This window comes from Candidatus Burkholderia verschuerenii, from assembly GCF_001189365.1.
Lineage (GTDB): Bacteria > Pseudomonadota > Gammaproteobacteria > Burkholderiales > Burkholderiaceae > Caballeronia > Caballeronia verschuerenii.
Genome location: NZ_LFJJ01000019.1, coordinates 1 through 45,041, shown reverse-complemented (window position 1 = coordinate 45,041; position 45,041 = coordinate 1). Strand labels below are relative to the sequence as shown.

General features: G+C 62.6%; 65 protein-coding genes and 4 pseudogenes. 28 read left to right on the top strand and 41 right to left on the bottom strand.

Annotated elements, in window-relative coordinates; translation table 11 throughout:
- The 4 genes from BVER_RS33460 to BVER_RS31245 all read left to right on the top strand — a co-directional run.
- The coding region (locus tag BVER_RS33460) for a hypothetical protein (protein ID WP_232316411.1) at positions 1 to 568 on the top strand (568 nt) is incomplete at its 5' end.
- Positions 569 to 580: 12 nt separating this feature from the next.
- Positions 581 to 1,591: a type IV secretory system conjugative DNA transfer family protein gene (locus tag BVER_RS06465; protein WP_050452577.1), complete on the top strand. Its 1,011-nt coding sequence runs from the start codon at positions 581 to 583 to the stop codon at positions 1,589 to 1,591.
- Positions 1,588 to 1,878, top strand: coding sequence for a hypothetical protein (locus tag BVER_RS06460; RefSeq protein ID WP_050452576.1), 291 nt, complete (start codon positions 1,588 to 1,590; stop codon positions 1,876 to 1,878). The genes BVER_RS06465 and BVER_RS06460 overlap by 4 nt, the downstream gene beginning before the upstream one ends.
- Positions 1,875 to 2,111 carry a hypothetical protein gene (locus BVER_RS31245; protein ID WP_157055950.1) on the top strand — a complete coding sequence of 79 codons (237 nt, stop codon included), beginning with the start codon at positions 1,875 to 1,877 and terminating at the stop codon, positions 2,109 to 2,111. The genes BVER_RS06460 and BVER_RS31245 overlap by 4 nt, the downstream gene beginning before the upstream one ends.
- Here the strand turns inward: BVER_RS31245 and BVER_RS35870 are convergent.
- From BVER_RS35870 to BVER_RS06440, 5 genes and pseudogenes are all read right to left on the bottom strand, one after another.
- Positions 2,069 to 2,179 carry a hypothetical protein gene (locus BVER_RS35870; RefSeq protein WP_269750744.1) on the bottom strand — a complete coding sequence of 37 codons (111 nt, stop codon included), beginning with the start codon at positions 2,177 to 2,179 and terminating at the stop codon, positions 2,069 to 2,071. The genes BVER_RS31245 and BVER_RS35870 overlap by 43 nt on opposite strands.
- A gap of 203 nt (positions 2,180 to 2,382) precedes the next feature.
- Positions 2,383 to 2,820, bottom strand: coding sequence for a type II toxin-antitoxin system VapC family toxin (locus BVER_RS29895; protein WP_083452069.1), 438 nt, complete (start codon positions 2,818 to 2,820; stop codon positions 2,383 to 2,385).
- An 18-nt stretch (positions 2,821 to 2,838) separates the two neighbouring features.
- A pseudogene (locus BVER_RS33455) lies at positions 2,839 to 3,060 on the bottom strand (type II toxin-antitoxin system Phd/YefM family antitoxin); the annotation flags it as partial.
- 717 nt (positions 3,061 to 3,777) lie between these two features.
- A complete protein-coding gene (locus BVER_RS06445) occupies positions 3,778 to 4,440 on the bottom strand; it encodes a replication protein RepA (protein WP_232316410.1) in 663 nt (220 codons plus the stop codon).
- Positions 4,441 to 4,769: 329 nt separating this feature from the next.
- A complete protein-coding gene (locus BVER_RS06440; protein ID WP_050452573.1) occupies positions 4,770 to 5,009 on the bottom strand; it encodes a hypothetical protein in 240 nt (79 codons plus the stop codon).
- A 239-nt stretch (positions 5,010 to 5,248) separates the two neighbouring features.
- Between BVER_RS06440 and BVER_RS06435 the strand changes: the two genes are divergently transcribed.
- Positions 5,249 to 5,434, top strand: a complete 186-nt coding sequence (locus BVER_RS06435; protein ID WP_157055949.1) for a hypothetical protein — start codon at positions 5,249 to 5,251, stop codon at positions 5,432 to 5,434.
- Between the two features lie 276 nt (positions 5,435 to 5,710).
- Here the strand turns inward: BVER_RS06435 and BVER_RS06430 are convergent, their stop codons facing one another.
- The 22 genes and pseudogenes from BVER_RS06430 to BVER_RS31225 form a co-directional block, all read right to left on the bottom strand.
- Positions 5,711 to 5,932: a hypothetical protein gene (locus BVER_RS06430; RefSeq protein ID WP_050452571.1), complete on the bottom strand. Its 222-nt coding sequence runs from the start codon at positions 5,930 to 5,932 to the stop codon at positions 5,711 to 5,713.
- 33 nt (positions 5,933 to 5,965) lie between these two features.
- Positions 5,966 to 7,180, bottom strand: a complete 1,215-nt coding sequence (locus tag BVER_RS06425; protein ID WP_083452067.1) for a relaxase/mobilization nuclease domain-containing protein — start codon at positions 7,178 to 7,180, stop codon at positions 5,966 to 5,968.
- A 9-nt stretch (positions 7,181 to 7,189) separates the two neighbouring features.
- Positions 7,190 to 8,140, bottom strand: coding sequence for an LPD7 domain-containing protein (locus BVER_RS06420; protein ID WP_157055948.1), 951 nt, complete (start codon positions 8,138 to 8,140; stop codon positions 7,190 to 7,192).
- A 1-nt stretch (position 8,141) separates the two neighbouring features.
- Positions 8,142 to 8,429, bottom strand: coding sequence for a hypothetical protein (locus tag BVER_RS06415; protein WP_157055947.1), 288 nt, complete (start codon positions 8,427 to 8,429; stop codon positions 8,142 to 8,144).
- Positions 8,430 to 8,530: 101 nt separating this feature from the next.
- Entirely contained in the window at positions 8,531 to 8,689 is a 159-nt protein-coding gene (locus tag BVER_RS31240; RefSeq protein ID WP_157055946.1) for an EexN family lipoprotein, read from the bottom strand.
- Positions 8,686 to 9,339 (bottom strand): annotated as a pseudogene (locus tag BVER_RS06410) (type IV secretory system conjugative DNA transfer family protein); the annotation flags it as partial. The pseudogene BVER_RS06410 and the gene BVER_RS31240, both read right to left, overlap by 4 nt.
- 18 nt (positions 9,340 to 9,357) lie before the next feature.
- Positions 9,358 to 10,875 (bottom strand): type IV secretory system conjugative DNA transfer family protein, encoded by a 1,518-nt coding sequence (locus tag BVER_RS06405; protein ID WP_050452566.1) that lies wholly within the window; start codon positions 10,873 to 10,875, stop codon positions 9,358 to 9,360.
- Positions 10,868 to 11,938 carry a P-type DNA transfer ATPase VirB11 gene (virB11, locus tag BVER_RS06400; RefSeq protein WP_083452065.1) on the bottom strand — a complete coding sequence of 357 codons (1,071 nt, stop codon included), beginning with the start codon at positions 11,936 to 11,938 and terminating at the stop codon, positions 10,868 to 10,870. The genes BVER_RS06405 and virB11 overlap by 8 nt, the downstream gene beginning before the upstream one ends.
- A complete protein-coding gene (virB10, locus tag BVER_RS06395) occupies positions 11,935 to 13,164 on the bottom strand; it encodes a type IV secretion system protein VirB10 (RefSeq protein WP_050452565.1) in 1,230 nt (409 codons plus the stop codon). Before virB10 ends, virB11 begins: the two co-directional genes overlap by 4 nt.
- Entirely contained in the window at positions 13,161 to 13,829 is a 669-nt protein-coding gene (locus BVER_RS06390; RefSeq protein ID WP_269750743.1) for a TrbG/VirB9 family P-type conjugative transfer protein, read from the bottom strand. The genes virB10 and BVER_RS06390 overlap by 4 nt, the downstream gene beginning before the upstream one ends.
- 3 nt (positions 13,830 to 13,832) lie before the next feature.
- Complete coding sequence (locus BVER_RS31235) at positions 13,833 to 14,006, bottom strand: hypothetical protein (protein ID WP_157055944.1); 174 nt, start codon at positions 14,004 to 14,006, stop codon at positions 13,833 to 13,835.
- Entirely contained in the window at positions 14,003 to 14,740 is a 738-nt protein-coding gene (locus tag BVER_RS06385; protein WP_083452063.1) for a VirB8 family type IV secretion system protein, read from the bottom strand. Before BVER_RS06385 ends, BVER_RS31235 begins: the two co-directional genes overlap by 4 nt.
- A 265-nt stretch (positions 14,741 to 15,005) precedes the next feature.
- Positions 15,006 to 16,058, bottom strand: a complete 1,053-nt coding sequence (locus BVER_RS06380; protein ID WP_050452562.1) for a TrbL/VirB6 family protein — start codon at positions 16,056 to 16,058, stop codon at positions 15,006 to 15,008.
- A gap of 6 nt (positions 16,059 to 16,064) precedes the next feature.
- Positions 16,065 to 16,484 carry an EexN family lipoprotein gene (locus tag BVER_RS31230; RefSeq protein WP_050452561.1) on the bottom strand — a complete coding sequence of 140 codons (420 nt, stop codon included), beginning with the start codon at positions 16,482 to 16,484 and terminating at the stop codon, positions 16,065 to 16,067.
- A gap of 1 nt (position 16,485) precedes the next feature.
- The gene (locus BVER_RS06370; RefSeq protein ID WP_050452560.1) at positions 16,486 to 17,211 is read right to left on the bottom strand and encodes a type IV secretion system protein; all 726 of its coding nucleotides are present in this window, start codon (positions 17,209 to 17,211) and stop codon (positions 16,486 to 16,488) included.
- Positions 17,212 to 17,237: 26 nt separating this feature from the next.
- Positions 17,238 to 18,266: a TraG/VirB4 family ATPase gene (locus BVER_RS32395; RefSeq protein ID WP_198155178.1), complete on the bottom strand. Its 1,029-nt coding sequence runs from the start codon at positions 18,264 to 18,266 to the stop codon at positions 17,238 to 17,240.
- A complete protein-coding gene (locus BVER_RS32390) occupies positions 18,202 to 19,536 on the bottom strand; it encodes a VirB4 family type IV secretion/conjugal transfer ATPase (protein WP_198155177.1) in 1,335 nt (444 codons plus the stop codon). Before BVER_RS32390 ends, BVER_RS32395 begins: the two co-directional genes overlap by 65 nt.
- Positions 19,529 to 19,867 (bottom strand): type IV secretion system protein VirB3, encoded by a 339-nt coding sequence (locus BVER_RS06355; RefSeq protein ID WP_050452557.1) that lies wholly within the window; start codon positions 19,865 to 19,867, stop codon positions 19,529 to 19,531. The genes BVER_RS32390 and BVER_RS06355 overlap by 8 nt, the downstream gene beginning before the upstream one ends.
- A gap of 1 nt (position 19,868) precedes the next feature.
- The gene (locus BVER_RS29870) at positions 19,869 to 20,252 is read right to left on the bottom strand and encodes a TrbC/VirB2 family protein (protein ID WP_198155176.1); all 384 of its coding nucleotides are present in this window, start codon (positions 20,250 to 20,252) and stop codon (positions 19,869 to 19,871) included.
- A 147-nt stretch (positions 20,253 to 20,399) separates the two neighbouring features.
- Complete coding sequence (locus BVER_RS06345; RefSeq protein ID WP_050452556.1) at positions 20,400 to 21,125, bottom strand: lytic transglycosylase domain-containing protein; 726 nt, start codon at positions 21,123 to 21,125, stop codon at positions 20,400 to 20,402.
- Between the two features lie 12 nt (positions 21,126 to 21,137).
- A complete protein-coding gene (locus BVER_RS06340; RefSeq protein ID WP_050452555.1) occupies positions 21,138 to 21,539 on the bottom strand; it encodes a hypothetical protein in 402 nt (133 codons plus the stop codon).
- Between the two features lie 454 nt (positions 21,540 to 21,993).
- Positions 21,994 to 22,314, bottom strand: coding sequence for a hypothetical protein (locus BVER_RS31225; RefSeq protein WP_157055943.1), 321 nt, complete (start codon positions 22,312 to 22,314; stop codon positions 21,994 to 21,996).
- 29 nt (positions 22,315 to 22,343) lie between these two features.
- Between BVER_RS31225 and repC the strand changes: the two genes are divergently transcribed.
- From repC to BVER_RS06320, 4 genes and pseudogenes are all read left to right on the top strand, one after another.
- The gene (repC, locus tag BVER_RS06335) at positions 22,344 to 23,666 is read left to right on the top strand and encodes a plasmid replication protein RepC (protein ID WP_050452554.1); all 1,323 of its coding nucleotides are present in this window, start codon (positions 22,344 to 22,346) and stop codon (positions 23,664 to 23,666) included.
- Between the two features lie 387 nt (positions 23,667 to 24,053).
- Positions 24,054 to 24,882: pseudogene (locus tag BVER_RS06330) on the top strand (DUF932 domain-containing protein).
- Between the two features lie 181 nt (positions 24,883 to 25,063).
- Positions 25,064 to 25,465, top strand: coding sequence for a HEPN domain-containing protein (locus tag BVER_RS06325; RefSeq protein WP_050452553.1), 402 nt, complete (start codon positions 25,064 to 25,066; stop codon positions 25,463 to 25,465).
- A 215-nt stretch (positions 25,466 to 25,680) separates the two neighbouring features.
- The gene (locus tag BVER_RS06320; protein ID WP_050452552.1) at positions 25,681 to 26,007 is read left to right on the top strand and encodes a TrfB-related DNA-binding protein; all 327 of its coding nucleotides are present in this window, start codon (positions 25,681 to 25,683) and stop codon (positions 26,005 to 26,007) included.
- Here the strand turns inward: BVER_RS06320 and BVER_RS06315 are convergent.
- Positions 25,971 to 26,585 carry a recombinase family protein gene (locus BVER_RS06315; protein WP_050452551.1) on the bottom strand — a complete coding sequence of 205 codons (615 nt, stop codon included), beginning with the start codon at positions 26,583 to 26,585 and terminating at the stop codon, positions 25,971 to 25,973. The genes BVER_RS06320 and BVER_RS06315 overlap by 37 nt on opposite strands.
- A 211-nt stretch (positions 26,586 to 26,796) precedes the next feature.
- Here BVER_RS06315 and BVER_RS06310 point away from each other — a divergent pair, with 211 nt between their 5' ends.
- From BVER_RS06310 to BVER_RS06255, 12 genes are all read left to right on the top strand, one after another.
- On the top strand, positions 26,797 to 27,054 hold the full coding sequence (locus tag BVER_RS06310) for a FitA-like ribbon-helix-helix domain-containing protein (RefSeq protein ID WP_050452550.1): 258 nt from the start codon (positions 26,797 to 26,799) through the stop codon (positions 27,052 to 27,054).
- Entirely contained in the window at positions 27,051 to 27,476 is a 426-nt protein-coding gene (locus tag BVER_RS06305) for a type II toxin-antitoxin system VapC family toxin (RefSeq protein ID WP_050452549.1), read from the top strand. Before BVER_RS06310 ends, BVER_RS06305 begins: the two co-directional genes overlap by 4 nt.
- A 154-nt stretch (positions 27,477 to 27,630) precedes the next feature.
- Positions 27,631 to 27,876, top strand: coding sequence for a type II toxin-antitoxin system TacA family antitoxin (locus BVER_RS06300; RefSeq protein WP_198155175.1), 246 nt, complete (start codon positions 27,631 to 27,633; stop codon positions 27,874 to 27,876).
- A 74-nt stretch (positions 27,877 to 27,950) separates the two neighbouring features.
- Positions 27,951 to 28,400 (top strand): pathogenicity island protein, encoded by a 450-nt coding sequence (locus tag BVER_RS32385; RefSeq protein ID WP_232316408.1) that lies wholly within the window; start codon positions 27,951 to 27,953, stop codon positions 28,398 to 28,400.
- Between the two features lie 337 nt (positions 28,401 to 28,737).
- Positions 28,738 to 29,121, top strand: coding sequence for a single-stranded DNA-binding protein (locus BVER_RS06290; protein WP_050452547.1), 384 nt, complete (start codon positions 28,738 to 28,740; stop codon positions 29,119 to 29,121).
- A gap of 208 nt (positions 29,122 to 29,329) precedes the next feature.
- Entirely contained in the window at positions 29,330 to 30,067 is a 738-nt protein-coding gene (locus BVER_RS06285; RefSeq protein WP_198155174.1) for a ParA family protein, read from the top strand.
- A 2-nt stretch (positions 30,068 to 30,069) separates the two neighbouring features.
- A complete protein-coding gene (locus BVER_RS06280) occupies positions 30,070 to 31,161 on the top strand; it encodes a ParB/RepB/Spo0J family partition protein (RefSeq protein WP_050452545.1) in 1,092 nt (363 codons plus the stop codon).
- 14 nt (positions 31,162 to 31,175) lie between these two features.
- Entirely contained in the window at positions 31,176 to 31,430 is a 255-nt protein-coding gene (locus BVER_RS06275) for a hypothetical protein (RefSeq protein WP_050452544.1), read from the top strand.
- Positions 31,403 to 32,323 (top strand): DUF3991 and TOPRIM domain-containing protein, encoded by a 921-nt coding sequence (locus BVER_RS06270; protein WP_198155173.1) that lies wholly within the window; start codon positions 31,403 to 31,405, stop codon positions 32,321 to 32,323. The genes BVER_RS06275 and BVER_RS06270 overlap by 28 nt, the downstream gene beginning before the upstream one ends.
- Before the next feature lie 159 nt (positions 32,324 to 32,482).
- Positions 32,483 to 32,737, top strand: coding sequence for a helix-turn-helix domain-containing protein (locus BVER_RS06265; protein WP_198155172.1), 255 nt, complete (start codon positions 32,483 to 32,485; stop codon positions 32,735 to 32,737).
- Positions 32,738 to 32,916: 179 nt separating this feature from the next.
- Positions 32,917 to 33,207, top strand: a complete 291-nt coding sequence (locus tag BVER_RS06260) for a hypothetical protein (protein ID WP_157055941.1) — start codon at positions 32,917 to 32,919, stop codon at positions 33,205 to 33,207.
- Positions 33,208 to 33,358: 151 nt separating this feature from the next.
- Positions 33,359 to 34,042 carry a MobC family plasmid mobilization relaxosome protein gene (locus tag BVER_RS06255; RefSeq protein ID WP_050452541.1) on the top strand — a complete coding sequence of 228 codons (684 nt, stop codon included), beginning with the start codon at positions 33,359 to 33,361 and terminating at the stop codon, positions 34,040 to 34,042.
- A gap of 62 nt (positions 34,043 to 34,104) precedes the next feature.
- On the opposite strand, the gene BVER_RS06250 is transcribed toward BVER_RS06255, so the two are convergent.
- Positions 34,105 to 34,653, bottom strand: coding sequence for a TetR/AcrR family transcriptional regulator (locus tag BVER_RS06250; RefSeq protein ID WP_232316412.1), 549 nt, complete (start codon positions 34,651 to 34,653; stop codon positions 34,105 to 34,107).
- 150 nt (positions 34,654 to 34,803) lie between these two features.
- Between BVER_RS06250 and BVER_RS06245 the strand changes: the two genes are divergently transcribed.
- Positions 34,804 to 35,625, top strand: a complete 822-nt coding sequence (locus BVER_RS06245; RefSeq protein WP_050452539.1) for a glutathione S-transferase family protein — start codon at positions 34,804 to 34,806, stop codon at positions 35,623 to 35,625.
- A gap of 87 nt (positions 35,626 to 35,712) precedes the next feature.
- A complete protein-coding gene (locus BVER_RS31220) occupies positions 35,713 to 35,868 on the top strand; it encodes a hypothetical protein (protein ID WP_157055940.1) in 156 nt (51 codons plus the stop codon).
- A 5-nt stretch (positions 35,869 to 35,873) separates the two neighbouring features.
- Here BVER_RS31220 and BVER_RS06240 read toward each other — a convergent pair whose 3' ends face one another.
- From BVER_RS06240 to BVER_RS35120, 3 genes are read right to left on the bottom strand one after another with little or no spacing between them, the layout of a single operon-like run.
- The gene (locus BVER_RS06240; protein ID WP_050452538.1) at positions 35,874 to 36,977 is read right to left on the bottom strand and encodes a relaxase/mobilization nuclease domain-containing protein; all 1,104 of its coding nucleotides are present in this window, start codon (positions 36,975 to 36,977) and stop codon (positions 35,874 to 35,876) included.
- 14 nt (positions 36,978 to 36,991) lie between these two features.
- The gene (locus BVER_RS06235; protein ID WP_050452537.1) at positions 36,992 to 37,282 is read right to left on the bottom strand and encodes a hypothetical protein; all 291 of its coding nucleotides are present in this window, start codon (positions 37,280 to 37,282) and stop codon (positions 36,992 to 36,994) included.
- Positions 37,279 to 37,401 carry a hypothetical protein gene (locus BVER_RS35120; protein ID WP_269750742.1) on the bottom strand — a complete coding sequence of 41 codons (123 nt, stop codon included), beginning with the start codon at positions 37,399 to 37,401 and terminating at the stop codon, positions 37,279 to 37,281. Before BVER_RS35120 ends, BVER_RS06235 begins: the two co-directional genes overlap by 4 nt.
- A 279-nt stretch (positions 37,402 to 37,680) precedes the next feature.
- On the opposite strand from BVER_RS35120, the gene BVER_RS06230 reads away from it, so the two are divergent.
- A complete protein-coding gene (locus BVER_RS06230) occupies positions 37,681 to 37,989 on the top strand; it encodes a type II toxin-antitoxin system TacA family antitoxin (protein ID WP_440588091.1) in 309 nt (102 codons plus the stop codon).
- 74 nt (positions 37,990 to 38,063) lie between these two features.
- Positions 38,064 to 38,294: a hypothetical protein gene (locus BVER_RS32380; RefSeq protein WP_198155169.1), complete on the top strand. Its 231-nt coding sequence runs from the start codon at positions 38,064 to 38,066 to the stop codon at positions 38,292 to 38,294.
- Positions 38,295 to 38,701: 407 nt separating this feature from the next.
- Here BVER_RS32380 and BVER_RS31215 read toward each other — a convergent pair.
- A pseudogene (locus tag BVER_RS31215) lies at positions 38,702 to 38,884 on the bottom strand (cyanase); the annotation flags it as partial.
- A 480-nt stretch (positions 38,885 to 39,364) separates the two neighbouring features.
- Here BVER_RS31215 and BVER_RS06215 point away from each other — a divergent pair.
- The 3 genes from BVER_RS06215 to BVER_RS32375 are packed head-to-tail and all read left to right on the top strand — an operon-like array spanning position 39,365 to position 40,439.
- Positions 39,365 to 39,676: a type II toxin-antitoxin system TacA family antitoxin gene (locus tag BVER_RS06215; RefSeq protein WP_050452581.1), complete on the top strand. Its 312-nt coding sequence runs from the start codon at positions 39,365 to 39,367 to the stop codon at positions 39,674 to 39,676.
- Between the two features lie 2 nt (positions 39,677 to 39,678).
- Entirely contained in the window at positions 39,679 to 40,215 is a 537-nt protein-coding gene (locus BVER_RS06210) for a GNAT family N-acetyltransferase (protein ID WP_050452536.1), read from the top strand.
- Positions 40,212 to 40,439: a helix-turn-helix domain-containing protein gene (locus BVER_RS32375; protein ID WP_198155183.1), complete on the top strand. Its 228-nt coding sequence runs from the start codon at positions 40,212 to 40,214 to the stop codon at positions 40,437 to 40,439. Before BVER_RS06210 ends, BVER_RS32375 begins: the two co-directional genes overlap by 4 nt.
- 286 nt (positions 40,440 to 40,725) lie before the next feature.
- On the opposite strand, the gene BVER_RS33450 is transcribed toward BVER_RS32375, so the two are convergent.
- The 8 genes from BVER_RS33450 to BVER_RS06170 form a co-directional block, all read right to left on the bottom strand.
- The gene (locus tag BVER_RS33450) at positions 40,726 to 40,974 is read right to left on the bottom strand and encodes a recombinase family protein (protein WP_232316407.1); all 249 of its coding nucleotides are present in this window, start codon (positions 40,972 to 40,974) and stop codon (positions 40,726 to 40,728) included.
- Between the two features lie 363 nt (positions 40,975 to 41,337).
- Positions 41,338 to 42,024, bottom strand: a complete 687-nt coding sequence (locus BVER_RS06195) for a DUF6118 family protein (protein WP_050452535.1) — start codon at positions 42,022 to 42,024, stop codon at positions 41,338 to 41,340.
- Positions 42,021 to 42,356, bottom strand: a complete 336-nt coding sequence (locus tag BVER_RS06190) for a type II toxin-antitoxin system PemK/MazF family toxin (protein WP_050452579.1) — start codon at positions 42,354 to 42,356, stop codon at positions 42,021 to 42,023. Before BVER_RS06190 ends, BVER_RS06195 begins: the two co-directional genes overlap by 4 nt.
- Entirely contained in the window at positions 42,353 to 42,655 is a 303-nt protein-coding gene (locus tag BVER_RS06185; protein ID WP_050452534.1) for a hypothetical protein, read from the bottom strand. The genes BVER_RS06190 and BVER_RS06185 overlap by 4 nt, the downstream gene beginning before the upstream one ends.
- A gap of 66 nt (positions 42,656 to 42,721) precedes the next feature.
- Entirely contained in the window at positions 42,722 to 42,910 is a 189-nt protein-coding gene (locus BVER_RS31210) for a hypothetical protein (RefSeq protein WP_050452533.1), read from the bottom strand.
- Positions 42,911 to 42,928: 18 nt separating this feature from the next.
- Positions 42,929 to 43,261: a hypothetical protein gene (locus tag BVER_RS31205; protein WP_198155168.1), complete on the bottom strand. Its 333-nt coding sequence runs from the start codon at positions 43,259 to 43,261 to the stop codon at positions 42,929 to 42,931.
- Between the two features lie 8 nt (positions 43,262 to 43,269).
- Positions 43,270 to 43,767, bottom strand: coding sequence for a hypothetical protein (locus tag BVER_RS32370; protein ID WP_198155167.1), 498 nt, complete (start codon positions 43,765 to 43,767; stop codon positions 43,270 to 43,272).
- Between the two features lie 236 nt (positions 43,768 to 44,003).
- A partial coding sequence (locus BVER_RS06170; protein WP_198155166.1) for an AAA family ATPase occupies positions 44,004 to 45,041 on the bottom strand: 1,038 nt, incomplete at its 5' end.

Genomic DNA, 45,041 nt, shown 5'->3' with positions numbered 1-45,041 from the left:
TAAATCGCCAACCGATACGCTCCGTTGTCGTTTTGACTTTTCCATCGGCTCCACCAGCCGATGGCGCGCTGAGTTGCGCAGCAACTCAAACTCAGCGCGCCCTTCTCAGCTTATCGCTCCGCTCTTTCGCTGCTCGGTGCGGCGCGTATGGCACGTTCATACCAATGAACGGATGGCCGTTTTGCGCATGGATCGACGATGCTTTCAATCGAACACGGCCAACAACTGGAAAACTCAAGCGGAAATGATAGTCTTGACGAACGACCGGCAAAGGGATGAGGCAATGATGCGCAAATCCATCGAGCAGCGACTCGCCCAACTGGATGCGCAGCGGGCCGCCCTCAAGACGCGGCTCGGCAAACAGGAGCGCGTCCACGATACCCGCCGCAAGGTGCTGCTCGGTGCGCTCGTCCTGCATCGCCTCGACCACGGCCGCGACGACTTCTCCAAAAACCTCGGCGACTGGCTCCGCCGCGAGCTGCCGGGCTTTCTCACCCGCGAGACCGACAAGCCGCTTTTTGACGATCTGCTCAAAGGCACCGCGCCGGGCCGCGAGCGCGAAGGGTGAGGAGAAGAACGCATGAACCAAGTGACCCTCGCATGGGCTGCGTTCAAGAACATGCTGCGCGCCGCCGCGCGTGATCCGGTCTGGGCCCTCGTCACCCTCGCCTTGAGCCCGGTTCGCGCCGGAAAATACCTCTTGGGCGTCCTGATCCTCACCTTCGTCGTGGTGTTCGCGCTGGTGTGCGGGGCCGAACTGCTCAGCAGTGCGCTCGGCCTGGGTGTAAATAGTCCCATCCGCATCGGGTTGAGCCTGGGCGCGGTCCTGGTGACGTTCATCGCCGTCTTCCGCATGCTGACCAATCCTATGATTCAGCATTTCGGCAATCGCCCGGACGCCACGCACGGCTCGGCGCGGTTTGCCACCGATGCCGAGGCCGCGAACCTGACGCAACCCGGAAAGGGTCTATTGATCGGCCGTGACCTGAAAACCGGCCGGCTACTGCGCTATGCCGGCCCCGCTCACTTGCTGACGATCGCCCCCACGCGCAGCGGCAAGGGTGTCGGCACCCTCATCCCGAATCTGCTCACCGCCGATCGCTCGGTGATCTGCATCGACCCCAAAGGCGAAAACGCCCGGATGGCGGGCAGCACCCGCCATCGCTTCTGGCCGGTTCATGTCCTCGATCCGTTCGGGGTGACGGGCCGGCCATCGGCTGCGTTCAATCTGCGGCTGATGGTCACGCAGAGCTTGCAGGACATGGCCCGCACCCAGGCCACGCCACCTGCCCCCGTGCTCTATTTGCTCGATGAGTTCGCCGCCTTGGGCGAGCTCGCCCCGATCGAGTGGGCCATGGGTCTGATGGCCAGTTATGGCGTGCAGCTCTGGCCGATCGTGCAGGACGTTCACCAGCTCCGCGCCACCTACGGCCAGCGCGCCGGCACCTTCCTGTCAAAAGCCGGCGTCCTCCAAGTGTTCGGCGTCAACGATCACGACAGCGCCCGCCTCGTGTCCGATCTGCTGGGCCAGAAAACCGTCGTGTTCCAGACCATGTCGACCTGTTCCAACATGTCGGCGGCTTGGATGTGACCACATCGGCCGGCCCCGTGCGGGTGTCGCGGGATTTTCCGAGCGATTACACCAGTCGGGTCGATCAGTTGCTTGCCGGCATTTTCGCGCGAAACCCGGCCGTCACCGGCATTACCTTCCCCGCGGTTTCCGGCCGGCCGGGGCACACCGCTACGCCAGACGATCCGTACTGGTCAGCGCAGGGGCAGGCGATTGAGGGCCTTTCCGAAGCCTGCCGGCGCGGCGAGATCACCGCCGATGAAATGACTCACCGCTTGAAAGACCTCATGCGCGAGAGCGCCACATGACACCGCACACGGTTGAGCAAGCCTGTTTTGCCAACATCCCGGCCCATGAGTTGGCCGAGGTTCTGGATATCGTGCTTTGTGACATGTCATGGGATCATCCCGCCGAGCTGTGGCTGGACGAGCTGAAAGCCCGGCCAGACGCCGCCACCGAGCCAGTGGGCCGCCATTACCGTGATCGAGGATTACCTGGCTACGGTTGGTCAAACAGCCAGCTGAATTCGGGATCGGCGTAATAACGCAGCTTGTCGGCGACGATCGGCCGGGTGCCGGCCAGGAACAGCAGCTCGCGGTCCTGCGGCAGGTTGCGGACCTCATCGGGGGTGAGCAGGGGCCGGCCGGTATGGTGCTCGGTGAAGCTCAGCCCGGATTTGTAGCTGTCGAGGGCCCGGCTGGATGCGTGTCAGCGCATCAACGTCCTCTGCCGTGATCTGGCTGATCCCGTCGCCGATCATGAGCAACTGCCAGTGGCGGTGTTGCCGGAGCTGTTTGAGGCGGGTTTGAATATCAGTGTTTTCGCTCATGGGGAGCCTCCCATGGGTTGAGCAGCGGCACGCCTGTTGGCGCGAAATCAGCGAGATTGCGAGTTACGACTGTCATGCCATGGGCTAGGGCTGTCGCCGCGATGAACGCATCCCGTTCGTGGCACGTGTCTGGCACATGAAGGGGTGCGCAGCGAAGTCCCACGGCGGTATCGACGGGCAAGGTCCGCTCCGCAAATTCGGGCAAGACATGGTGATCCATCCAGGCACGAAGCCTAGCCCCTTGAGCTGGATCGCGCCGCTCGATCCGAAGGATGCCGAGTTCGATTTCCATCAAAGTGACGGCGGAGAGATAGAAGGTCGTGGCATCCACGCTGGACAGCCAAGCGACGACATTGGCATCGGCTTTGCCGTCACCGACCTTCCGGAGTTCGGAAATAACGTTGGTATCGAGCAGGAACATTACGAGAAATCCGCCCCGCGAGCGAGGCGGATCAAACTCGATGTCTGCAAGTCCCGGCATGGACAGGGCATCAACAATGCTCCGGCGTTTGCCGGTGATGCGCTGGTATTCCTCGATGCTGAGCAGGACGTGAGCGGGTTTGCCCCGGTCGGTGATAAAAACCGGTCACTCTGTGGCGGCTTTCTTGGCCCTGCTGGTGTCCTGATTGAACTCCCTGCTGGATAGGGTGGTGATGGTCATGGACGGCACTCTTGCTGTCAGGGGTAAATCGGTTTGTGTATAAACGTTACTACAAAAATCTCTCTCGTCAAGGCCTCTGTGCTTTTTTGGCTGCGGAGAGGGGGCAAGGAGCCACCCGGAGGCCGCAACGGAGCGCAGCCCGCAGGGCGAGCACCGAACGGGTGAGGACGGCAGGCGCAGCCGGTCCTTGACGCCTTGGAGTGGCCCTTAGCCTATCGGGTGGGGTGCAGAACAATGGCGAAGCCCGCCGGCCTGCACCACTGCCCTTCGGCGAGAACGTGGTGCAGGGGCAGCGCCCCTGCGTTCAGGAGAGAACTTCACGCCCGAAGGGCGTGACCATTGGCAGTGCGGGACTTGGTGTTTGCGTTGTGCGTTTTCCACAGAAATGGGCCGCTAACTACAGGAAGAGATTTATAGGAAAACTATAGGATTTACCTATCTGTTTATGTGTTGTGATTTACGTATTCAAATGGGGGCGATGTTCGGAGGGAAAGGGGGGGGCGATTGCACGTGGATAACTTCGCCGCTGCACAGGGTTGCTCACCGCGAAAGAGGGTGGCGATGTTCGGAGTCTCCCCCACAGGTTGAGAGTGCGGTATGTCAAATGCACGGAAACCCATAAACCTCTTCTACATCAATGGCTTGGTGATGAAATTGGTTTGATAAAGGTGGCGATTTACGACGAACAATTCAATTCCATTCCTTCAACGACTTGAATCATCGAGTCGGGCCGCCCTTGTAGGGCATCGGCGGCGGTGACGGCAGCAGCAACAGGCCACCACGGACGGGTTTGACTTTGGCTTGTGGGTAAGCCGTCATCACCTTGCGCAGTGCCGGCAAAAATTCTTTCTTGAAGTCCTTGTCAGGGTCTTTGCTGGCATACTCTTGGGCAAACTGCTCTCGCAGAGACGCCCAATGCAAAGGCATTCCCTTCCCTTCCAGGCGGTGCAAACGGTGGGCCCGCCACGCATAGACATCCAAGGCCAAGGCGGAACCCTTCAGCGTGTGAAGCGAACGCCGATCAAGTGGCACCGCACTCTCCAACAGCGTGTCGAAATAATCCTGTTCCAGCATCAGCGTGCCAGGCCACAGCGCCAGTTGGTGCTGGTCTTGGTTGGCTAACAACGCACTGAAACGCTTCACGGGCTGGCCGTTATATGTCTCGCCTCGAAATCCGAGCTGTAGTCGGCACGTAGCTAGGGCGTGCATCTGTTTGCGCAGCATGCTGTAGCGCCGGCCGGCGTCATCAAGGCCAATCGTCTGTAGGAACTCGGCAGCACTATCGCCAATACGTATTTCGCGATTCTTCGACCGGACGGCTTCCGTGGTGATCCACGCCAGAGCAAGCCGTGGGATCACCCCATACGGAATGGGCTGCAACACTGGTCCTCTGCCCTCGTCCAAAACGCCAGCCTGGACGTTGATCCAAGCGGCACCGGACTGACGCAGGAACTCCAGCCCATCGACCTTGGCCCGTGGCAAGCCTACTTGGCACAAGATCGCATGGTTATAGACCCAATCGTCAGGGCCGGGGGGGGACAGTGGCAATCGTTGCGCCGGCCTCGACCAGCTTGGTTTCCTGCCGCGTAAGGACTTGGCCATCCGCACGGCTCTTGCCGAGCCGCTTGGTAGCCGTGCGCTTACCCTGGCCCTCGGGATCGAGTTTGGCCAGGAAGCCCTCCCACAGCAGCTCCCCTACCCGCTTCGGCTCATTTCCCATGCGCACCTTCTTTCATGAATTGCTGAAATACGACATTCAACAATTCATTCAATTTCAGGTCTCGGTCCAACGCTGCTTGTTTGAACTCGCGGACGAACTGCGGAGGCATACGGAATTGCAATGGCACCAGCTCGGCGGAGGGCACCACACCGCGTTGCAGCATTGCACTCTGCGGCCGAATCTTAGTCGTGGCGAGATCATCGCCGGTCAATGCAACAGTTTTGGCCATGTCCTAGCCTCCTTTCATGATTTCATATTTTAATGAAAGAATGATTTCACCTCAACACACAAGGCCGCTATTTCCTCAGCGGCAGGGCTACGCGGTGCAATCTCCGGTGCGGTGCGGCCCCCGGTCATGGCGACGGCGTAGGGCACCTGATCAGCAATAAACGCCTGTGCCACGCGGCCATGCTGTGACAGGGCCACCACTGCCTGCGCCGTGATGCTTGCATGTGGTTAGCCTGGGTGATGACGAAGGCCCTCGCCCTCGTCGCGTCTGTTATCCAGCGCGGCGGGATCATGCCAGCGGCCGACTTCGGCCACCTGTTAGGCGTGCTGGCCGTCACCGCTGCCGAGACCGACACGGCCGAAGGCGACATACTCTGGGCATGGGCGTGGATCATCATGGACAGCGCCGACGCCACGCCGGGCTAGGCTTGCACGGTGCAAGACCGTTCCATTTTTGTTCCCGTTGGCCTATGGCCGCGAACTACAACAGGCCGAAGCCGATAGACCCGCTTTGGTATCGGCAGGGGTGCTATCTCAGAATCAATTGCGCCTGCGGCCGGCAGCTCTCCGAGCCGCTAGGGGCGTTTCGCTCGACACGCTGGCGCATGAATTGATCGAGCGATTACGCTGCACTAACTGCGGCCGACGACCGGCGGCCGAGGTCACGCGCTAACGCAACGGCAATTGAAAAGCCGGCCGTCTTCAACGGAGCCGGTCGTCGTGCCACGGTTTCACGCCCAAGAAGACACGCAGGAACGCCGAAAGAAGTATTGCGGAAAAGAAGAACGCCGTTGCGGCAACGCAGTCGGCCAGCGTCCCGACCCTTGGGGCGATGATGACAACGGCCAGCAAGATCGCACCTACAAAGCTCATGGCGTTGATGGATTCTACAAGCTCCCGTTTGATGTCGATTTTGGGCAACATCGGCTCCTCCTCTATGCGACCGGTATAGGATTTTTATCCTTGCAGCGCCACCCTTGGGGGGAGGGGCGTCCTGTCCGTATCGAGCAGACGGAGAGCTTGGCGCATCAGCACCACGGCAGAGTCCACTTGCTCAAGGTCCGTCATGCTTCGCTCTCTCGTCGCTATCCGCGCCACTTGGGCGTCGTTGGCTGGTTCGGTGGACCTTCGCGGCGTGGGCCCTTCGCGCTGGGGCTCTTGGTCGCCCGAGGCGGGAGGGAGGTGGCAACCCTGCCCGGCCGCTGTTCGATGACATGGCGCAACTCGGCCGCGAGCGCTTGCCGGCGCGTCAGAGGCACTGGCATGTCCGCCACGAACCGGCAAATATCTTGGAGCAAGCCGGCGATCGGCCATGTCGCCATGCGCCAGTTCGTCAGCGTGCCCGAGGTAGGCTCTGCGGATCGAGTCTTGCCGGGCTTGTATGTCGCTGCTCCAATCGCGCGGTTGCGGCGGCTTGGGAGCCTTGGCCTCCCGTTCCGCCGCCTGCCGTTCCTGCCGGCGCACACGAGGTTCGACGCCGCGCCGTTCAATGCCGGCAATCGGCCACTTGGGGGCCTTGCGGACCACACCGCGCGCCTGCCGGGGTGTGGCCTTCGCCTCGACGCCGAGCCGGCGCAACTCGCGGGCGAAGCGCTCGCGCCACGCCTGTAGATCGTCAGGACCGGGCGCGAGGCGCTTACCGTCATAGCCTACGGCCAGCACCGTGACATGGACATGCGGGTGCTTGGTGTCGTCATGGCGCGCGAAAATGTAATCGTATCGGCCGCGAAGGGTTTCCCGCGCCCAGGTGCGGGCGGCGTCCTCGACGCGATCGGGAGGCGTGCCGGGTGGCATGGAAAGAATGATTGCGACGCTCTGCGTCGCATTGGGGCTTGGCCTCCCGCGCTGCTCAGCCGCGTTCGCCAATAGCCAGTCGTCATGCAGATCGCGAAGGCGTGCCCGATCGGTGATACGCTCGCCGTCCTGCGTCTCCGCTTGGAGTTTCCCGTTGCGGGTGATGTAGTCGAGATGCGATTTCAGATGATCGGCACCGCCGCGTGAGCGGCCCGTAACCTTGACCATCGCTTCCGGGGCTTTGCTCGCGATCCGGGCAAGACGCGCCTTTGCGGACGCAGACAGGGGCCGCGTGCCGGCGTCCCCTGCTTTGAGCTTTACGTCCCGGCCGCGAACCGTGCTGGGCAGTCGCCAAACGTGATCCTCGCGCGTCGTCATCGAGGCGCCTTACCGGGAAAGGGTGCGGCGCGGGGGAGTCGGTTCCAGCCGGCGGGCCGGTGCGGGAGCGGGCGTCTGTTTGCGCTCTGGCTCGGGAGCGGTCGCGGCGCGCTTCTGATCTGGCGAAAGCACGGTCGGACCTTCTGCCCGTTCCTTCTTCATCAACTCGGCACCGACGAACGCCTTGATTTCGGTCTTCGCCTCAGTGTTGAGCTTGTTCATCTGGCGGTCGATCTTCTCGCCCAAGGCCGCGAGCAGCAACCGGCCATCTTCCGACAGCTCCTTTTGTGCCGCGCGGATCGTGCGGCGATTGTCGTTCAGCGTCGGCTTTTCCGGCTCGCCCGGCTGTTTGGCTTCAGCCTTGCGTTCGTGCGCGGCAGCCTCGACCGTGTGACCAGCGGCCCGTTCCTCGCGCGTTTCGGTCTTTTCGACGGCGCGCACTTCGTTCGCGTGCGCCCGCTCGCTGCGGCGGCGATCGGCCTCTTGACGATCGGAATCCGAAGGCGTGAAGCCGCGCCCTTCCAGACCGTGCGCGGTTGCCTCAATCCACGCCTCACGCTTGAACTCGGCCGAGCCGCGAATCTCGACCGAGTGCCAGCCGCGCGCTTCCGCAATTTCGAGCATAGCGCGGACGGTGTTCAAATCCTCGCGTTTCGAGCTGATCAATGTTTCGGTTGCGCGCATCGCCAGATTCTTGCGCTGGTAATCCTCGAAATACTGGCGCTCATCCCGCTTTTCCTCGACGTAATAGCGTTTGGCGATCGTCTCCGGTTCAAGAGAGGTAGGGCGCAGCTTTGGATTGCCCGTCAGGCCGCGCAGGACGGCCGACAGGTGATGTTCCGGGGTTGGCCGGTGCCCCCCAGCCCCGGCCGGCGTTCGCGATCCTCCTACGGGCTCTAAAATCGCTTCTATCGAATTGGTCGGGCGCAGGGCATCCCGTGCCTTGTCAGTCAGTGCCATTTCATTTCCTCCTTTGCGTGGATTCGCCACTATCCATGATCGAGGGAATTCTTCGGTTTGAGCTGGGGAGCACGGCCGCTTGACGGGCCTTTCCGGCATCGAGGGCGGTCTTTGCGTTGTCGCACTCGCGACCGGCCTTCTTCCCGGCCGTGCAGTCCGTTACGACCTGTTCGGCTTCGGCGATGTGGACTGCGAAATACTCGATCGTGAGCGCAGGTGCGGCGATGTGGACAGCGACGGCAGAGGCCCCCAAGATCGTGAGGGCGAGTGCGTGACGTGGTTTGAACATAGGTTTACCCTCCATGCGCCTTGATCTGTCCAAGCAGGTTGTCAATCTGTCGCTTGCGGGTCAGATCGGCCAAGGCGGTTTTCGCGTTCTCGCACTCTTGGTCAGCTTGCGTGCCGGCGGTGCAGGCCGCGACGACCGAGCGGGCGTCGGCACTCGTGTGCGGCGAAATAGTCGGTACTGCGCAGTTCCTTGTTGCAGCCGGCGAGGATCGCGAGCGCGGTGCCGGCTGCGAGAACTCCAAAAGAGCGTTCGAGCCTCATATGGCTTGTTTCCTACGGGTTAGGGATTCGACGGTGGGGGTCGCATTTACGATCGCAGCGATAGCGGCCTTTCCGTCCGAAAGGCCGAGGTTGCTAAGGTCCACCTCCGCGCCCATGATCGCTTGCAGGAGCCCGTCCGCCTGATGCGGCGCGACGGGCGGTAACGGCAGCTCTTGCGGTTCCAGCTCCGGATCCGGCCCATTGGCCGCGCGCTGCGGAGGGTCGGCCGGGGCGCTGTCTGCCTCGGCCGCTTCGGCGGCGTCCACCAGATCAGGCTTAGTAGCCCGCTTTGCCGGGGCCTTCCGCTTCGGTTTGGCCGGTTTCGCGGCCGGCGCGGAGCGGGCGGCCGTCGCCGGGGCTGCACTTGCACTGTGCAAGCCAGATGGCGAGGATCCGCTATGCGGATCGGCGTCTTGAGCCGAGGCCGAGGACTGCCCTTCGGCTGCGATCGGCCCGAACCCCTTGCCCTGATCCAAGCGCATCTTGATTTCGATCGCGGGCACGTCGGGCGCGGGGCGAACGAGCCGGGTAAAGGTGGGGTCCTTGAAATACCGGATGCGACGGCAGCGAACCGGGAACATGCCCGGCCGGATCAAGATCGCCTCGCGCGGTTTCAGCCGGGTAATCTCCTGCGGCAGCAGGAGCGCCCGGCGCTGGTCGCTGTTCGTCTACGAGTGCTTGTCGCGCCGGAACGCGGCCCAAAAGCGCGGCCCGCTCCGCGTTGTTCCTTCTACGGTGTCGTAACCGAGCCGGGCGCTCAATTCCTCCGTCAGCTTGAGGTCTTTCGTGCCGAACACGACTTCAAGCCCGCAATTGTCCAAGATCGCTTCCGCCTTGTCCGGGCCATATAGCTCGCGGTCGCGGAGCTGCGCCTTGCTCTGCATGATGAGCATCATGCGGATGCCGTAACCCCGGACATAGGCGAACGCATCGGCCAGCATCGGCATGGGGCCGAGCAACGGAAATTCGTCCAGCAGCAAAAAGACCTGGTGCTTGGCCTGTGGATCGTTCGACGGCAGCTCGCGCACCGACAAGTCGATAAGCTGTTGGAAGAATAGCGACAGCAACGGACGAAGCCGCGCGATGTTATCTGGCGTCACGCCGATATAGATCGCATGCAGCGAGCGGCGCAGCTCGCGCAGATCGAAATCGTTTTCGGCCGTCGCCGCGTCTATGCGCGGATTGAACCAGAGCGACAGCCGCGCCGTGATCGTCTTGCGGATGCCGTTCACCAGATCGGCCGAGCCTTTTAGATAATCCTCCAACGCCTTTACCGTCGCTTCGGTATAGGGCCGCCTCTGTTGGCGGCGTGCCTCGATACGTTCGATCATCGAGGCCGCACCGTCCGAACTGGACAGCAGGCGCAGGACTTCCCCGAACGTCAGCGGCAGCTCCGGCGACTCCGCCAAGAAGCACGCGGCACCCGTGAAGGCCGAGCGGGCGCTATCGACCCAAAATTTTTCGCTCCCGGTTGCCTCCGGGTAGATCATCTGCGCGATACGCTGAATGTCGTCGAAAGCGTCGATCGTGCCGCGCCGAACATAGGTGAAGGGGTTATAGCGCGCCGTCCGGCCGTCCTGCGCGAGCGGGTCGAACAGAAACACCTTTTGACTGGCAGCAGCGCGGATGCCGGCTGTCGCGGCCCAATTCTCCTTCTTCACGTCGAGGCAGACGAGCGTTGCCTCGTAGAGCAGCGCATTGGGGATCACGAGGCCGACGCCCTTGCCCGAGCCTGTCGGCGCATAGCACGCGACATGCTCAGGTCCACCAAAGCGCAGATAGCGGCCTCCCTCCTCCTGCCCGACATAGAGCCCGCCGAACTTCGTATAGAACCCCTCCTTTGCCAGTTCGCCGCGCTGCGCCCAGCGTGTCTTGCCGTGCAACTGACGATCGTCGGCACCGGGCCAGCCCTTGCGGGCAACGCGCGCAACGAAAAGCAGAACCGGGAGGCCTGTTGCGATGCCGCCTGAAATCTTGAGCCACAGGCCAACCACAGGCTGATGCAGACCGTAGGCCGAGAGGTATTGCCACCACTGGAACAGGGGCACCGTGTTGGCCGTCAGAAGCCGCGTGCCGGCGAGGAAAATCAGCGATGCCAGCACGGACCAGAGTAGCGCGCCGAGGATCAGCGCGAATAGCCACAGCAGAGCCTTTGCGGCGGGCGGCCACTCGGAGAAATCAGACACGGGCGGCTTCCCTCCATGAGTTAACAGGTTCCGGCATGGCCTCCACCTGAGCGGCCAGCTCGGGCGATTTGGAGAGCGGATCGAAATAGACTTCTTCGATCGCAAAGCCGCGATGATCCCGCCGGCAATGAACAACGACGTGCACGAGTTGCTTGAGCAGCGCGAGCACGTCAGCGTCTGCCAGATGCTTGCCAGCGTCATGTTGCTTGACCATCAGGCGTAGTGCATCGAACGCGCCGGGTGCGCTGCCGGCGTGGCATGTCGTGATCGAGCCTGGATGCCCGGCGGCGATCGAGCGAATGAAGGTGAAGGCCGCGCCGTCGCGCAGTTCCTGCATCAAGACGCGATCGGGCCGCATCCGGAGCGCCGCCTCAATCAAGTCCTCTGAGCGGACACGCGCAACGCCTTGGTTGCCCTTGGAGTAGAACAGCGACACGAGATTGCGTTGCGGCATGCCGATGAACTCGTGCGTGTCCTCGATGGTGATAAGCCGTTCCTCAAGCGGAATCTCTTGGATCAGGGCTTTCGCGAACGTCGTCTTGCCCGAGCCGGTCTCGCCCGTGGCGATGATCGTTTTCTTTGCCCGGACGGCTGCCGGGAAGAACTCTTCCCAGCGCCGCGCCGAGTATAGCGCCATCAACTCGCGGTCCATCGGGTTCGCGCGGAAGGTCGCACCCTCCGTTCTCGAGAACAGCCCGCCAGCGGCCAGACGTGAGACTGTCGTGGCGAAGGACGATGGCCGCCGGATCGTCAGGCTAAGCGTGCCGGCGCGGACGGCCGGCGGCCGGCAGATTTGTACCCGCTGACCGTCCGGCAGGACCGAACCGCACAGCGGGCGCTCCGGCCCTACGTCCTGTTGTGACATGGCAGCGCAAAGCGTCGCGATCGCGTCTAGGCACTCAAACGTCAGCTCCGGCAGGTCAAGCCACGTCCAGCACTCGCGCGTTTCAACGCCGGCCTCTCCCGGTCGATTGATGACAACTTCCGTCACCTTCGAGTCCGCAAGGTGCGACGCGATCGGCGCGAGCAGAAGGCGCAGCGTGCTTTCGCCGGCGCGGGTCATTTCGTCCACATCCTCCGGTCCTGCGTACCAGCAGCTCGAACATATTGCGGCGGCGTCGGCTGCACCGCGTAGACCGTCGAGAAATCGAGATCGCGCGCGACGAGGATGCTGACCGGTTCGCCTTGGTTCTTTCGGATCGTCGGCGGAAGATTGATCGTGCCTTGCAGGCTTTGCGCGATGACCGATTCCGTCGAGCCGGTGTTGATCGTCGTCGTCCACGACTTCGACGCGGCACCAACGCCGGCCTGTATCGCGCCATCAACCGTCGAGAGCAGAAGCGCACCGCCAAACCGTTGCCAGAAATGCCGGTCAACGGCACCATCCATGCCCGATCGGCCGAGCGGATCGGTTGCCGGGCTGTCGAGGGTGATAACGACGCCCTGCGGCGTTTCCGCCCGCGTCCAGACCACGAACATGCGTTCGACGCCCTGACGGATACCTCCCTTGAACTCGCCCACGACGCTGGTTCCGCGATCGAGCAGCGTCAGGCCGGTTTTGCCATGAATGTCCTGCGGGATCACGCACGTCACGAGGCCGGGCAGCGTCGAATCCATCGCCGTTTGCAGAACGCATGGGACCATCGTTCCCATTGTCAGCAGGAACGGTTGATGACGCAGCACGTTTGCCGAAACGCCGGTTAGCTGCGTCGCCTGCAAGTGACTTGCCAAGGTCTCCCGCTGCGCTTGTCGTTCGCCTGCCGTAAGTGGCTCTCCATTGCCGCCGGAGGCATCTATGCCCGGCACATCGGGGCCTGTAGCGCCGCCCACGGGCCACGGCGACATGAGGCCGGCCCCCGGCCCGGTACCGTTGCCTGCGTTCGTGGAGCCGGACGTGTAGACGAGCAACTTGGTTTCATGACGTGCCGGCGTGGCGGCCGGCGTCGCGACGGGCTGCGTCGGAAGCGGGGGCGCAGTCTGGGGTAATGGTGGTGCGGACGTTGCCACAGTCGCAGCGGGCGGCGGCGGAGGAACGTAGGCCACTTCCGGATGCACCGCGAGCCGGGGGCCGTCCTCCGTCTTGAGATTCGGTTTGGTCGAGGTCAGCAGGATCACGCCGCATAGAATCGCCGCGCCCGCGATGATGACGCCGACGCCTGTTTTCTTCGACACGATGCCCTGCCGGCCAGCGACTTCCGACACATAGCGTTCGCCGGCGAGGCCGGCTCCTGAAGGCGGCGGAGGCGGTGCAGCGTTGTCGCTCGGCCGGATATTGTTTTCGTCGCTCATGAACCGCTCCTGACCGTGCGCGAGAGATCAGGAGTGCCTGTGCCGGGATTGCGGCCCACGGGGTCAAAGTCCTGATTGATGATGCGCAGCACTTCTTGGCCGTCGCGCAGGGTGAATATCCGGGCCGTGGTCTGCACGACGGCCATGTCATTAATCATCGTGTAGGGAACGATCGTTTCCGAGCCGTCCGGCGCAGCCGTGTAGATCGTCGGCACACGCATGTTGCCGGGGAAGCGGAAAGCGGTCTGGCGGCCGTTGTCGCTCACTTCGGTCGGCTGAATTTGCTCGGAGCCCTGCGCGACATACCGCCAGTTGCGCGGGCCTTCGGCCCATGCGTTTGCAAGCCGGTTTTCCGAAGCCTGTTCGGCCGCGGCCGCGTTCGCGCGCTGTTGCGCGAGCTCGCGCGCGCGCCGATCATCGTCAGGATAGTTGAAACTCAGCGCGAAGATCGCCGTCGAGGCCCCATCATCGGCGCGCTTGGAAGCCAGCAGGCGAAATTGATAGGAGCGGTTGCCGCCATAAGCCGTCTTCGTCACGACCGTCATGTTGGTGGACAGCCGGATTTCTGTCGGCTTGATGAACAACAGATTGCCCGCCGGTTGAGCTAGCCAGGGGTCGGCATCTCCGATCGCGACTTGCGTGATTTCCTCGCCCGGCGCGAAGATGATTTACGTTGAATTGGTCGGGGTGCCCGTGATCCGGACGACGTTCAGCGGGTTATAGGCCACCAACTCGACATGCTGGTCATAACCGCCAGGGTGCGGTGCCTGTTCGGCATGGACAGGTGCGCCGACGGCAAAAGAAACGATCGCCGCCACTCCAACAAGAAGCGCGCGGCTCATTGCCAGGCCTCCATATCTGCCCGGTAGCTCGTGACGATGAAACTTAGCGGGTTGACGTTGATCGCCGACGAACTGAGCTGACCCGGCGCGAAATCAAATGCGATCGTTGCCACCATGCGCTGCGCTGGCAAAGGTGCCACGGCCTTGCTGACGAACTGCATGAAGCGGACTTGTGCCAGCTTCGGCCCGAGAAACGACGTGGACACCCAGCGCACCGTCGCCGTGCCGTCTTGGCCGAGCAGCACTTGCGGGCTGTTCGGATTGGTCCCCTTGAAACCGTTGGCGTATTCCTGTTGCACCTGCGGCGACGACATGAGCGCTACAGCATTGAAATTCGATTCCGCTTCGGCGGCCGTGTAGGTCTGGCGGTGCAGGACGTATTGCCAGAGGAAGAACCGTTTTTCGGCCTCACCTACCTCCATCTTTCCGCCGCGCACGTCATAGACGCGCTCGACGGCACCGGTCGTGCGATCGACCCTGAACACCAGCGGGATAACCGTCTTGAGCGGGGTAAGCGCCAGCACGGCCGCCACGCCCATGACGCCGATCGCCGCGCCGATCGCGCCCACGGTGAAGCCGGCGCGAGCCGCTTTGCGGTCCCTTGCCCGTTCGCTGGCCTCGTAGCTCGCAACTTGGCTGAAATAGGCTTGCAGGGTTTCAGGGTCCGCCGTGATCGGGCGGGCCATGAAGGCTTCGGCCGGCGCTGCACGGGCCCTTCGTGCAAAGAGGTTCATCGGCCAGTCTCCGGCGTTGAGGCCGGCGACGGAGTCGGCGGATTGAGCGAGGGCGAGTCCGCCGGCAGCAGGGGTGCGCGGGGGCCGCGAAGGTCATCGGACGTGGGTGTCCACCGGTCGGGGTTGAGCGGCCGATAGGGGCCGGACGCTTCGGCAAGCGGCGGATGGTTGGCGCAGGCGGCGAGTGAGAGGGCGAGGCCGACAAGGGCGATCAGTCGAGTCATGGTTTGTTCCTCAGCAAAGTGGCTGATTTCCGCGCGCGCGGCTAATCGCTGTCTGAGAGGGAGCCGCCGGTTGAGGGCCGGACGCGCTTATAGACGGCGCGTCCCACAGCCCCCGCCCCTCGCCCAACCGCCGAGACGGCCAGATGACCGCCACCAAGAAGCCAGCTGCGCCCCGTGCGGTAGCTGCTCCCATCGGCGGCAGTCTCCGTGCGGCCCATCGAGCCGATCGTTGATTGCACGGCGCGGGCAATCGAGCCCGTATGGAAATGGAGGCCGCCGGAGAGGGATGAAGCAACGCCGGGGAGCTGGAAGGCGACGAAGGCCGCCACAAGGAAGAAGATCACGCCAGCCAGCAAGACCTCAATCCGGCCGACCAAGTCCGCCTCCGGCATGAGCGCGATCTGGCCCACAACTTGTTGTTCCACCGCCAAGATGATGAAAAGCAGCACAATCGTCGTGATTTGCAGGATCACGCAGGAGATCAGCGAGCCGATCCAGCGTTCAAAGATCGCCAGCGTTGCCGGGAACAGCGCGAGGCCGATCAGCAAGGGGCCGACCGCGATGTAAAGCGCGAGGATGACGCGGGAGATCAGCCAGATGGCGAAGGCAACGACGGTCGAGAGGATCGACACGATCCAAAAGACAACGATGATGAATTGCGAGAGAAAGTCATGCCATGACAAGGTACGCCATACATCGACTCCCGCGCCCAGCGCCTTTGTCCACACGGTGTCGAAGGCATTGGCGTCGATCGTCGTCACGCCGCCCGAGGTCAGGGCGTTCGTCAGACCTTGCGGCAGCGTCTGAAAGAAAAAATCATAGACATATTGCTGGTAGATGCCCGAGCCGGTCAGAACCCAAACGACGATCGCCATCTTGAGGAAGCGGCCGAGCAGCGCCGAGCCGGCTTCGTCCGTCTGGCCGCGAATGATGAGGATGCCCGTCAGCGCGATATACAGCACCAGCGACACCTTGAGAGGCGCGGCCACGAAGGACAGAAAGGCGTTCATCACTTTCGCGACCGCGCCGACGAGCGGCGTCTCGACCTGCGAGACGATGTAGGCGAAGATGTGCCACTGAATATTGCCGCCCATGCCGGTTTACCTCTTGGCTTTCCCGGCCTCGATCAGCAGAGAGCGCCTAGCAGCGTCGCAGTAGTCGAGTTGGGGGTTAAGGCGGCACATGGAGATCTTTGCCGCGCGGGTGCTCGGGTCTTCCGACCAAAAGGCTGGATTGTTCGGGTCCATAACGCCGAAACCAGTGCGCGGTCTGCGGTGCGCCGCTTCGATCGCGCCGCGTTCCGCGTTGATGCAGTCCGGCGTGGTACCGAGATGGCCGGGATCATCGAGACAACGGAGCTGCATTTGCGCGCGCTCTTGCTGATGATCGGCATACCAAGAGACGGTTTTCCCGGTGTCCTTGGAGGCCGCCTCTTGACCTGCTGCGGGCGCAGCGACGGCGAGCATGGGCAGGAGGGAAAAGACAGCCACCAAGGTTTGCACGGTGCAAGACTTTTTCATGTCAGCCTCCGTGTGCGCGAATTTGTTGGAGCCCGCTATCTAACTGCTGCCGGCGGCTTTCATCTTCCCGCTGTTGCTCGTTCCGCTCCTGCGCCGCCTGCCACATGGCGAGCGATTGGACCTGCACCTGCTGCGCCTGAAAGGCCGCCTGTTCCATCCCAATGCGCGCCTGAATGTCTGCCACGGCCTTCGCGTCGGGCGCGCTGGATAACTGGCCTTCCAGACTTTGCAGGGTCTGGATATGGTTCGCGGCCGACTGATACAGATCGGCGGCCATTGCCTGCGAACCGGCAATGCTGGTCGCATTACGGTGCATCTGTTGGGCCTGAAAATCCTGCCCCGAGGGCGAGTAGACGCGATTTTGATTGAGATAGGCTTGTACGTTCGAGCTGAGCGCGCCGGAGCCCGATCCCGTCCCGTTCATGATCGAGCCCACGTCTGCGGACCCGGCCGACAGCGGACTGCGGAACTGCGGCACGTTGAATTGCGATCCGAGCTGGGTCAGGGCATTCTGCGGCGCGTGCGCGATGGCCTGATACTGTTGGTTCATGGTCGAATATTGTTGCTGCAACACGTGGTATTGCTGCTGCAACTGCTTGAGTTGTTGGATTGCTTGCCCGATGGCGTGAATATCAATCACCGCCCTTTGCGCGTTGGCGGGGCCGATACTGCCCCCGACGATTGCCAGTGTCGTGACACCGGCCAGAATTACTTTCCGTATCTTCATGGATCGCTCCTTTCCTGTTGCCCAAGTCAGGCGGCAGCCTCCCGCCACTGTTGCCGGAAAAGCGGCAACCAATCCGCCGGGTCCGGGCCTACTTGTGCGATTAGCCGCTCCATGAGGCGCACCGTGCTTGCGCGGCCGGAAAGCACGGCGATTTCGTCGTCTAGGCCTGTCAGGTCCAGTTCGCAGGCAACCGAGGCGTTGCCTTGCTTGAGCAGGAAGCGGCGGCCTCCCACGGTCAAATCCTCCCGGATCGCCAAGAACTCCGGTTCCGTGAGTTTGAGCCCATCCCGATAGTCCGCCGCGTCCGCGCGCGTGTTCGGCATCAGGATTTGCGTCGGGCACTGTTCGATGATCGAATGCGCGATCGGAGAGCTCAGCGCGTCGGCCGGCGATTGCGTCGCCAAGATCACGAGGCCGTTTTGCTTTCGGATCGTCTTGAGCTTGTCGTTGACGAGATCACGAAAGCCGGGATCGAGCAGCACTTTCCAGAATTCATCAATCGCCAGCACCAGACGGCGGCCGTCCAGCAGGCTTCCGACGCGATGGAACAGGTATGAGAGGATCGGGCCGCGCGTGACCGGATCGTCGAGCACGGCCGTCACGTCGAACCCGAGGAACGGTGCATCGAGCGAAACGCGGTCCTCGTCGTTGTCGAGCACCCAGCCGAGTCCACCGCCCTTGCACCACTTTTCGAGCTTCGCGCCCGGCCCTTCCGGATCGGCTTGCCCGAGGAATGCGCGCAGTTCCCTGAAGGAGCGCTCTTCGGGCAGCAGCGCCAAAACAGACCGCACACCCAATTCAAGGCGGCGCTTGTCCTCCGGCAGCATGTTCTTGCCCGGTTCGATCACCAGCGCCTTGACCAACTCCTTGATGAACTCGACGTTCGCGGGAGTGGCATCGAGCGCCTTGAGCGGGGCGAGCCCTGACGGCTCGCCCGAAGGCAGGACCAAGTACGTCCCGCCGACGGCGCGCGAGAGAATGTCCCCGCCCCTATCCTTGTCGAATAGGACTGTCGTGGCTTTCTGCCGCTCTGCCATCGCCAGCAGGAACAACATGAGCGTCGTTTTGCCTGAGCCGGCGTGGCCGGCCACGAACACGTTGCCGATAGCCCCGCGCCGCGCCCAGCGGGTAATTGTGCAGGCTCGCCATAGCGGCAAAGTTGCGCGAGCTGATCGCGCCGGGCCTGGAACGCAGACGCATGTTGCCGGGGAGTCGCGCCCAATAGGCCGCTTCAAGGGCGAGATCCTCGCGGACGATCACCGCGCCACTCTCGGCCAGATCTCGCCTTGCACTGGCGGCGACGGCGCGCAGCTTGTCGAGGCTGTCCGCGAACGTCATGAGTGACAAATGATGGTCGCCCATGACGAAGGCGTTGGACGCCAGCATGTCGGCCGCTTCCGTCAGGGCTTCCGTCTGGCTGGCGGCCTTGTCTTGGGCCGTCACCATCTGGTTTTGCTTGCGGGTCATGATGCCCTGCGCGGCCTGTTTCCCGAGGAAGCCAAACGATTGCGTCAGGACGCAGCGATAGGGCGCTCCCAAGAGCGTATCGAACATACCCGGCCATGTGACGGCCGGGTATTCGCGCAGGCCGAAACCGACGGCGTAGCTTGAACCGCCCGCGCCCCGGATTTCGATCGCCTCGCGGCCGACGATGACGCGATCGGTATAGATCGCGCCACCAAGATGGCCGTTCACCAACGGCACCGACATATGCTCGCCTGTCAGCACGAGGCGCAGCGCTTCGGCCCGCTCGGAAAACATCAGGCCGTTTTCCTCGCGCAGTTCGAGCTGGCGCACGCCGTAGGCGTGCAGCTCGTAGAGCAGCGTCGAGACGATGCCGGCGAGTTGCTCGAGGTTTGCCGGCGATGCCGTGCGTGCCCTGTCCCCGCGTTTGCGCCGGGCAAACAGGGACGCGATGTTTCCTTCGGACAGGCCGGCGCGGCTTGTTGCCCGAAGTAGCACCGAGAGGAACAGATCGTTGCGGAACAGCCGGTTCGACATGATCCGCGCGCGGTATCCGTCATCAAGCGCCCGCGCGAATGCGCTTGAGCATTGCTCTGGCGGATAGACCGAGGCGTCCGCCAGAGTGCGGACGACGTGCGTTTGCAGCACCACGCGGTCCGACGCGATGTTGCGAAGGAGGATGTTGCGTTGCGCGTGCATCGAGTTGACGACGATCGGGTCCGCCGTCTCAAAGGCCGCGCCATCAAGGCGCAGCATCGCCAGCAATGATCCGTCATCCAGCAGCAGGCCGCTAGGCGACGCATGGCAGATATATGGCGTATAAGTGTCCGGCTCGCGCTCGCGAGAGGCCGCGTTAAACATGAATTCGGACCTCCCGCGCCTTGCGTGCGGGCCGGAGGGGAAGCGGGCTCACGGACGAGCCTCCCCAATGGTCCTTGTTACGGGCGCGTCCTTTGGTTTCCGCCCATAACCGCAAGGTCGTGAACATGTTGTAGTCGTGGCTGATGAGGGCGCGGGTGGCGTAGTGAACCGCCACCCCAATCAGCAGATAGAATGGGTTGGACATCAACACGAAGACGATGCCGGTCACCATGCCGTTTATCGCCAGCGCTTCTAGAGGCACGCCCTGCCACATGGCAGGGCGTGTGCAAGCGAGAAACAGCGTGTCCTCAGTGAGCCTGTCCTGCGCCATGTCATTGCCCGATGATCTGATTGACGATCCATGCCGACGAGAAGATGAGCAGGACGCCCAGGATCACGCCGCCGGCCGCCCGCATCGACAGCGCGCCCATCAGCGCGCCGACGCCCACGATGCAGATTGCCAAGACCGCGATCAGCTTGCCGGCCGTACCGGTGATGATGTTGACGAGGTTTTGCAGGAATGTCGTGATATCGCCCTGCCCGCCTGCCGACTGCGCGAACGCTGGATTGGCTACGGCCGTCAAAACGACGACGGCCAAGGCGAACGTCGCTACGCGCTGCGCGTCGAGATTGCGCGCCCTGTCGAAGCACGCGGCCGATGCCGAGCGCACCAAGTCGTTGACCCGCGCAGGGGCGAACGCCAGCCACGCCGTCAACGCGTCTTGACAGAAAGTTTCGTCATTGCTGACCCTCACTCCGTCACGGCAGGCCGCGAGAAGCGCCAGACTTGCACCGTGCAAGCCTTCGCGCTCTTGCTGGGTGGCTTGCCTATCCCCAGCAGGATCGTTTCGATGGTCTTAGCCCTACAGGCCGCCGCCGTTCGGTGATCCGGCGACGGCCTGTAACTGCACTGGCTGGGGAGCACGCGCGGCCGTAGTGCCGGCCGGTGGTGTCGCTGGCGGCAATGGCTGCGTCGGCGGAGTTCCGCCGAACACGATGCCTCCATGCTCGCGCTGATAGCGCGCCTGCCCAAAAACGTCCCATGAGGGCGGTGGAGGCGGTGGCGTGGCGGCCCCCTCCCCTCCCTGTTGCCCGTCGGCACCGCCTACACGGATCGCCGGCACGACTTGTCTGGCCGCGAACTGCACGCGACGGACATAACCGTTGGTGAAGCCGCGATCAGGGTTGCCCGTGTTATAGCGGGACAGCGCGTGCATCAGCGCCGGCTGCACATCGAGACCCTGCGTGGGAGCCTCATAGCCGGCCGCCAGCACACGCGCGCCGGCGGCGATGTTCTTGCAGGCGTCGAAAGTGTCACTGATCGTGAGGCCGAGCGGAGCGAGATTGGCGCTGTTGACCTGCATTACGCCGAGGTCAACGGAATGGTGCTTCGCCGCTACGAGATCGGTTGCGACCGTGACGGCTTCGCCCAAGGTCGCAGGCGCGTAATTGCGCCCGGTCTTGTTGTCATGGATTGCAAAGGTGTTGAGTCGGCTTTCGGCCTGCGCCATGGCGGTCAGCGTGTCCACATGGACCGCCGGGCCGCATTGGGCGGCAAGCTGGACGAACGCGGCGACCGTCAGAATCATTCGGCCCTCCACTCAGGGAGGGCCGATCGCCCACTCAGGGGTCTCGTGGCAGTCTTGGCAGTCCTTGCACTCGTCGCAGAATGGAGGGATCGGCCCGTCCGGTAGCTTGCCCTCGCAAGCCGCACTCTTGTAGCGAGCGAGTTCCGGGTCGCCCACGATGTAGATCGGGACGACGCCGCGATATTTGAAATCGCACCGAATGAGCATGAGCAGGCGGTCCAGATCGCGATAGGTGCGATCGTCCTTGTACTGCCATATTCGGAGCGGAAGGAAGTCCCGCCTCCAACTCGGGCGAATGTAAGCCAAGTGCTCGACGTGCCTGCCGACGCACTTAGACACGATGAAGACGTTACGGAGGTGCCCGCCGTCTTCGATCGCCTGTTTGATTTCACCCTCTTGTAGTCCCTTCGGCAATCCGTGCTCCGCGTCATCAGCGCCGCTGCGCGTGGCGCAGCAAAAAACAGGAGCCGACCGCAGAGTCGGCTCCCGACGATGTTTCCTATTTCTCCCCGCGAAACGTGAGTTGGGTCGCTGGCGCGCCCAACGTCACTACCGCTGTTAACCTTCATAGCAGCGGAACGGGCGAGTTTGCGAGAGGGTACAAGCGATTGATGCGGGACCATGGATTCTAGCGCTTTCATTCATCGAGTGCTCGAAGTGTACACCCATGAAAGTGTTTTTTACAAAACACTTTTTGCCAACATTGCCGGAACCGTCCAAAATCCCCTTGGAATGGGGCAGGCGCATCTCCGGAAACGCAGCGGATTCGGCCGCTATCCCGCTCAGATACAACGGTACTACAAAATATGATGAAACAGTCATCCTCCGAATATTGTTAGCGCTTTTTGTAAAAAGTGTGGGTCTTAGCTTATACTTTTCCACGATCAGGGATTGCGTCGTTTTTCAACAACACTTGCGGGCGCTCGGATGAGCGCCGCCCGGCCGAAATCACGTCCGAATTGACGGATTGCGGCATTGGCGGCAGAGTGTCAGCGTTTTTTGGGTTTCTTGAAAAGGGATTCGCCCCAGTGACGTAACCAGAGCCGGAAAAAGAAAAAGCCCCCGTTGACGCGGAGGCTTTTTCGATGAGGTACAGCCAAAACCGCTGACCGACAATTCGTTTTCCAAGCATGAGAGTAAGGCCGGCGAAGCTCGCCGTCAAGACTCTCAATGGCGGCTTGTACCTCATCGAAGGCTCCTTCTGACGAAGGAACAACGATGACGCATACCCAAACGGCCCCTACGGGCCGGCGCAGGATCACGCCGGCAATGCTCAGCGCCCGCGCGGCGCGACGGCCACACTACGACCCCACCACGCCCGGGAAGACGCTCAGCGCCTTCAAGCGGGCTTCTACCGCGCTCGGGATACCCCGGCGCGTCGTTGAACTGGTCGACTACTTGGTTGGCCGCACGTTCCCGTCCGACTGGCAGGGCGGACCCATCATCGCGTGGCCGAGCAACGCGACGCTCAGCGATGCGCTCGACTTGGGCCGGTCGCAGATCAAGACTTTGATCCGCGTCGGCCAAGAGCTGGGGCTGTTCGAGATGCGGGACGCGCCGGACGGCAAGCGTTTCGGGACGCGCGACAACGGCGGCCGGATCACCCTTGCCTATGGCTTCGACTTGACGCCCCTAGCCGCGCGCCGCGACGAGTTCGAGCAGGTCGCCAGAGCGCACGCGGAGGCTCGCGCGGAAGGCCGGCGACTGCGCGGCCAGATCACGGCCGAGCGCAACGCGGTCCTCTCGCTATGCGACATGGCGCGCGAGACCGAGGCGGCCGGCGATTGGGCGCGCGTGGACGCCGAGGCCCGTAGAATCGCAGCGCTTCGCGGCAGCTCCTACGAACCGCGCCAGCTCGCCCCAATCCTTGCCCAACTGGCGATGCTCCGGACGGCCGCGATCGAGGCCCTAATGCCGGTCGAGGTTGTGGATAACTCGACGCCTGCGGCTTCCGAAAACGTGGCTGAAGGCGTGGATATTAACCCCATGGGGCCGAAAAACTGGCCCCTCCTTACATCTACAAATACACCTTCTATTTCTAAAGTAAATACAAACCAGAAAATGGACGGGCCTAATCGGCCCGGAGTCATAACGAAAGGCGCAGACCACCGAAGCCTTGACGACCTGATCAAGGCCAGCGCCAGGGCTGCGCCTGTAAGATCGGGCAAAAAGGAAAGAAGGCGAGAATCCGCCCTGCGCGGCTTCATCGTCACGCCCGATTTCGTGATGCAGATAGCGCCAGCCTTCCGGCCGTGGATCAAATCGGCAAATCCGACGTGGAAGGAGCTGCTAGAAGCGAGTTTCTATGTCCGCGCCGAGCTGGGAATATCGCAGCACGCTTGGGGACAGGCTTGCGTGATCCTCGGCCAGACGGAAGCCGTCGCGACGATTACTGCGATTGCAGCGCGTTATGCTGCCGGCGAGGTCAAGTCGCCGGGCGGATTGCTTCGGCGCATGGTCGAGTTACACGAGACGGGCGAGCTGCGCCTAGATCGAACGCTTTTCGGGTTAGCGGATGGTTTGAAGGGGACCGCGCATTGACGGGCATGAAAAGGCCCGAAGGGCGGCAACCCCTCGGGCCTCGAAAGATGCACCGGCTCATGCAGGAACTGGAACATAGGCCAGTTTAGCAGATTGGTGTTGGATTTACAGGGCCTTTGCGTGCGGTCGGGTCAGGTTTTCAAACGCTTGAAGAGATCGCCGCAAAGCATCGCGGTTATGACAATGAATGAAATATGTACATTTACATCTATTGACATAATTTCACTATCCACCTAAAATCTAGGTGTCAGTTCGAGGAATTGACCCGAACACGCGGCGGTTTCCGCGACATGGTCGAAGTGGTCGCGGCCCGTATCTGACCACACCGCCAGCCCGAGGCGACGGCAACTGCTCCGGGCTTCACCAACTCATGCAGGAGTTACGACAATGCAGCTTTCCAGCCGTTTTGCGCCCAAGTCCCCCGCGCTCCATGCGGCCTCACCCCTGTCAGATGACCAGATCGCGCGCGTCGCGCCGTCAATCTTCGCCGCCGAGCCCCACGGCAGCCGTTCCGAGCGTTACACCTACATTCCGACCATCGACGTTCTGCGCGGCCTTCGCAAAGAGGGATTCGAGCCGTTCATGGTCTGCCAAACCCGCGTGCGGAATGAGGACAAGCGCGAGCACACCAAGCACATGATCCGGCTGCGCCATGCCGATCAGATCAACGGCCGCGAAGCGGGCGAAATCATCATGCTGAACAGCCACGATGGCACCAGTTCCTATCAGATGCTCGCCGGCATGTTCCGGTTCGTGTGTCAGAACAGCATGGTTTGCGGCGACACCCTCGCAGACTTTCGCGTGCCGCATAAGGGCGATGTGATCGGCCAAGTCATCGAGGGCGCTTATACGGTGCTGGACGGGTTCGAGAAGGCCGAGGAATAACGCGAGGGCATGAAGGCCCTTACCGCTGTCCAGCGGCGAGCAGAACGCCTTTGCGACGGCCGCGCTGGCGTTGCGCTACGACGAGGAAACTCATGCCCCGATCGCGGCCGACCAACTGTTGACCCCGCGCCGCTATGAGGATCGCGTCGACGACCTTTGGAGCACGTTCAACCGCGTTCAGGAGAACATGACCAAGGGCGGCGTTCCGGGCCGCACGCGCAAGGGTCGTTCTACCCGGACCCGCTCAATCAACGGCATCGACCAGAATGTGAAGATCAATCGTGCTCTTTGGATTCTGGCGGAGGAATTGCGCCGCTACCGGGCCGCCTGACGGCAGCGAGGGGCTTGCACCGTGCAAGCCCCTCTTTCTCCTCCCCTGTCGCGCTAGGCGCTATGAGACACCCCACAGGCCTCGCCTCGCTGCGCGCGCTAACCGCTCGATTGAACCGACAGGAACAGGCTCTAGCCACTTACACTAAAAAGCACAGGATCACCGGCCGGGAGAAACACACATGAGAGGCGACACAGTTGCAGCGGCGTTCATCAACAACGCCTCCGGCTTTGCCGAGGCCACCACGATGCGCGCTCCGGACGCAATCGAGGCGCGGCTAGAGGCTGCGTCGATCGCCATTGAGCTATCGCTAAAGGCCGTGATCCTGCACCAAGGCGGCACCGACAAGCAGAACCGCGCCGAGATCGGCCACGACCTTACGAAGGCTTGGCATCTGGCGAGTGCCTATGGTTTTGAGCCGAACCTTGCGCTTATGCCGATCGTCAACCGCCTTTCGCCTTATTACAGCCGGCACGCCCTCGCGGAAATCGCCGGCACGATGCGCGCCGGCGAACTGGCGGAAATAGTCGCAGCCGTCAGACTTCACGTTGAAGCGGTGCGGCGCTGGATGGAGATGGATTGATGGCCCGAGCAGCACGAGAGGAAACCGGCAACCTCGTCCGCCTAACGCACACTGGTATTGCAGAAGGCCGCGAGGGCGATCAGCGATGCGCTAAACGCCCTCGCGCGCGCCGAAGATGCGGGCTGGTCGCAGCGCGACCAGCCCCGGTGCAATTTCGTCAACAACACGCTATGCTTCATTGACAGTCATTTACACGAGGATGCGAGGGACCGCCGATGGCGAAAACGCCGACCATGACAGCAGACGAGTTCGAGGCGCTGCGGCCCCGCCTTCGCCGCCTTGCGCTCGATACCGTCGACATCGCGCGCGCTGTGCTGGTTGACGGCATGACGCCGCCCGATGTAGCGGCGCGCTACGGCATGACGCGCCAGCGCGTGCATGGAATCGTGAAGCGTTTTCGCGCTGCGGCTCAGGAGGTTCCTACGGGCTGGCGACGAGTCGAGGTCTGGTTGCCGCCAGAAATGGCCGCACAGGTCAAAGCTATGGCCGACAAGGCGCGATCCGATCACGCCTCCAGCGGCAGCTCCGGCGTGTCCGAATAGCTCTTATGGCCCGGCCGGCTATTCGTAGGGAAATAGTTGTAGAGGGTGGACGGCCCGACATTGAGCCGGCGCGCCACTTCCGAGAACGTCAAGGGTGGATCAGCCGAGAGCAGAACCCGAGCGACCGCCAAATCCTTTTCACTCAGTTTCTTCGGCCGCCCCCCTACCTTCCCTTTCGCCCGAGCTGCGGCTAGCCCGTCTTTCGTGCGCGTGCGGATCACGTCGCGCTCAAATTCGGTCAGCGCCGCGAAGATCGCAAACGTCATCCGCCCTGCTGGCGTGGACGTGTCGATTGCCTCATTGAGCGAGCGGAACTCAATCTTGCGCTCTTTCAGATCGTTGACGGTCGAGATCAGTTGCGAGAGTGACCGGGCGAGGCGATCGAGCTTGTAGACGATGAAGGCATCGCCTTCGCGTGCGTAGGCCAGTGCCTCTTTCAGCACAGGCCGTCCCTGTCGGGCACCCGAGGCGGTTTCGATGAAGATCTTTTCGCAGCCCGCGACTTTGAGCGCGTCGAGTTGCAAGGCCGTGTTTTGGTCCGCCGTCGAGACGCGCGCATATCCGATCAGTTGAGACATAGGGCTCCGATCCCGTCAGAAACTCGTCGCGACCCCTCAGTTTTTGCCAAGGGGTTTTTGATACGGTTTATGAAAAATTTTAGGACCTTTGCGATCAGTTTCCAAGTCACTTTCAAAAAACGTCGCAAAACGATCGTTTTTAGACCGTTGCCGAATGATATCATTTACTATATAACGAAATCATTGAAATCGAATCAGTAATGAGGATATCATGACGAGTGTTACCGTTAGAAATCTGCCCGATGAGGTGCATCGAGCGCTTCGCGTGCGGGCAGCTCATCATGGGCGCAGCACCGAGGCGGAAATCCGCGAAATTCTGGAAACCGCCGCCCGGCCGCCTCAGCGCGTCAAGCTCGGTTCGCTGCTGGCGTCTATCGCCCGCGAGGCGGGCGGGCTGACCGATGCCGAAGCCGAGAGCTTCAACCAGCTCCGCGACAAGACGCCGGCCGAGCCGATGAGGTTTGAATGATCGTTCTCGATACCAACGTCATTTCCGAGTTGTGGAAGGTCGAGCCGAATCCCAAGGTGCTGGCCTGGATTGACGCTCAGGCCGTCGAAACCCTCTATCTGTCCGCTATCACAGTGGCCGAGTTGCGCTATGGCCTTGCGGCGATGCCCGAGGGTAAGCGCCGCACGATCTACCAGGAGCGGCTAGAGCAAGAAGTTTTGCCGACCTTTGCGGGCCGCGTGCTGGCCTTCGATTTGGACACTTCCAGAACCTATGCCGACTTGATGGCGCTGGCGATGGCAGAAGGCAAAGCCATCGGCAAGGAAGATGGCTACATCGCGGCCACGGCCGCCGCGCACAGCCTGATAGTGGCAACCCGCGACACAAGCCCTTTTGATGCTGGCGGACTTGAGGTCATCAACCCTTGGGAGGCATCGTCATGAAGCCATGCGAGCAGTACGACGACGCCTATAGCCGTTGGCTGGCCGCCGAAATTCAGGCCGCCATCACGAAAAAGCGTTGCGTTAGCGTACACTTTGAAAAAGTACATAGATGGAGGTTGGTATGCCACGCGCTGCCGTAGACGACAACAAACGTATGAGCCTGCGCGTTTCACCTGAGGCAAAGGCCAAGCTCGTTCGAGCTGCGGCGTTGCGCAATACTGACCTGACCAACTTCGTGATGCAGACAGCGCTCCGCGAAGCGGAGGCCGTGATCGAGGCGGCCGAGGTCATCAAGCTGTCGGCCCGCGATTACGCGCGCGTTCTCGAACTGCTGGAAAATCCCCCGCGCGCGAACGCGAAGCTGCGGGCAGCGATTGCCGCCCTCCCCCACGACCTGTGACGGTTCCCGACTGGCGAGAGGAAGCCATCTCGAAAACGCACGATCGACAGTCATTCGATTGTGGTGATGCCGCCATGAATGACTTTCTCCGGCGCTATGCGCGCCAGAGTCACGAGCAGAGTGCTTCCAAAACATTTTGCGCGATCGATAAGGCTACGCCCAACCGGGTCTCAGGATTCTACACAATCGCGCCATCGGCGGTAGCTCATGAGGGCGTGCCGGCATCGATGACGAAGGGTCTCGCGCAGCACGAGGTGTCTGGGTTCAAGTTGGCGCGGATCGCAACCGATGTCTTCGTTGCTGGTCAGGGTCTGGGCGGCAGACTCCTTGCCGCTGCGGCGCTTCGCTGTTTACGGGTCGCAAACGAAGCCGGAGGCGTGCTGCTCATCATCGACGCCAAGAGCGAGCGCGCCGCCCAATGGTATTCAAGCTATGGGGCCGAGGCGATAGAAAACAAGCCTCTAACACTTGTCATGCCTCTCGCAGAATTTGCGATCGATCTAAAGGCAAATGGTCTGCTTTGAGCGTCGTCGGACTTGCACGGTGCAAGAGTCTTGCGCCTGCCGCTTACGTGGCACCGTGGCTCTAGTCGCTTCGCTCCCCGAGCCCACAAGTGGTCTCGGCCTACCGGTGACGATCCACTGGCGGGGCGTCGAGGACCCGCAAAGCGGATCCTTAACGCAAGATCGAGCCGGCCCAGGGCCGGCAGTTCGTTCGTCAGAAGGTGAGAGCCGCGCGGCTCTCTCCCCCGCAACGACAATAGCCGGGCCGAGGCTCAGTCGCTGCGCTCCCTGCGCCAGCACCAACCCGGCGATTCTCGTTGCCCCCTCTCTCCCGCTGTTCGCTACGAGGCAGGGTTGCATGACAGTCCTGCAACAACAACCACAATTCATGGAAGAAGGAGACAACACCATGTTGAACGAAGCGACCTTTGAAGTCTTTGGCACCGTTCGGAAGATCGAGCAGAACAGCAACGGCCGCAAATGGCTTCGGCTTACTGTCACGGTCGATCGGAGCTACACGGATGGCAATAATCAGCGCGTTGAGAAAACGACTTGGTTTGAGGCGGTTTGCTTCAATCCGAAGTTGATCGAGATCATCAACAAGCTGGACGTGCATGACCGTTACATCCGCCTGAAATGGGGCATTGAGATTGGCTCGCGCGAGTTCGAGGGACGCCAGATCAAGGAAACCAGCTTCGTGCTGGACGACCTTAAATTGCTGGACCGCAAGCCACGCGATTGAGAACAAGGCAGGCGTGGCCGTCTATCGGCTCCGCCTCATGGCTTGCACGGTGCAAGCCTTTTCGCAACAATATGTCTTAAATACTTTTACAAGTATTGACAATAACTGGCCGAGAGCCTAGAATAATCGTGTCGGTTCCGGTGAACCGGCCCGGTATCTTGGCGGCGGCAACCGCTGCGGCATCGGAAAGTCCATGCAGGGACCAGACATGAAAACACTAATAGTGATGAACGAGAAAGGTGGTGTTGGGAAAACCAACATCGTGACGCATGGCGGATGGTATTTCGCCGAGCGCTTCCGCACGCTTGTCATAGACCTAGATCAGCAAGCGAACCTGACAACCACGATGGGCGCGCACGTCGGGCATACCGATAGTGTCGAGTTGTTCTCGGCGGTTACGCGCGTCGAGCCGATCGGCGCTTTGACCGTGACGCGATCGACACGCGAGCTTCTCGGCATCGAGGGCGCAGACCGAGAAGTCATCAAGACATTCCGCGACAGCCTCGCGGCGATGGCCGACGATTATGACGTTTGCATCATCGACACCCCGCCCGCGCTGACCAATCGCACCTATGGCGCTTTGCTGGCCGCGGATGCGGTCATCGCGCCGATCGGGATCAACGACTATTCGGTGCAGGGCGTGGCTGAGTTGCTACGCGCCATGAAAGGCGTCTCCACCTTCTACAGGCGGCCCGAGCATCAGTTTTTGGGCCTGTTGCCTTCCATCTTCGATCGCAAGAGTCGGCGAGAGCGTGAGCTGTTCGATGGCTTGGCCGAGCATTTCGGCAAGATCGTTTTCCACGGCGTCGTTGCCAAGCGCGACACCTATTCTCGCGCAGCGGGCGAGGGACAGCCGGTCTGGAACATGAAGGGCGCAGCCGCGCGAGATGCTGGCCACGAGATTCGCGGCGTGTTCGACACGATCGCACAGAAGATGGAGCTTTGAACATGACCGCCAAGACCATCAAGACTCCAGCGAAAGCGAAGCCTGCCCCGGCCAAGGCTGACGCCAAAACGGCAGCGCCGAAGCCGCGCGCCACGTTCGCCGCCGCATCGTTCGGCAATCTCCGCGCAGCGAGTGGCGAGGGACATGGCGAAGCGCTGTGCCTCATGCTGGCCGATATCATCGAAGACCACGACCAGCCGCGCCGTGTGTTCGATCAGGCCGAGCTTGAGAGCATGGCCGAGACGATCAAGCTAAAGGGCGTCATTCAACCGATCGTCGTTCGACCGTCCGTCGAGGGTCGCTATATGCTGGCCTTTGGCGCACGCCGTTTCCGCGCCTCCAAGATCGCGGGCGTGAAGGACATTCCTGCTGTTATCCGCGTCAAGGACGATGACGATTTTGCCGCGCAGGTGATCGAGAACCAGCAGCGCGCGAACCTCACCAACTCGGATCTTTCGGCCGCGATCGACAAACTTTCGAGCGAAGGCAAGAACAACAAGCAAATCGCGGCGATTTGCAATCTCAAGGACTATCAGGTTGCGGCTTTCAAGCAGGCGGCCAGCTTCCCGCCAGAGCTGCGCGCGCGCATGGACAATAGCGACATGCGGGCGCTCTATGACCTCTTTCGTCAATGGGGAAAGACCCCGGTCGAGGTTATCGAAGCCCTGCCCGACGCAGATACGTTCATCACGATTACCGAGGCCCGGCGGATCATCGGCAGCATTACCGGCAAGCCTACCGGCAGCATCGTTCTGGACCGTCATGCAGCCCCGGCTCTGGTTCCTCCTCCCCATCAGGCCCCTTTTGCCGAGCAGAGCAAGCCCCAGCCGGGTGAGGCGAAGGTTGCGGAGCGCCCCGGCTTCGACTTCTCGCGGCCGAATCTCTCGCCGGACGCGGCCCTCGCTCCGAAGCCCGAGCGGTCGGCAGAACCCCATGCCGCCGCGCCAGTTTTCATCGTCCGGATCGACGGCGCGGAACAGGGAGCGCTGATCTTGGATCGCAAGGCCAAAACTGAGGGATGCGCCTTGGTCCGGTTCCCGACTGGCATCGAAGAAATCAGCGTCAGCGAATTGCGGATTGTCCGCATCGAGTAGGAGGAGGGGCCGATATGATCGACAGAGGACTGACCCGGCCTGAGCGCCACGCACCCACAGCGGGACGTATCCTTCTTCGCCTGTTGATCGGCGGTTTCGCCGTCGGAATCTATTTCGGCCTTCATCATGCTTGGGGTGACGCTTCGACCGCCGCTGCTGTCGGTGCCGTTTCTGCGGCTGGCCTCGCGGCCTTCACTTTCATTGCCGAGGCGATCGACCACGACTTTTCGCGGTCGACGCTTTGGCCTCCTTGGTGGTGGTATTTCTGATGCACGACCGAGAGCTAGACGAACTGCGCCATGGCGTCGATTGTCGGGCCGTTCTTGAGAGGGCCGGATGGAAGCTGGACGCAGCCGAGAGCACCAAGCATGCCGCGAAATATCGCAGCGGCGCGGAAATCGTCATCGTGACGCATGAGGGCAAAGGCTGGTTCGATCCCCTCAACGATGGGCGCGGAGACGTGATCGCCATCGCGCAGCATTTATGGGGCGGCACCATCGACCACGCGCGCAAGGCGCTACGCCCAATGGCCGGCATCGCCACGTCCATCACTCCGGCCTTTCGCGAGCGCTCAGCCCAAGCGCCGATCGACGCCGCGCGGACGTGGGCGAAGGCGCATCAGGTCCGGCCCGGCTCGCAAGGTTGGGCGTATCTCACAGACACTCGCGGTCTGCCGGTAGCCACGCTGGAACGCGCGATCGGTGCAGGTCTTTTGCGCGAGGGCATCTATGGAACGGTCTGGTTTCAGCACCGTAAAAGCGACGGTCGGCCCTGCGGTTGGGAAATGCGCGGCCCGAAATATAATGGCTTCGCCAAGGGCGGCGATAAGGCGCTTTTCTGGATTGGCGAGCTGGTGAGTGCGCAGCGAATCCCCGTCGCGGAAAGCGCGATAGACGCGCTCAGCCTCGCCACGCTTGAAGGCTGGCACGATAGAACCGCCTACCTATCGACCGGTGGTGGTTTCGGCCCGACCACGGCCGACACGTTGCGCGCGATGCTCCCAGCCGGAGCACGGATTGTTGCCGCGACCGATCGAGGACATGGCGGTGAGTTGCTGGCCGACCGGCTGCACAGCCTCGCGGACGCGGCGGGCCTCGCTTTCAGCCGAAAGAGGCCAGACGCCAAGGATTGGAACGAGCAACTTACGGACGGGGATTTGTGAGGGAGACGGGACGATGATTTTAGTTTGTGACCTTTGGCGGCGAGCCAAGGCTTGCACCGTGCAAGACAAGGCCGGGCTCCATCGCCGCGAACTGGCTTGCCGCTTAGACCGAGATTGTCGGGCATGCCCTTGACGATGGAGAGCTAGAGGAGATCAAGTATGACCAAGACGAAACAGCCTAGCCGCCTCGCCCGCGAGCTTGTCGAAATGACTGGCGCACAGCGCCGCCTCGGCCTCATGGACGAGGTGGCCTTTCAGAAAATCACGGCACGCCACCTCGAGGAGAATGCCCTGCCCACGGCCGAGCCGATCACGGCCGCAGCGGTGCGCGAGAAGACGCACCTTAGCCAAGCCGCGTTTGCCCGGTATCTCAACATGACAAGGGGCTACGTCTCGCATCTTGAGCGGGCATGACGCAGGCGAAGGGGCCAGCCATCGCCCTGTGAACGTCATCTGGCGCAAAGGTCTCGAGGCGTTGCTATGAGCATGCACGTTGAGGGCTACGAGAGCGTTTGGGACGCGCGGCCATGACTAACAGAGGATTGCCACGGCTGATACGCGCAAACTCTGCGAGGGGGCGCATTTTCCTTCGCTTGCTGCGCATCATCTTGGCCGTGCCGCTAGGTTTGTTGTGGATGCTGTTCGTTTTCATTTTGCCGTTCATTCGCATGCTCATATTCGTACCGCTCGCTCTGGCGATGATCGGCGGTTTCGTTTTTGCGGTTTATTGCTGCATGCATGGTGCTTGGCGTGACGCAGCGAGTGCCATGGCCATCGCGGTTGTCTCATGCTTCTTGTTCGCCGGTTTCACCGCGCTTGCCGAGAATGCCGATCCTGACTTCGGGCGTCCCGATCCTGTCCCGCCTTGGTGGTGGTATCTCTAAGGGCTGTGCTGATGGGTGTCGGAGGGTCCGGACTGGCATGAGGCTTGAAACGAGGCGCGATGATCTTCTTATGTAGAGCGCCCGCAGCCTGTCGATGTCTTGCACGGTGCAAGACAAGGCCGGTCGATCCATTCTTTTTCTCTTGCCCAGAATGACCAAGGTGAAGAACTTCGTTCTTCACCTTGGTCATTCTGGGCAAGAGCTTCTATCGACATGGGTGCAGGCGGACTTGGCCGCGGCCTTCAAGGCGCAAGCCCAAGGAACTGATGGCGGCACGTCGGCCGCGCTACGCCGCCTCGTGTCAAAGGCCGCGATCGGACAGGCACCGGCCGCGCCAAGAGGCGCGGGGACCGGCGCTCGGGTCGGAGTCCGCCTCAAGGCGGCCGAGCGCGCCGCGTTGGCCGAGGCCGCCCAAGCGCAGGGGACAAGTTCGGCGAATTGGCTGCGCTCGCTGGCGATCGTCCACCTGGCGCGCCGGCCGCAATGGAACGCGGCCGAGATCGATGAACTGCGCTCGCTATTCCGCGAGCTCCGCGCGATCGGCAACAACGTCAACCAAATCGCGCACGCCCTGAACGTCGCCGTTCAGACCGGCGAGTATCCGCCACATCAGGGCACGGCTACGCGGGAGGCCGTCGAGCTGCTGCGCTTCGAGATGCGCCGCGTCGTGGCCGTCATGAGCGGTAACTTCGAATATTGGGGCCTACCGGACGAGGACCGGCCTACGGCTGCGCCGGGAGCCGTGGAGCGGGCCGACGCGGAGGCCAGCACCGCCGAGGCCAAGCGGAAGCGCCGGCCGCGACGACGGCCGACGCGCTTCGCGGAGAGCGAATAGTCTTGCACGGTGCAAGACCGTCTGCACGGTGCTCCTGTAACGGAGCCGTGTGACGATCGCGGCTAGGATGCGCGCGCAGTCAGGAAGTCGAGCGTCATACGGGCGATCTCCTGCATCTCGGCAAGAGCGGCCCCGCTGCGCGCCCGCAGCGCCAAGCCTTGCACCATGCCAGTCGTCTGTCTCGCGAGCATGGCGACGGGAACCGCCGCGTCGATTTCGCCGCGATCCTGCGCGATCCGAAACCGCCGCTCGAACAGCTCATCGAGCAGGGCAATGAGCCGCCACAGCGCTGCGGCCACTGCCGGCGTCTCCGCCGCTTCGGCGGGCGCAGTGCACACTACCAGGCAGCCCCGTGCCTTTCCACCTGACAGATAGTGGTCGATCGACATGGCGAAGAACGTCGCCAGCTCGTCCCGCAACGGCCGCGCGGCCGGCAGCGCGTGTTCGAGTGCCGCCCTGGTGTCGCCGATCACGCGATCGACGACGGCCAGATACATCGCCGTCTTGTCGTGGAAGGCGTCGTAGAGCCGCGGCCGGCTAACGCCTGCGGCGTCGGCCAAGTCGGTGAGCGAAGCGCCGGCATAGCCCTTTTCCCAAAACACGCCGAGCACGGCGTCCAACACTGCGCCGTCGTCAATCCGCTTGGGACGGCCTCGCACGGGCCTGCTCACTTCCATTTTACTACCGATTCGCAGATAATTATTGACAGCGCTACTTAGCTACAGAATTTTAGGAAAATCCATGATTAGGAGCAAGCCCGCATGACGCACGACCTTTCATCCCGACCGCCCTATGAGAATCCTTATGAGCAGGTCCGCATCGGCAGCAACACCGTCGTGAAGCTGCATCGGTTCGCGGTCGGCAATCCCGAGGTCGCACGTTTCGTGCCGACGCTATCGCCGCCTTCGGCCAAGCTGGAAACCTACTTCCGGCTGCTGGACGTTCCCTACGAGGTCGTTCCGGTGATGGGCGTTCAGGACGCGCCGCGCGGCAAAGTGCCGTATATCGCCGTGGGAGACGTAAAGCTCACCGATTCAGATCTCATCATCGGGTATCTGAAACGCACTCAGGTCAATCCCGACGCCAACCTAACGCCGACGCAATGGGCGACGGGGCATCTGGTTCAGCGCACGCTGGAGGATCACCTTTACTGGATCATCGTCTATTACGAGTTCTGCGACCAAGCCGGGTGGGACTTCCTCTTGTGCGCTTCGGTCGGCGATCCATCAGCGCTGCCAGCGACCATCCGCGCTGGCTTCGATGCGGGACGCGCCGACTTTATGAGGCGGTGCTGGGACCATGGCATCGCCCGCTACACGCCGGCCGAGATCATCGAGAAGGCGTCTAAGGATTTGCGCGCGGTCGCCGAAATCATCGGAGACCACCAATATCTGCTTGGCACCGATCGGCCGACTTCGTTCGATGCAGTGGCTGTCGGGATGATGCTTGCCCTCTATCAGGCGAGGGACATGCACCACGAGATCACCGATTTCGCCCGCAGTATCCCCAACCTCAGCCGGTATATGCATCGCATGGTCACCGCCCACTATCCCGACCTTGAGCCGGCCTTCCAGCCTGCCTGACAGCCCGGAGCCCCCCATGCCTGCCGCTCGGCCCATAGGGGCGGGCGGCGGGCATCAACCTATACAAGATAGCGTCAGGATTGGCGGATGGACCCGACCGCAGTTGCTTTGTCATTGATGCGAGAAGCCATGACCTTGCTCGACACGCCCGAGGTGGAAGTGGTGGCGCAGCACCTACGTCTCGCCATCAAAGCGGCTGAGCAAGTCGCTTCAAAGCAGCAAACGCCAACGTGTGATCCGTGATGCGGTCAGCGCCGACCACCTGGGCGGGACTGGCCTGGTATATTTGGCGTGCCATGCTCGCGATCCGGTCTTGCACGGTGCAAGTCTTCCGAGTTCGACAGTGATGGCTGGGCGGGGGAGGGCGCTTCCTTGTCATGCCGTTGTTCGAGGACACGGCGCAGTTCAACAGCCATTGCCTGTCGGCGCGTGAGCGGCACCGGCATGTCGGCGACGAACCGATGAATGTCGCGCGCGAGCTGGCGATCGGCGCTGTCCCCCTGCGCAAGCGTGTCGGCATGGCCGAGATAGGCGCGCCGGATCGACTCCTGCCGGGCTTGAATGTCCTGGCTCCAATCACGCGGCTGCTGCGGCTTGGGGGCCAGAGCCTCCCGTTCCACATCCCGACGTTCGGCTTGGCGCACGCGAGTTTCCTTGCCGCGCTGTTCGCTGCGGTGGACGGCCGCGTGAGGGGTCTTGCGCACAACCACACGCGCTTGGCGCGGCGTGGCCTCCGCCTCGACGCCGAGGCGGCGCAGCTCGCGAGCGAACCGCTCCAGCCAGAGCTGAAGGTCGGCTGGGCCGGGAGCCAGGCGCCGGCCGTCCCGCCCTACCGCGCGCACCGTGACGTGAACGTGGGGATGCCGCGTGTCGTCATGTCGGGCCATGATCCAGTCGTGCTTGCCGACGAAGGTTTCGCGCGCCCAGGTCCGCGCCGCCGCCTCTACCTGGTCCGGCGGCGTTCCTGGTGGCATGGACAGGATGATGGCGACGCTCTGTGTCGCGTTCGGCGTCGATCGTCCGCGAGACTCGGCCGCGTTCGCGAGCAGCAGCCAGTCATCATGCAGGGCCAGAAGTCGCGTCATGTCGGAGATCTTCTCGCCGTCCTGCGTCTCGGCTTGAAGACGACCGTTGCTGGTGATGTAGTCGAGATGGGCCTTGAGATGCGCCGGTCCGCCGCGCGACCGGCCAGTCAGCTTGACAATCGCTTCCGGAGCGCGTGTCGCGATCCGTCCGAGCCTGGCCTTTGCAGAGTGTGAGATGGGGCGAGTGGCAGGGGCCTGATTGGGCTTCGCATCCTTGCCATTCACCGTGCTGGGGAGACGCCAGACGTGATCCTCCGCGTGCGCCATGCCTCCCCCCTAGATCACCGCCCCAAGGTCCGGCGCGGGGCTTCCGGCTCGATCCGGCGGCCGGCCGGCGCTGGCGCTGGCGCGCGCGTAGGCTCGGGAGACGTCGCGGCGCGCTTCATGTCGGCCGATGGGACCGTTGGCCCTTCCGCCAGCTCCTTCTTCACAAGCTCGGCCCAGACGAACGCCTTGATTTCGGTCTTGGCTTCCGTGTTGAGTCGGTTCATCTGCCGGTCGATCTTCTCCGAGAGCGCAGCCAGCATCACGCGGCCGTCCTCCGACAGCTCCTTTTGCGCTTCGAGGATCACGCGCCGATTGTCAGCGATCGTCGGGGGAGCCGGCTCGCCTGGCTGGCGTTCGCGACCTTCCCTTTCATGCTGGGCGGCTGGTCGAGCTGCACGAGCGCGGCGAGCTGCGGCTTGATCACACGCTATTCGGCCTCGCCGATGGCCTGAAAGTGAAGCCGCATTGACCCGCCTGGCACGAAAAAGGCCCGAAGGGCGGCAACCCTTCGGGCCTCGAATGGTGCGCCGGCCCATGCATGAACCGGAACACGGGCAAATATAGCAGAATCTACGCGGAGTTACAGGGCCGTTCGTGCGAGCCCTCGAATGGAGTCTTGCACCGTGCAAAGTGTTTGGCTGTGCCGTGTACGCCATCAAAGCGCACGCTCTTGCAACGGCAGGTAATTTCGGGTACATTTTGAATGTGTACGATTGTTGAGGAAGCGGAGATGCCCAGAGCTGCCATAGATGACAACAAGCGCATGAATCTGCGTGTTTCGCCGGAGACTAAGGCCAAGATCGTGCGCGCTGCTGCGTTGCGTAACACAGACCTGACCAACTTCGTGACGCAGACCGCGTTGCGCGAGGCCGAAGCTGTCATTGAGGCGGCCGAGGTGGTTCGCGTGTCGGCGCGCGATTACGCGCGCGTGCTGGAACTGTTGGATAGCCCGCCGAGGCCGCTGAACGCGAAGGTGCGCGCGGCAATCGTAGCGTTGCCCGACAACATATGACGTTACCTGGCTGGAAACAGGAAGCCGTCTCGAAATCGCATGATCGTCAGTCGTTCGATTGTGGCGACGCGGCGATGAACGACTTTTTCCAGCGCTACGCGCGTCAGAGCCATGAACAGAACGCGTCGAAAACCTATTGCGCGATCGACATTGCCACGCCCAATCGCGTCTTGGGCTTCTACACCGTTACTCCGTCAGCCCTCGCGCGCGAGGATGTGCCGACGACGATGACGAGGGGCCTGGCCCAACACGAGGTGTCAGGCTTCAAGCTGGCGCGGATTGCAACCGATGTCACTGTGGCGTGACAGGGTTTGGGCGGTCAGCTCTTGGTGGCGGCAGTGCTGCGTTGCTTGCGGGTCGCGTCCGAGACAGGGGGTGTGCTCCTGATTATCGACGCCAAAAACGAGCGTGCGGCCCGATGGTATGAGGGCTACGGGTCCGAGCCGCTTGAAGGCCGGCCGCTGACGCTTGTCTTGCGACTCTCGGACTTTGCCGCTGACCTCAAGGCCAATGGCCTTCTCTAATCAACACCTGATTGTGTGACCGCAAGCAGCAGAATCCGCATCGATTTTACAGCGCCTGTTATCGGCGGCCGGACATCGAAAGTCTTGCACCGTGCAAGTGTGCGGGTTCGCTGCCGAGCCCAGCGCGGCGCTGAGATCATCCCATACATAGGTTGGACGGTGCTTCCAGAGATCCGGAAGCATCCGTTCGTCGGGAGATACTTGCCGTCCAGCGTGATGACGCACCGATGGCCGCCTTCGGGATCGTCCTGCTTCTCGACCTTCAGCTTGAAGTTGATCGCGCTGATGATGCCATCGCCGAAATCCTCGTGCACGATCGATTTCAAGGTCGTCCCGTAGACCTGGATCATCTCGTAGAAGCGATAGATCGTCCAGTTCGGGACAAAGCCCTTGCCGATCAGCAGCTCGCCCAGCTCGTCGCGTGCGACATTGGTCATCTTTTCTTCCTTCCTTGACTGCACGGGTGCAGGCCCCGCCTGCAACCTTGCCTCGTGGCGAACAGCGGGGGGCGAGGGGGGCAAGGACGAGCTGGCCGGGTGGTGCTGGCGCATGGAGCGCAGCGAGCGAGCCACGGCCGGCCTGGTCGCCCTTGCTGTGTTTATGGGGTCGAAACCTCATTTAAACGCTCAAGGCGCGGCCGCGCCGGCATGGACCTGGGCGAGATCAGCGCAGCCGGATCTCGCCCCTGCCAGTGGATCGTCACCGGCAGGCCGAGACCGCGTTCGGGCTCGGTGAGCGAAGCGAATAGAGCCGCGGTGCCGCGCAGCGGCAGGCGCCGACAGCAGCGCTCCATGCATGCCTTGAAATGACCGGCATTTGGCCGTACATTATGCGAACAAGGAGATATGGCTATGGCCCATGCACAAAGACAGGCAAGCGCCACGACCGCGCGCCGGCGAGCTGAGCGTCTGGAAGCCCGCGTGACGGCGGAGCAAAAGGCCATCATCGAACATGCTGCGGCGCTCGAAGGCCGCAGCATCACCGATTTCGTGCTGACCAGCGTTCAGGACGCGGCCAAACGCGCCATCGCCGAGCATGAGGTCATCCAGCTCAGCGTCAGGGATTCGCAGGCGTTCGTGGAAGCGCTCCTCAACCCGCGCGAACCCAGCGCGCGGATGCGTGAGCGTGTGGCAGCCTATACGACGCTAATCGGCGACCAATAGGCGTGAGTATCGACGGAAGGCCAATAATCGAGCTTCTCGACACCGCGCGCCATGATCGTTCCGGCTTCTCCTGCGGAGTCGAGGCGCTCGACCGCTACCTCCAATCGCAGGCCGGCCAGGACGCGCGCCGTCGCGTGGCGGCTCCCTATGTGCTGGCGGAGCCGCCATCGCTCAACGTCATCGGCTTCTACACACTGTCGAACACGGCACTCCAAGCGGCGGAGTTACCGCCAGCCTTCGTGAAGAAGCTGCCGCGCTATCCGGTCCTGCCGGCCACATTGCTCGGCAGGCTCGCGGTCGATGCCGGACAGCTGGGCAGGGGGCTGGGAACGGTCCTCCTGCTCGATGCGCTGCGGCGATGCCTGCGGAGCGAGACGGCCTCGCTGGCGGTCGTGGTGGACGCCAAGGATGATGCCGCGATCTCGTTCTATGAACGGCACGAGTTTCTGCGACTACCCGACCAAGCCAACCGCCTGTTCAAGCCGATGGCGGAAATCGAGAAGCTGTTCGCCACGGCGGCAAGAGAGACGCGAGCATGATGGAGACAGATCGAGACCCAGAAATCTTCTATCCGCCGATCGAGGCCGTCGAAGTCCGGCGGATGCGTCAGGAGAGCGGTTTGAGCCAAGCGGCATTTGCTGATGCGCTTGTGGTGCACAAGTGCTCGGTTCAGCGCTGGGAGGCTAGCAAGATGCGAGCCAGCGGCGCCGCACTTGTTCTGCTAACCTTGGTTCGCAATCGCGGCCTCAAAATCCTCGCATAGCGAGCGCGCACCCTTGCACGATGCAAGACTTCGATGTTCCGACACGGATACGCGAGTTCGGTCTTACAAACGGCGGACAAAATCCAAGTGGGAGGCCAAAACCGCACTCCACGCGCCTTGGCAGCGATCCGGCCGGCGCTGGTGCGCTCCACAATCAGGGATCGCTAGAAGTCGGCCATGCCGGCGAACACGGTCACCACCATGCGCCAGGCCGGCGTCGTGGTATCGGCCCACGGTTGGCAAGCGAGCGCAGGCCCGCGCCGGCCTCCTTGATGCGCTCGGCGATCTACAACAGGTCGCGGGTGGAGCGGGCCAGGCGATCCAGGCACGTGACCGTCACCACGTCGCCGGCGCGTAGATGATCGAGCAACCGCCCCAGCTCGGGCCGGTCACGCTTCGCGCCGCTGACCTTTTCCTCAAAAATCCGGGTGCAGCCGGCTTCGCGCAACGTAGCCCGCTGTTTGGCGAGGTCCTGGCCTTGGGTGGACACCCGGGCATAGCCAATCGACGGGCCAGCGGGAGGCTTCTTGGGCATGGTCTTACATGTCGCGAATCATGTCGCAAGTATTCTACTATTCGCGACAAAGATATGCGACAAGAGAAACCTAAGCGGGCCGGGGCTTTGCGGGGAGGGGGGGAAGTGTCGCGGGTTCGTTTACGCGACACATGCATGCACCATCACGCATCCATTACTTACATGGGTTTTCGGTTTTGTGCTCCTCAACCCCGAAGACTGGCAATACTGTTTTAGAAAAGTGTCGCTTATCCACGCCAGATTTCCAGGCTTACTCACCGAGTCGTTCGCTAGTAATAGAATTCACGGATGACCTCCTGCGTCTTCGATGAGTTTTGCATTGTTATCCTGCGATTTGGATAATCTTGGGCGGACCTGTCCATCTCAATTGACCTGCCCGTTCGCCGGCACGGTGATCGCGCAACGCTGATCCTTCTTTGACTTGGCCGCTTCCTCGCCGCACGCGGCAATCTCCTTCTGATTGGCCCGCACGAGGTTCCAGGCGTTGACCGCGCTGTTCCACCCATCGGGGCTACTGGCCTTCATCAAGGCCTGACCAGCATCCCAGCGATCGGTATTCATGACCAGGGCTGCAACGTGGCCATTCAACCCAAAAGGCAGCGCCGCATAGAGAAACGGTGACAGCAGCAACGCGACGACGAAGACCGCAAGACCCATCCAGATCAGCCAGTTGCGTTGCTCATCCTGCCGGCGTGCCGTGCCGATCAGGTTGATGAGCTGCTGACGTTCGCGCTTCGCGTCCTGGATCGCCCGGTCGAGCTTCTGGCCCGCCTCGCGCATCAGCCCATTGCCTGCCTGAGCGATAGTCTGCCGGTGTTGCTCCGGCGTCATCGTGAGTGCGGGATGCTTGTTGATGGCATCGAGCTGGGCGGCGACGACAGCCAGGCCCTTGGCGATGCGCCCGAGATCGGGGCTGTAATTCGGCGGCTGGCTGTCTTCCCACGCGCCGGGTAGCGCCTCCACAGCCAGCCGCATCACCGATACTTCAGCCCGCAAATCCTCGAACGCTTGGGCGGGATCGGAAGCCGGGTCGTGGATGTCCTCCGTCATGCCGCTAATCCGTCGAGTCCAAAAAACCACACCAGCGCCCGGCTCACGGTGAGCATTCCCGTATCGTCGAGCCGGCCGAAGACCGGCCCCACTTTCGTGCACGGCACCGTCATCGCCCGGTCGATCATCACTTGCGAGGGTTTGCGCAGACAATTGCCGGCGGACGGCTGGACGGTGATGCGGACCAGGTGCTCGTCGTGAATTTCACTGGTCAGTTGCAGAACCGTGACGGACGGCAGGACCGCGAATACATCGGCCTGCACCACCAGCGCCGGACGCGGCTTCCCATAGTCACCTGAGACCGAGATCGTCACCAGATCGCCACGCTTCATGCCTTCCACTCGTCCGCGAAGTCATCCTCATCGACCAGGGCCTCAAGCTCCCTGAGTGAGGCGTGATCGTCGCTGCCGGGCTCACGGCTACGCGCCGCGATGGCGAGCGACTGCCGGTGAGCTTCGGCCGCGAAGGCTCGGCCTTCCTTCTGCTTCACATAGGTCAGCATAAAATCCCGTAGGACTTGTGCGGCCGGCTTGTCGTCGGCCTCGGTCGCGGCCGTGAAAGCGGCCTTCAAGGCCGGATCGATCCGAAAATTGAAAGTCTCGCCCTTGGGATGCTGACTCGTCCTCGGCATGGCCGCCTCTTGATATATACAAAACGCAAGTATAATGTAATTGCATTTTGTCCGTTCAGCAAGTCTCTACCTCGACATACCCAGCCCGCGATCACGATCGCGCCGGATGCTGCGCTCCATGGCCCGGTCGATATCGCGTTCACGCATCACGCAATCGAGGCCGGAGCCAGGCGCGATGCCCAGCTCGCGCTGCCGGCTGCGCATCAGGGATTCGAGCTGCGGATCGCGCTTCAGCTCGCCGGCAATGGACTTCATGCGCGCCTCGGCCTGGTCCTAGCCGCGCAAACCTTCCCGCTCGGCCTCAAGCCTGTTCCAGATCTTCACCAGGCGCGCGGCTTTCAGCTCCGGCACTTGCCGCACCCTCGCCTCATGCGCGATGCCCTCGACAAGCTGCGCCGTCCGCTCGCGGCCATGCATCTGCGTCATCGCCTTGTAAGTAGCCGGCTCGTGCTCGAGTGCTGTCAACAGATCCAGCGTGGCCCACGGCCGGTCCACGTCCAACGCGGCACCGGCATCGCGCAGGGCGACCTTCTGGTGTTCGAGGATGGGAAGGTCCTGCGCCCTCATCGTCGCCGCGTCCGTCCAGGCCCGCGCATAGCGATCCACGGCACGGGTCAGGTCCGGAGCCTCCCGCTGCGGTGGCTCCGCCATTCGTCCAGCGCCGGCACCCTGACGCCAGCAAACGCATCACGTGATGCCTCTGGCAGCATCACGCGGCCGGTCCCCAGCTTCAGCCCGTCGAACATGCCCCGCGTGGAGACGCCGCGCTTGCGCGCCGGAACCTCAGCGGGCCGCTCCATCCCATGCTCGGCGGCCCGATCCCGCGCCGGGCGTTCGCGCACGGTCGTCGGCACGATGATGTCGCTCTCGATACCCCGCCGGGCAGCATACCCCGCCCGGTCATAATCGAGCGTCGTTTCCTTGGCCTGGTAGCGCGACAGGCGCGTGGGCAGCGCGCTCACGTCACTGAATTCGTCCCGCCCGGCATAGAGCTGCGCGCCGTCCCGGTGCCGGGTCATCGCCACATAGGTCAGGTGTCGATCCATCGTGCCCGAGGCCAGCACATAGGCCCGGTCCACCGTCGCGCCCTGCGCCTTGGATGGTGGTGGCATAGCCATGATCCACCGCCGCGTAATCTTCCATGGAGACCGACACAGCGCGGCCATGGCCCGGTCCCTTGGCGGAATCTAGCCGCACCCCAAGGCGGCCGTCCTCGGCACGCTCCACGGTCGCCAGCATCCCGTTCTTCACGCCCAGCTCGCGATTGTTCTCGCGGAACAGCAGCCGGTCGCCCGGCGCAAAGGCACGCTCGCCCTCGGTCGTGCGGTAAACCCGCTCGCCATCCAGCTCACCGCGCTCCTTTCGGGCCGCCCGGATCGCCTCGTTGAGGTTCTGCACGTCCACCCGGCGATGCGCGAGCACCAGGCGCGAGCCGTCCGGCCGCGCCTCCATTGTCGGCCGCTACGTCGCGCACGATCGCGTCCCGCGCGTGCTCGGCCGTCTCTTCCAGCCGGATTGCGCCCCGCTCAGCATAGGCAGCCAGCCCTTCGGCCGTCCGATGGCGTCCAAAGTCCACGGACGCCTCGCGCTGCCACCATTCACGCTGCCGGCGGATTTCTTCCAGCTCCACGAAGCCGACGCGCTCCGCCACGGCCCGTAACGCCGCACCCGGCCCGATCGGCTGCAACTGCTCCGGATCGCCCACCAGCACGATCTTGGCACTCGCCCGGTCTGCCTCCTGAATGAACCGGGAAAGCTGTTTCGACCCGACCATGCCGGCCTCATCGATCACGAATACATCGCGCGGCCCGAGCTGGTCGAACCAGCGTTCCCAGCCCCGTTCCCACGAGGCCAGCGTGCGTGATGCGATACCGGCGCTCTCTTCCAGCCCCTCCGCCGCATTGCCGGCCAGCGCCGCGCCATGGACGCGATAGCCCTTAGCCTCACATGCTTCGCGTGCCACCGCGAGCATCGTGCTCTTGCCCGCCCCGGCCAGCCCCACCACGGCCGCGATCCGCTTCGGTCCCGTCACATGCTCAATGGCGGCCCGCTGCTCGTCGGCCAGCACAAAACCACCCCGCTGCCGCGCCGCGATCGCCGCCTCAACGCGCCGGCCGGCGACACCGAACCAGCGCCCCGGCAGACCGCCCCGGTCATCCGCCATGCGATCGGCGCTGATCGCCATATCGCGCTCGATGCCGACCATCTCCCGCGTCGAGTAGCGCGTCGGTTCCAGAACGCGGCCTTGGTCATCCCGTCGCTCAGCCTGCAATTCCACCAGCGCCGGCGAGGCCATGACCTTCGCAAAGGCGCTCTGGAATTCTTGGCGGTCGTCGTTGATGTAGCGATGCAACGCTTTTGCAACGTCGCGCCGATCGAACACGCT

Coding starts and splice junctions, on each gene's coding strand:
- BVER_RS06465 (WP_050452577.1), top strand. CDS start 581: ATGAACCAAGTGACCCTCGCATGGGCTGCGTTCAAGAACATGCTGCGC.
- BVER_RS31245 (WP_157055950.1), top strand. CDS start 1,875: ATGACACCGCACACGGTTGAGCAAGCCTGTTTTGCCAACATCCCGGCC.
- BVER_RS29895 (WP_083452069.1), bottom strand. CDS start 2,820: ATGTTCCTGCTCGATACCAACGTTATTTCCGAACTCCGGAAGGTCGGT.
- BVER_RS06440 (WP_050452573.1), bottom strand. CDS start 5,009: ATGGCCAAAACTGTTGCATTGACCGGCGATGATCTCGCCACGACTAAG.
- BVER_RS06435 (WP_157055949.1), top strand. CDS start 5,249: ATGACGAAGGCCCTCGCCCTCGTCGCGTCTGTTATCCAGCGCGGCGGG.
- BVER_RS06430 (WP_050452571.1), bottom strand. CDS start 5,932: ATGTTGCCCAAAATCGACATCAAACGGGAGCTTGTAGAATCCATCAAC.
- BVER_RS06425 (WP_083452067.1), bottom strand. CDS start 7,180: ATGACGACGCGCGAGGATCACGTTTGGCGACTGCCCAGCACGGTTCGC.
- BVER_RS06420 (WP_157055948.1), bottom strand. CDS start 8,140: ATGGCACTGACTGACAAGGCACGGGATGCCCTGCGCCCGACCAATTCG.
- BVER_RS06415 (WP_157055947.1), bottom strand. CDS start 8,429: ATGTTCAAACCACGTCACGCACTCGCCCTCACGATCTTGGGGGCCTCT.
- BVER_RS31240 (WP_157055946.1), bottom strand. CDS start 8,689: ATGAGGCTCGAACGCTCTTTTGGAGTTCTCGCAGCCGGCACCGCGCTC.
- virB11 (WP_083452065.1), bottom strand. CDS start 11,938: ATGACCCGCGCCGGCGAAAGCACGCTGCGCCTTCTGCTCGCGCCGATC.
- virB10 (WP_050452565.1), bottom strand. CDS start 13,164: ATGAGCGACGAAAACAATATCCGGCCGAGCGACAACGCTGCACCGCCT.
- BVER_RS31235 (WP_157055944.1), bottom strand. CDS start 14,006: ATGAGCCGCGCGCTTCTTGTTGGAGTGGCGGCGATCGTTTCTTTTGCC.
- BVER_RS06385 (WP_083452063.1), bottom strand. CDS start 14,740: ATGAACCTCTTTGCACGAAGGGCCCGTGCAGCGCCGGCCGAAGCCTTC.
- BVER_RS06380 (WP_050452562.1), bottom strand. CDS start 16,058: ATGGGCGGCAATATTCAGTGGCACATCTTCGCCTACATCGTCTCGCAG.
- BVER_RS31230 (WP_050452561.1), bottom strand. CDS start 16,484: ATGAAAAAGTCTTGCACCGTGCAAACCTTGGTGGCTGTCTTTTCCCTC.
- BVER_RS06370 (WP_050452560.1), bottom strand. CDS start 17,211: ATGAAGATACGGAAAGTAATTCTGGCCGGTGTCACGACACTGGCAATC.
- BVER_RS32395 (WP_198155178.1), bottom strand. CDS start 18,266: ATGTTGTTCCTGCTGGCGATGGCAGAGCGGCAGAAAGCCACGACAGTC.
- BVER_RS32390 (WP_198155177.1), bottom strand. CDS start 19,536: ATGTTTAACGCGGCCTCTCGCGAGCGCGAGCCGGACACTTATACGCCA.
- BVER_RS06355 (WP_050452557.1), bottom strand. CDS start 19,867: ATGGCGCAGGACAGGCTCACTGAGGACACGCTGTTTCTCGCTTGCACA.
- BVER_RS06345 (WP_050452556.1), bottom strand. CDS start 21,125: ATGATTCTGACGGTCGCCGCGTTCGTCCAGCTTGCCGCCCAATGCGGC.
- BVER_RS31225 (WP_157055943.1), bottom strand. CDS start 22,314: ATGAGGTACAAGCCGCCATTGAGAGTCTTGACGGCGAGCTTCGCCGGC.
- repC (WP_050452554.1), top strand. CDS start 22,344: ATGACGCATACCCAAACGGCCCCTACGGGCCGGCGCAGGATCACGCCG.
- BVER_RS06325 (WP_050452553.1), top strand. CDS start 25,064: ATGAGAGGCGACACAGTTGCAGCGGCGTTCATCAACAACGCCTCCGGC.
- BVER_RS06320 (WP_050452552.1), top strand. CDS start 25,681: ATGGCGAAAACGCCGACCATGACAGCAGACGAGTTCGAGGCGCTGCGG.
- BVER_RS06315 (WP_050452551.1), bottom strand. CDS start 26,585: ATGTCTCAACTGATCGGATATGCGCGCGTCTCGACGGCGGACCAAAAC.
- BVER_RS06310 (WP_050452550.1), top strand. CDS start 26,797: ATGACGAGTGTTACCGTTAGAAATCTGCCCGATGAGGTGCATCGAGCG.
- BVER_RS06305 (WP_050452549.1), top strand. CDS start 27,051: ATGATCGTTCTCGATACCAACGTCATTTCCGAGTTGTGGAAGGTCGAG.
- BVER_RS06300 (WP_198155175.1), top strand. CDS start 27,631: ATGAGCCTGCGCGTTTCACCTGAGGCAAAGGCCAAGCTCGTTCGAGCT.
- BVER_RS32385 (WP_232316408.1), top strand. CDS start 27,951: ATGAATGACTTTCTCCGGCGCTATGCGCGCCAGAGTCACGAGCAGAGT.
- BVER_RS06290 (WP_050452547.1), top strand. CDS start 28,738: ATGACAGTCCTGCAACAACAACCACAATTCATGGAAGAAGGAGACAAC.
- BVER_RS06285 (WP_198155174.1), top strand. CDS start 29,330: ATGAAAACACTAATAGTGATGAACGAGAAAGGTGGTGTTGGGAAAACC.
- BVER_RS06280 (WP_050452545.1), top strand. CDS start 30,070: ATGACCGCCAAGACCATCAAGACTCCAGCGAAAGCGAAGCCTGCCCCG.
- BVER_RS06275 (WP_050452544.1), top strand. CDS start 31,176: ATGATCGACAGAGGACTGACCCGGCCTGAGCGCCACGCACCCACAGCG.
- BVER_RS06265 (WP_198155172.1), top strand. CDS start 32,483: ATGACCAAGACGAAACAGCCTAGCCGCCTCGCCCGCGAGCTTGTCGAA.
- BVER_RS06255 (WP_050452541.1), top strand. CDS start 33,359: ATGACCAAGGTGAAGAACTTCGTTCTTCACCTTGGTCATTCTGGGCAA.
- BVER_RS06245 (WP_050452539.1), top strand. CDS start 34,804: ATGACGCACGACCTTTCATCCCGACCGCCCTATGAGAATCCTTATGAG.
- BVER_RS31220 (WP_157055940.1), top strand. CDS start 35,713: ATGGACCCGACCGCAGTTGCTTTGTCATTGATGCGAGAAGCCATGACC.
- BVER_RS06240 (WP_050452538.1), bottom strand. CDS start 36,977: ATGGCGCACGCGGAGGATCACGTCTGGCGTCTCCCCAGCACGGTGAAT.
- BVER_RS06230 (WP_440588091.1), top strand. CDS start 37,681: ATGTGTACGATTGTTGAGGAAGCGGAGATGCCCAGAGCTGCCATAGAT.
- BVER_RS32380 (WP_198155169.1), top strand. CDS start 38,064: ATGAACGACTTTTTCCAGCGCTACGCGCGTCAGAGCCATGAACAGAAC.
- BVER_RS06215 (WP_050452581.1), top strand. CDS start 39,365: ATGGCCCATGCACAAAGACAGGCAAGCGCCACGACCGCGCGCCGGCGA.
- BVER_RS32375 (WP_198155183.1), top strand. CDS start 40,212: ATGATGGAGACAGATCGAGACCCAGAAATCTTCTATCCGCCGATCGAG.
- BVER_RS33450 (WP_232316407.1), bottom strand. CDS start 40,974: ATGCCCAAGAAGCCTCCCGCTGGCCCGTCGATTGGCTATGCCCGGGTG.
- BVER_RS06195 (WP_050452535.1), bottom strand. CDS start 42,024: ATGACGGAGGACATCCACGACCCGGCTTCCGATCCCGCCCAAGCGTTC.
- BVER_RS06190 (WP_050452579.1), bottom strand. CDS start 42,356: ATGAAGCGTGGCGATCTGGTGACGATCTCGGTCTCAGGTGACTATGGG.
- BVER_RS06185 (WP_050452534.1), bottom strand. CDS start 42,655: ATGCCGAGGACGAGTCAGCATCCCAAGGGCGAGACTTTCAATTTTCGG.
- BVER_RS31210 (WP_050452533.1), bottom strand. CDS start 42,910: ATGAAGTCCATTGCCGGCGAGCTGAAGCGCGATCCGCAGCTCGAATCC.
- BVER_RS32370 (WP_198155167.1), bottom strand. CDS start 43,767: ATGCCACCACCATCCAAGGCGCAGGGCGCGACGGTGGACCGGGCCTAT.